Origin of the sequence: Actinoplanes sp. CA-051413, assembly GCF_050955795.1 — a bacterium.
Classification (GTDB): domain Bacteria; phylum Actinomycetota; class Actinomycetes; order Mycobacteriales; family Micromonosporaceae; genus Actinoplanes.
In genome coordinates, this window is record NZ_CP192100.1 from 6193520 (window position 1) to 6250083 (window position 56564).

The 56564-nt window shown below is 70.8% G+C and carries 53 protein-coding genes (2 of these 53 running past the window's edge); 19 read left to right on the top strand and 34 right to left on the bottom strand.

Features of this window, described 5'->3' with window-relative positions; all coding sequences use genetic code 11:
* The 7 genes from ACQP2Y_RS29225 to ACQP2Y_RS29255 all read left to right on the top strand — a co-directional run.
* Positions 1 to 32: the final stretch of an alpha-L-arabinofuranosidase C-terminal domain-containing protein gene (locus ACQP2Y_RS29225; RefSeq protein ID WP_433718283.1), read on the top strand. 2512 nt of this gene lie to the left of the window's left edge; the window shows 32 of its 2544 coding nt (coding positions 2513-2544); its start codon lies off the left edge, out of view; it ends in the stop codon at positions 30 to 32.
* Complete coding sequence (locus ACQP2Y_RS29230) at positions 29 to 1426, top strand: family 43 glycosylhydrolase (RefSeq protein WP_433718284.1); 1398 nt, start codon at positions 29 to 31, stop codon at positions 1424 to 1426. The genes ACQP2Y_RS29225 and ACQP2Y_RS29230 overlap by 4 nt, the downstream gene beginning before the upstream one ends.
* Positions 1427 to 1451: 25 nt before the next feature.
* A complete protein-coding gene (lpdA, locus tag ACQP2Y_RS29235) occupies positions 1452 to 2852 on the top strand; it encodes a dihydrolipoyl dehydrogenase (protein WP_433718286.1) in 1401 nt (466 codons plus the stop codon).
* Positions 2853 to 2941: 89 nt separating this feature from the next.
* Positions 2942 to 3598, top strand: coding sequence for a PH domain-containing protein (locus ACQP2Y_RS29240; protein WP_433718287.1), 657 nt, complete (start codon positions 2942 to 2944; stop codon positions 3596 to 3598).
* Complete coding sequence (locus ACQP2Y_RS29245) at positions 3582 to 4151, top strand: TetR/AcrR family transcriptional regulator (RefSeq protein ID WP_433718288.1); 570 nt, start codon at positions 3582 to 3584, stop codon at positions 4149 to 4151. Before ACQP2Y_RS29240 ends, ACQP2Y_RS29245 begins: the two co-directional genes overlap by 17 nt.
* A gap of 15 nt (positions 4152 to 4166) precedes the next feature.
* Positions 4167 to 4961: a PmoA family protein gene (locus ACQP2Y_RS29250; protein WP_433718289.1), complete on the top strand. Its 795-nt coding sequence runs from the start codon at positions 4167 to 4169 to the stop codon at positions 4959 to 4961.
* On the top strand, positions 4958 to 5410 hold the full coding sequence (locus ACQP2Y_RS29255; RefSeq protein WP_433718290.1) for a hypothetical protein: 453 nt from the start codon (positions 4958 to 4960) through the stop codon (positions 5408 to 5410). Before ACQP2Y_RS29250 ends, ACQP2Y_RS29255 begins: the two co-directional genes overlap by 4 nt.
* 2 nt (positions 5411 to 5412) lie before the next feature.
* Here ACQP2Y_RS29255 and ACQP2Y_RS29260 read toward each other — a convergent pair whose 3' ends face one another.
* From ACQP2Y_RS29260 to ACQP2Y_RS29300, 9 genes are all read right to left on the bottom strand, one after another.
* A complete protein-coding gene (locus ACQP2Y_RS29260; protein ID WP_433732108.1) occupies positions 5413 to 5808 on the bottom strand; it encodes a pentapeptide repeat-containing protein in 396 nt (131 codons plus the stop codon).
* Positions 5809 to 6222: 414 nt separating this feature from the next.
* The gene (locus ACQP2Y_RS29265; protein ID WP_433718291.1) at positions 6223 to 6573 is read right to left on the bottom strand and encodes a hypothetical protein; all 351 of its coding nucleotides are present in this window, start codon (positions 6571 to 6573) and stop codon (positions 6223 to 6225) included.
* Positions 6574 to 6587: 14 nt separating this feature from the next.
* Entirely contained in the window at positions 6588 to 7550 is a 963-nt protein-coding gene (locus ACQP2Y_RS29270) for a hypothetical protein (RefSeq protein ID WP_433718293.1), read from the bottom strand.
* 125 nt (positions 7551 to 7675) lie between these two features.
* The gene (locus tag ACQP2Y_RS29275) at positions 7676 to 8029 is read right to left on the bottom strand and encodes a DUF1330 domain-containing protein (RefSeq protein ID WP_433718294.1); all 354 of its coding nucleotides are present in this window, start codon (positions 8027 to 8029) and stop codon (positions 7676 to 7678) included.
* Between the two features lie 40 nt (positions 8030 to 8069).
* Positions 8070 to 9224, bottom strand: a complete 1155-nt coding sequence (locus tag ACQP2Y_RS29280; RefSeq protein ID WP_433718295.1) for a Gfo/Idh/MocA family protein — start codon at positions 9222 to 9224, stop codon at positions 8070 to 8072.
* On the bottom strand, positions 9221 to 10711 hold the full coding sequence (locus tag ACQP2Y_RS29285; RefSeq protein WP_433718296.1) for a mannitol dehydrogenase family protein: 1491 nt from the start codon (positions 10709 to 10711) through the stop codon (positions 9221 to 9223). The genes ACQP2Y_RS29280 and ACQP2Y_RS29285 overlap by 4 nt, the downstream gene beginning before the upstream one ends.
* Positions 10702 to 12003: an enolase C-terminal domain-like protein gene (locus ACQP2Y_RS29290; RefSeq protein WP_433718298.1), complete on the bottom strand. Its 1302-nt coding sequence runs from the start codon at positions 12001 to 12003 to the stop codon at positions 10702 to 10704. Before ACQP2Y_RS29290 ends, ACQP2Y_RS29285 begins: the two co-directional genes overlap by 10 nt.
* Positions 12000 to 13403 carry a glucuronate isomerase gene (gene uxaC / locus ACQP2Y_RS29295; protein WP_433718300.1) on the bottom strand — a complete coding sequence of 468 codons (1404 nt, stop codon included), beginning with the start codon at positions 13401 to 13403 and terminating at the stop codon, positions 12000 to 12002. The genes ACQP2Y_RS29290 and uxaC overlap by 4 nt, the downstream gene beginning before the upstream one ends.
* 50 nt (positions 13404 to 13453) lie before the next feature.
* Positions 13454 to 14722, bottom strand: coding sequence for a Gfo/Idh/MocA family protein (locus ACQP2Y_RS29300; RefSeq protein ID WP_433732110.1), 1269 nt, complete (start codon positions 14720 to 14722; stop codon positions 13454 to 13456).
* Between the two features lie 289 nt (positions 14723 to 15011).
* On the opposite strand from ACQP2Y_RS29300, the gene ACQP2Y_RS29305 reads away from it, so the two are divergent.
* Genes ACQP2Y_RS29305 through ACQP2Y_RS29325 form a run of 5 tightly spaced genes read left to right on the top strand, consistent with a single transcriptional unit; the run spans position 15012 to position 19813 of the window.
* Positions 15012 to 16064: a LacI family DNA-binding transcriptional regulator gene (locus ACQP2Y_RS29305; protein WP_360821324.1), complete on the top strand. Its 1053-nt coding sequence runs from the start codon at positions 15012 to 15014 to the stop codon at positions 16062 to 16064.
* Positions 16065 to 16069: 5 nt separating this feature from the next.
* On the top strand, positions 16070 to 17407 hold the full coding sequence (locus tag ACQP2Y_RS29310; RefSeq protein WP_433718302.1) for an ABC transporter substrate-binding protein: 1338 nt from the start codon (positions 16070 to 16072) through the stop codon (positions 17405 to 17407).
* Positions 17408 to 17445: 38 nt separating this feature from the next.
* Positions 17446 to 18402: a carbohydrate ABC transporter permease gene (locus ACQP2Y_RS29315; RefSeq protein WP_433732112.1), complete on the top strand. Its 957-nt coding sequence runs from the start codon at positions 17446 to 17448 to the stop codon at positions 18400 to 18402.
* Complete coding sequence (locus tag ACQP2Y_RS29320) at positions 18402 to 19232, top strand: carbohydrate ABC transporter permease (protein WP_433718304.1); 831 nt, start codon at positions 18402 to 18404, stop codon at positions 19230 to 19232. The genes ACQP2Y_RS29315 and ACQP2Y_RS29320 overlap by 1 nt, the downstream gene beginning before the upstream one ends.
* Positions 19229 to 19813, top strand: coding sequence for a DUF624 domain-containing protein (locus tag ACQP2Y_RS29325; protein WP_433718306.1), 585 nt, complete (start codon positions 19229 to 19231; stop codon positions 19811 to 19813). Before ACQP2Y_RS29320 ends, ACQP2Y_RS29325 begins: the two co-directional genes overlap by 4 nt.
* 43 nt (positions 19814 to 19856) lie before the next feature.
* Here ACQP2Y_RS29325 and ACQP2Y_RS29330 read toward each other — a convergent pair whose 3' ends face one another.
* The 5 genes from ACQP2Y_RS29330 to ACQP2Y_RS29350 form a co-directional block, all read right to left on the bottom strand.
* Complete coding sequence (locus ACQP2Y_RS29330; protein ID WP_433718308.1) at positions 19857 to 20006, bottom strand: hypothetical protein; 150 nt, start codon at positions 20004 to 20006, stop codon at positions 19857 to 19859.
* Positions 20007 to 20151: 145 nt separating this feature from the next.
* On the bottom strand, positions 20152 to 20589 hold the full coding sequence (locus ACQP2Y_RS29335; RefSeq protein ID WP_433718309.1) for a CBS domain-containing protein: 438 nt from the start codon (positions 20587 to 20589) through the stop codon (positions 20152 to 20154).
* A 74-nt stretch (positions 20590 to 20663) separates the two neighbouring features.
* The gene (locus tag ACQP2Y_RS29340) at positions 20664 to 22442 is read right to left on the bottom strand and encodes an FAD-dependent oxidoreductase (RefSeq protein WP_433718310.1); all 1779 of its coding nucleotides are present in this window, start codon (positions 22440 to 22442) and stop codon (positions 20664 to 20666) included.
* Positions 22439 to 24328 (bottom strand): maleylacetate reductase and hydroxyquinol 1,2-dioxygenase domain-containing protein, encoded by a 1890-nt coding sequence (locus ACQP2Y_RS29345; RefSeq protein WP_433718312.1) that lies wholly within the window; start codon positions 24326 to 24328, stop codon positions 22439 to 22441. Before ACQP2Y_RS29345 ends, ACQP2Y_RS29340 begins: the two co-directional genes overlap by 4 nt.
* Before the next feature lie 75 nt (positions 24329 to 24403).
* Complete coding sequence (locus tag ACQP2Y_RS29350) at positions 24404 to 25285, bottom strand: helix-turn-helix domain-containing protein (RefSeq protein ID WP_433718313.1); 882 nt, start codon at positions 25283 to 25285, stop codon at positions 24404 to 24406.
* A gap of 60 nt (positions 25286 to 25345) precedes the next feature.
* Here ACQP2Y_RS29350 and ACQP2Y_RS29355 point away from each other — a divergent pair, with 60 nt between their 5' ends.
* Positions 25346 to 27415, top strand: coding sequence for a protein kinase domain-containing protein (locus ACQP2Y_RS29355; RefSeq protein ID WP_433718315.1), 2070 nt, complete (start codon positions 25346 to 25348; stop codon positions 27413 to 27415).
* Here ACQP2Y_RS29355 and ACQP2Y_RS29360 read toward each other — a convergent pair.
* The 3 genes from ACQP2Y_RS29360 to ACQP2Y_RS29370 form a co-directional block, all read right to left on the bottom strand.
* A complete protein-coding gene (locus ACQP2Y_RS29360) occupies positions 27412 to 28422 on the bottom strand; it encodes an aldo/keto reductase (RefSeq protein WP_433718317.1) in 1011 nt (336 codons plus the stop codon). The genes ACQP2Y_RS29355 and ACQP2Y_RS29360 overlap by 4 nt on opposite strands.
* Positions 28423 to 28485: 63 nt before the next feature.
* Positions 28486 to 29718: a glycoside hydrolase family 3 N-terminal domain-containing protein gene (locus ACQP2Y_RS29365; protein ID WP_433718318.1), complete on the bottom strand. Its 1233-nt coding sequence runs from the start codon at positions 29716 to 29718 to the stop codon at positions 28486 to 28488.
* A gap of 51 nt (positions 29719 to 29769) precedes the next feature.
* Positions 29770 to 30687, bottom strand: a complete 918-nt coding sequence (locus ACQP2Y_RS29370) for a lytic polysaccharide monooxygenase auxiliary activity family 9 protein (protein WP_433718319.1) — start codon at positions 30685 to 30687, stop codon at positions 29770 to 29772.
* Between the two features lie 157 nt (positions 30688 to 30844).
* Here ACQP2Y_RS29370 and ACQP2Y_RS29375 point away from each other — a divergent pair, with 157 nt between their 5' ends.
* Positions 30845 to 31213: an FKBP-type peptidyl-prolyl cis-trans isomerase gene (locus ACQP2Y_RS29375; protein WP_212989353.1), complete on the top strand. Its 369-nt coding sequence runs from the start codon at positions 30845 to 30847 to the stop codon at positions 31211 to 31213.
* Positions 31214 to 31333: 120 nt separating this feature from the next.
* Here ACQP2Y_RS29375 and ACQP2Y_RS29380 read toward each other — a convergent pair whose 3' ends face one another.
* The 5 genes from ACQP2Y_RS29380 to ACQP2Y_RS29400 all read right to left on the bottom strand — a co-directional run bounded on the left by ACQP2Y_RS29380 (position 31334) and on the right by ACQP2Y_RS29400 (position 35971).
* Positions 31334 to 32209, bottom strand: coding sequence for a hypothetical protein (locus ACQP2Y_RS29380; protein WP_433718320.1), 876 nt, complete (start codon positions 32207 to 32209; stop codon positions 31334 to 31336).
* Positions 32210 to 32362: 153 nt separating this feature from the next.
* Complete coding sequence (locus ACQP2Y_RS29385) at positions 32363 to 33232, bottom strand: carbohydrate ABC transporter permease (RefSeq protein ID WP_433718321.1); 870 nt, start codon at positions 33230 to 33232, stop codon at positions 32363 to 32365.
* Complete coding sequence (locus tag ACQP2Y_RS29390) at positions 33229 to 34191, bottom strand: carbohydrate ABC transporter permease (RefSeq protein ID WP_360828290.1); 963 nt, start codon at positions 34189 to 34191, stop codon at positions 33229 to 33231. The genes ACQP2Y_RS29385 and ACQP2Y_RS29390 overlap by 4 nt, the downstream gene beginning before the upstream one ends.
* Positions 34192 to 34205: 14 nt before the next feature.
* On the bottom strand, positions 34206 to 35579 hold the full coding sequence (locus ACQP2Y_RS29395) for an ABC transporter substrate-binding protein (RefSeq protein WP_360828287.1): 1374 nt from the start codon (positions 35577 to 35579) through the stop codon (positions 34206 to 34208).
* Between the two features lie 143 nt (positions 35580 to 35722).
* Entirely contained in the window at positions 35723 to 35971 is a 249-nt protein-coding gene (locus ACQP2Y_RS29400; protein WP_433718324.1) for an RNA-binding S4 domain-containing protein, read from the bottom strand.
* Between the two features lie 38 nt (positions 35972 to 36009).
* Between ACQP2Y_RS29400 and ACQP2Y_RS29405 the strand changes: the two genes are divergently transcribed.
* The gene (locus ACQP2Y_RS29405; RefSeq protein WP_433718325.1) at positions 36010 to 36837 is read left to right on the top strand and encodes a DUF1775 domain-containing protein; all 828 of its coding nucleotides are present in this window, start codon (positions 36010 to 36012) and stop codon (positions 36835 to 36837) included.
* 194 nt (positions 36838 to 37031) lie between these two features.
* Here the strand turns inward: ACQP2Y_RS29405 and ACQP2Y_RS29410 are convergent, their stop codons facing one another.
* Positions 37032 to 37970: an exopolyphosphatase gene (locus tag ACQP2Y_RS29410; RefSeq protein WP_433718327.1), complete on the bottom strand. Its 939-nt coding sequence runs from the start codon at positions 37968 to 37970 to the stop codon at positions 37032 to 37034.
* A gap of 159 nt (positions 37971 to 38129) precedes the next feature.
* On the opposite strand from ACQP2Y_RS29410, the gene zwf reads away from it, so the two are divergent.
* Positions 38130 to 39626 carry a glucose-6-phosphate dehydrogenase gene (gene zwf / locus ACQP2Y_RS29415; RefSeq protein ID WP_433718328.1) on the top strand — a complete coding sequence of 499 codons (1497 nt, stop codon included), beginning with the start codon at positions 38130 to 38132 and terminating at the stop codon, positions 39624 to 39626.
* A gap of 3 nt (positions 39627 to 39629) precedes the next feature.
* Here the strand turns inward: zwf and ACQP2Y_RS29420 are convergent, their stop codons facing one another.
* Complete coding sequence (locus ACQP2Y_RS29420) at positions 39630 to 40100, bottom strand: peroxiredoxin (RefSeq protein ID WP_433718330.1); 471 nt, start codon at positions 40098 to 40100, stop codon at positions 39630 to 39632.
* Positions 40101 to 40237: 137 nt separating this feature from the next.
* Here ACQP2Y_RS29420 and ACQP2Y_RS29425 point away from each other — a divergent pair, with 137 nt between their 5' ends.
* Positions 40238 to 40570 carry an STAS domain-containing protein gene (locus tag ACQP2Y_RS29425; protein WP_433718332.1) on the top strand — a complete coding sequence of 111 codons (333 nt, stop codon included), beginning with the start codon at positions 40238 to 40240 and terminating at the stop codon, positions 40568 to 40570.
* A 58-nt stretch (positions 40571 to 40628) separates the two neighbouring features.
* Here ACQP2Y_RS29425 and ACQP2Y_RS29430 read toward each other — a convergent pair whose 3' ends face one another.
* Entirely contained in the window at positions 40629 to 42587 is a 1959-nt protein-coding gene (locus ACQP2Y_RS29430) for a PPC domain-containing protein (RefSeq protein ID WP_433718334.1), read from the bottom strand.
* A gap of 178 nt (positions 42588 to 42765) precedes the next feature.
* Entirely contained in the window at positions 42766 to 43812 is a 1047-nt protein-coding gene (locus ACQP2Y_RS29435) for an ROK family protein (protein ID WP_433718336.1), read from the bottom strand.
* A gap of 115 nt (positions 43813 to 43927) precedes the next feature.
* On the opposite strand from ACQP2Y_RS29435, the gene ACQP2Y_RS29440 reads away from it, so the two are divergent.
* Both ACQP2Y_RS29440 and ACQP2Y_RS29445 read left to right on the top strand, forming a co-directional pair.
* Positions 43928 to 45466 carry a DUF1800 domain-containing protein gene (locus tag ACQP2Y_RS29440; protein ID WP_433718338.1) on the top strand — a complete coding sequence of 513 codons (1539 nt, stop codon included), beginning with the start codon at positions 43928 to 43930 and terminating at the stop codon, positions 45464 to 45466.
* Positions 45467 to 45471: 5 nt separating this feature from the next.
* Positions 45472 to 46746 carry a DUF1501 domain-containing protein gene (locus tag ACQP2Y_RS29445; RefSeq protein WP_433718339.1) on the top strand — a complete coding sequence of 425 codons (1275 nt, stop codon included), beginning with the start codon at positions 45472 to 45474 and terminating at the stop codon, positions 46744 to 46746.
* On the opposite strand, the gene ACQP2Y_RS29450 is transcribed toward ACQP2Y_RS29445, so the two are convergent.
* The 8 genes from ACQP2Y_RS29450 to ACQP2Y_RS29485 form a co-directional block, all read right to left on the bottom strand.
* A complete protein-coding gene (locus ACQP2Y_RS29450) occupies positions 46743 to 47027 on the bottom strand; it encodes a hypothetical protein (protein ID WP_433718341.1) in 285 nt (94 codons plus the stop codon). The two genes, ACQP2Y_RS29445 and ACQP2Y_RS29450, sit on opposite strands and share 4 nt — an antisense overlap.
* 79 nt (positions 47028 to 47106) lie before the next feature.
* Positions 47107 to 48510: an endo-1,4-beta-xylanase gene (locus ACQP2Y_RS29455; RefSeq protein ID WP_433718342.1), complete on the bottom strand. Its 1404-nt coding sequence runs from the start codon at positions 48508 to 48510 to the stop codon at positions 47107 to 47109.
* Positions 48511 to 48963: 453 nt separating this feature from the next.
* On the bottom strand, positions 48964 to 50220 hold the full coding sequence (mmsB, locus tag ACQP2Y_RS29460; protein ID WP_433718344.1) for a multiple monosaccharide ABC transporter permease: 1257 nt from the start codon (positions 50218 to 50220) through the stop codon (positions 48964 to 48966).
* Positions 50221 to 50225: 5 nt separating this feature from the next.
* Positions 50226 to 51755, bottom strand: a complete 1530-nt coding sequence (gene mmsA, locus ACQP2Y_RS29465) for a multiple monosaccharide ABC transporter ATP-binding protein (protein ID WP_433718345.1) — start codon at positions 51753 to 51755, stop codon at positions 50226 to 50228.
* A 75-nt stretch (positions 51756 to 51830) separates the two neighbouring features.
* The gene (chvE, locus tag ACQP2Y_RS29470; protein WP_433718346.1) at positions 51831 to 52964 is read right to left on the bottom strand and encodes a multiple monosaccharide ABC transporter substrate-binding protein; all 1134 of its coding nucleotides are present in this window, start codon (positions 52962 to 52964) and stop codon (positions 51831 to 51833) included.
* Positions 52965 to 53067: 103 nt separating this feature from the next.
* On the bottom strand, positions 53068 to 54558 hold the full coding sequence (araA, locus tag ACQP2Y_RS29475; RefSeq protein WP_433718348.1) for an L-arabinose isomerase: 1491 nt from the start codon (positions 54556 to 54558) through the stop codon (positions 53068 to 53070).
* 46 nt (positions 54559 to 54604) lie between these two features.
* Positions 54605 to 56239: a ribulokinase gene (araB, locus tag ACQP2Y_RS29480; protein ID WP_433718349.1), complete on the bottom strand. Its 1635-nt coding sequence runs from the start codon at positions 56237 to 56239 to the stop codon at positions 54605 to 54607.
* Positions 56240 to 56385: 146 nt separating this feature from the next.
* Positions 56386 to 56564: the 3' portion of a LacI family DNA-binding transcriptional regulator gene (locus tag ACQP2Y_RS29485; protein ID WP_360824521.1), read on the bottom strand. It continues 835 nt past the right edge of the window; 179 of the gene's 1014 nt are visible here — the last part of the coding sequence; the start codon falls outside the window, past its right edge — the gene reads right to left on this strand; the stop codon is at positions 56386 to 56388.

Genomic DNA, 56564 nt, shown 5'->3' on the forward strand with positions numbered 1-56564 from the left:
TGACCTTCCTGCGCATCCGGAGGACCTCGTGAACGACATCAGCCGCCGTACCCTGCTGCTGGGAGGGGTGGGCGCGGGCGTCGTCCTGGCCGCCTCCCCGGCGCAGGCCCGCAAGGCCCGTACCGACGCCCAGATCTACGGCGTGACCACCCGCAACCCGCTCATCGAGCAGCGCGCCGACCCGTTCATCACCCCGCGGCACCGGGGCCGCTACTACTTCACCGGCTCGGTCCCCGAGTACGACCGGATCGTCGTCCGCGGCGCCACCACCATCGACGGGCTGGCCACCGCGGCCGAGTCGGTGGTCTGGCGCCGCCCGGCGACCGGGAAGATGGGTGGCCACATCTGGGCGCCGGAGCTGCACCGCATCGACGGCAAGTGGTACATCTACTTCGCCGCCGGCGACTCCGACGACGTCTTCCGGATCCGGATGTACGTGCTCGAATCGGCCGCGGCCGACCCCACCGACCCGGCCGGCTGGACGCTGAAGGGCCAGATCGCCACCGAGTGGGAGAGCTTCTCGCTGGACGCCACCACCTTCGCCCACCGCGGGCGGCGCTACCTGGTGTGGGCCCAGAGCGAGCCGGAGATCGCGGTCAACACCAGCCTCTACATCGCCGAGATGAGCTCGCCCTGGGCGCTGAAGAGCAAGCCCACCCGGATCGCCACCCCCACGAAGAGCTGGGAGATCCAGGGCTTCAAGGTCAACGAGGGCCCCGCGGTGCTGATCCGCAACGGCCGGGTCTTCCTGACCTTCTCGGCCAGCGCCACTGACGCCCGCTACTGCATGGGCCTGCTGACCGCGGACGCCCGCGCCGACCTGCTGGCCAACTCGTCGTGGACCAAGAGCCCGGACCCGGTCTTCGTGACCCGGCCGGAGACCGACCGGTACGGCCCGGGGCACAACAGCTTCACGGTGGCCGAGGACGGCGTCACGGACGTGCTGGTCTACCACGCCCGCGACTACCGCGACATCACCGGCGACCCGCTGTACGACCCCAACCGGCACACCCGGGTGCAGCGCCTGTACTGGCACCCGGACGGCACGCCGCTGTTCGGCGTACCGGTCGGCGCCGGCGGCCCGATCGTGCGGCTGTCCCCCGCCGACACCCCGCGGCAGTTCATCACCCACGACGGCACCGCGCTGGTGGTCCGCCCGCCGGATCATGCGCTCGCCACGACGCAGTTCCGCTTCGTCGGCGGCGCCGGCGGCGTCGAGCACCTGCAGTCGGTCGATTTCCCCGACCGGCACGTGCGGATCGTGGACGGCGTGGTCCTCCTCGAGGCGGGCACCCCGACCGGCTTCCGCCGGGTGCCGCGGGGCCGCGGCGTCCACCTCCAGCTGGCCGAGGACCCCACCCGCTACCTGCGGCACCGCAACGGGGTGGTGGTGACGGGCGCCGCGTCCGTCTTCCTCCTCAGCTGAGCCCCTCCTGCGGGATACTTGACCCATGAGTGAGCACTACGACCTGATCGTCCTCGGCGCGGGACCCGGTGGCTACGTCGCCGCGATCCGCGCCGCCCAGCTCGGCCTGCGGACCGCGGTGGTGGAGGAGAAGTACTGGGGCGGCGTCTGCCTGAATGTCGGCTGCATCCCGTCGAAGGCGCTGCTGCGCAACGCCGAGCTGGCGCACATCTTCCACACCCAGGCCAAGACCTTCGGCATGAGCGGGGACGTGAGCTTCGACTTCGGCGTGGCCTTCGACCGCAGCCGTACGGTCGCCGACGGCCGGGTCAAGGGCGTGCACTACCTGATGAAGAAGAACAAGATCATGGAGTACGACGGCCGGGGCGTGTTCCGCGACGCCAACTCCGTCGACGTGACGCTGAGCTCCGGTGGCACCGAGACGCTGACCTTCGACAACGCGATCATCGCCACCGGCTCGACGGTGCGCCTGCTGCCCGGTGTCGAGCTGAGCGACAACGTGGTGACGTACGAGACCCAGATCATGGACCGCGACCTGCCGTCCTCGATCGTCATCGTCGGGGCCGGCGCGATCGGCATGGAGTTCGGCTACGTCCTGAAGAACTACGGCGTGGACGTCACCATCATCGAGTACCTCGACCGGGCCCTGCCCAACGAGGACGCCGACGTCTCCAAGGAGATCACCAAGCAGTACCGCAAGCTCGGCATCCCGATCCTGACCTCGGCCAAGGTCGAGACGGTGACCGACAAGGGCTCCTCGGTCGTGGTCAGCTACACCGCGAAGAACGGCAAGAACGAGACCATCGAGGCCGACCGGGTGATGATGTCGGTCGGCTTCGCCCCCCGCGTCGAGGGCTACGGCCTGGAGAACACCGGGGTCAAGCTCACCGACCGCGGCGCGATCGAGATCGACGACCACATGCGGACCAACATCGCTCACCTGTACGCGATCGGCGACGTGACCGCGAAGCTCCAGCTCGCCCACGTCGCGGAGGCGCAGGGTGTGGTGGCCGCGGAGACGATCGCCGGCGCGGAGACGATGACGCTGGGCGACTACCGGATGATGCCGCGGGCGACGTTCTGCCAGCCGCAGGTGGCCAGCTTCGGCCTGACCGAGCAGCAGGCCCGAGACGAGGGCTACGACGTCAAGGTGTCGACGTTCCCGTTCACCGCGAACGGCAAGGCGCACGGCCTGGCCGAGCCGACCGGCTTCGTCAAGCTGGTCGCCGACGCGAAGTACAACGAGCTGCTGGGCGGGCACCTGATCGGCCCGGACGTCTCCGAGCTGCTGCCGGAGCTGACGCTGGCCCAGAAGTGGGACCTCACGGCGAACGAGCTGGCCCGCAACGTGCACACCCACCCGACGCTGAGCGAGGCCCTGCAGGAGGCGTTCCACGGCCTCACCGGCCACATGATCAACCTCTGATCCGCGACGAGGCCGGTCCCACCCAGGGCCGGCCTCTTCCCGGCCGCTTTTATATTGCAGTCGTATTGCAAAACGAGTAGCCTGGGGTCATGCAGGTTCTCCCGCTCCTCCACCGGGCCGCCACCACAGAGGCGGCTATGTGGCGCAGCATGTATCTGTGGGCCCGCCGCAAGCCCGTGACCCCGGCCCCGGGCGACCAGGCGTTCAGCTACCTGGGCATGGTCACCCCGATCCTCGGCGTCTTCATCGGCCTCTCGGTGGTCGAGATCCCGATCCTCGACCTGATCATCCGCAAGGTGGTGCCCTGGGAGCCGGCCCGCTGGATCATGCTGGCGATCAGCGTCTGGGGTCTGCTGTGGATGATCGGCCTGTTCGCCAGCCTGAAGATCAACCCGCACATCGTGGGCCCCGCCGGGATCCGGGTGCGGATGGGCGCGGCGCACGACCTCACCGTGGCGTGGACCGACGTCGACACGGTCAGCAAGGCCTACCGCACGTTGCCGTCGAGCAAGTCGGTGCAGATCGAGCCGCACGGCGACCGTACGGTGCTCAACCTGCCGACCGGCAGCCAGACCGCCGTCGACATCAAGCTGCGCCACCCGGTGAGCTACCCCCTGCCCAAGGGCCCGTCCGAGCCCGCCGACGAGCTCCGGATCTACGTCGACGACCCCGACGGTTTCGTACGGGCCTGCCGGCAGGCGACCGGCGCCGAGCATGCGACCATGCGCCATGCCCAAGAAGGTTGATCCGGAGGAACGGCGCCGGCTGATCGCCGACGCCCTGATGCGCGTGGCCGCGGACCAGGGCCTCGAATCGGTGAGCCTGCGCCACGTGGCGGCCCAGGCGGGCGTGTCGGCCGGGATGGTGCAGCACTACTTCAGCAGCCGCGACGAGATGATGTCCTTCGCGCTGACGGTCGTCCGCGAACGCAGCCAGCGCAAGGTCACCGAGGCGCTGGCCGGGCTGGGCGCCGACCCGCCACCCCGGCTGCTGCTGCGCACGATGATCGCGGCACTGCTGCCGCTGGACGACGAGAGCCGCGACAACGGGCGGGTGGCGCTGGCTTTCCTGGCGTACACGGCGGTCCGCCCGGCCGCGGCGGCCGAACTGCACGACGACACCGCCCAGATGGTCGACTTCGTGGCAAGCATGCTGAAGGTCCCGGACCCGGTCGGCGCCGCGGCGAGCCTGCTGGCCCTGATGGAGGGGCTGGGCATCTACGTGCTCGGCGGCCAGTACACGGCCCAGCGGGCCCTGCAGGCCCTCGACGCCCACCTGGACCTGCTGTTCCCGGCCTGAGGTAACGTCCGGGGCATGCGCCTGGCAGTGGGAGACGTCGATGTCGCCGAGTACGTCCCGGAGCCGGAGGTCGACGCGCTGAACGGCCCGCGGCCGTACCTGCACCCGGTGCGCACACTGGCCGGCGTGCCGGTGACGGACGTCCTGCCGGAGGACCACCAATGGCACCTGGGCGTCTCGGTCGCGATGCAGGACGTCAACGGCGTCAACCTGTGGGGCGGCCGCACCTACGTACGCGACCAGGGCTACACCTGGCTCGACGACCACGGCCGGATCATCCACGCCCAATGGCTGGCGCGGGCGGCCGACAGCTTCAGCGAGCGGCTGCTCTGGCTGGGCACGCAGGACGAGACCCTGCTGACCGAAACCCGGACGGTGGCGGCCCGGGCGGTCCCGCTGGGCTGGGAGCTCTCCTTCTCGTACGAGCTGAGCACGATCCAGCCGGTGACCCTGGGCAGCCCGGCCACCAACGGCCGCCCCGGAGGCGCCGGCTACGGCGGCTTCTTCTGGCGCGCAACCCCCGGCCCGACCACAACCTTCACGGCGTCCCGGACGGGCGAGGAATCAGTCAACGGCAGCGACGAGCCGTGGGTGGCGCTGACCGGCCCGGGCCCGTACACGCTGGTCTTCCGCGGCCTCAGCGACGACGACCGCTGGTTCGTCCGCACGGGCGCGGGTGGCTACAACGGGGTGTGCGCGGCCCTGGCCTTCGAAAAAACAGTCACGGTGACGCCGGACGCGCCGCTCTCCCGAAACCTGACCATCCTGGTGGCCGACGGGGCGCTGACCCGGGAGCAGATCACGGCATGACGCCGGGTCCCAACCGCAGGGCGGCCGGCGAGGTCTGGCCGCTGATCTCTCTGTGGCTGGGCCTGGGCACCTACGACGCCGACGGCCCGGCTGTCCGGCGCGGGGCGGCGTTCGTGGCGGTGCAGACGGTCGTCGCCGTCGCCCTCGCCGCGGCGTTGTCGCTGGGCAAGGCCGCCATCGTGAACGGCGACCTGTCCCGGGGCTGGCTCTTCGGTCTGCTCGTCCCGATGCTGCCACTCATCGCGGGCGTCGCGCGGACGCCGCCCGGCCTTGCGATCGCGCTCACCGCCGCGGTGCCGGCCGGGCTCCTGACCGGAGGCCTGGTGTGGCTGGCCCTCGGCACGGTCGCGGACGGGTTCTGGCTCTGGTTCGCCGCGATCGCGGCCGGAGCCCTGACCGCCGGCCCGGCCTTCGGCGCCCTGGCCCGCGACGAGCCGACCCGGCCGTAGCGCTACCGACAGACCGAATGCGTATCCGGCCGCTCAACGCCGCTGGGCAGCGTGGTCTTCTGATCCACCAGGGCACACCGGATCTGCCCGGTGGTCAGGTTCCTCGCCTTGCTGACGTCAGCGCCGCGGAGGTCCGCGCGGCCGAGCTCAGCCCGAGCCAGATCGACGTTCCCGAGCGTTGCACCGCGAAAGTCAGTGCCGGAGAGCTCGGCCCGAGAGAGATCCACAGCCGCGCCGGGATGGGGCCGTCGCATCAGCACATCGATGGCAGCTTGCACGTTCGTCGCCTGCCGGGCCGCCGGGGCGATCCCTTCCTCAGTGATGGTCTTCGCGTGCACGCGGACATACGCGCCCAGGACGGCGATGACGGCGCGCTCCTTGCCCGGCGCATCGTGCATCAGACTCTCGAGGGCGTAGATGCCTCCGAACCGCACGTCCTGCGCGTCCGACCCGAGCTGGTCGACAGCCTTGCCGAAGCAGTCGGTCTCCTGCCCCCGCTCGACGACCCGCTGCTGGTCACTCGCCTGCCGAAGCTGAAGGCCAGTCCGGCGCCGACCGTCAATGCCGAGAGGATCGCCGCCAGAGCGAGCCCCCACTGCGGCCAGTCAGGCATTCCCTTGGCCGCGGCCCGGTCGGACGGCTGACCGACGGCAGCTGCCTCCGGGGCACATCCGCGCTGCGGAGTTGCAACAAAGCGCTGCGGATCAGCGGTCCTGCGGCGGGTCGGCGGCATACCCGTCCAACGACGATGTCCCGATGCAGTTCCCACCTATCCGGCGCTCTGAAGCGCAGCCGCTGATTTTCCGGCGGCCTCAGGCCGGGTGTCCCGGATATCGGGCGACGACCGCGGCGGCCGGAGCGGTGCCGTCGGTCAGGAGGAGCACCAGTTCGTCGAGCATGACCTCGAGGTCGTCGAGCGCGGTCAGGTCGTAGTGCTTGTTGACCATGCGGTCGTCGGTGAGCCGGATCGTGCTGAGCTCCGCCTCGCCGCTGACCCAGATCATGAGGTCACCGACCAGCTCAGCCGACTCGAACTCAGCCTTCACCACGGCCTTGCCCCAGTTCGGCAGCACCGGCCCGATGGTCCAGGCCAGTCCGAGCCGCTCCCAGGTCCCGGCCCGGGCGGTCAGGGCGGGTGCCAGCTCCCGCAGCGGAAAGTCCACGCCAGGACTATCGGTCAGGGCCGGTTCCACCGCAACTGTTCGCAGGCCAGCGCCACCGCCGTGCCCGAGGTGGGGATTCTGGTCAGGCCGGCGTTCAGTTCGGTGTCGCTGCGGGAGTCGAGGTCGGCCGCGAAGGTCTGGTTGATGTCGTACAGGCAGGCGGCGTAGGTGAAGCTCGCCTCCTGGCCGTTGTCGCTGCCCACGTGGACCTTGCCGGACCATCGGCTGCCGCTCACCAGGCCCTTCGAGCCCGGGTAGTGCCGCCCGTCCGGCGCCTGGACGAACAGCATCAGCTGGTGTCCGGCGGCCAGGACACCGCTGAACGCACCACCCAGCGCCATGATCTTCTCCGAGGTCTCGCACGACGACGGTGTGCAGCTCATCGACGCGGACACCGCCGCCTTCTTGACCGGGGCTTTTGTCGAGGGCCGGGACGTGGGCCTGGAGGTGACCTCCCGCGCCGCCGGCTGTTCCTGCGGTGCTCCGGGTATGACCACGGGGTCGACGGTCGCGGTCGCTGTGGGCTTCACCTTCTTGCCCGGGGTGGCGGCGACCGACCGGTTCGCCGACGGGCCGGACTGGGACGGGCCCGGCGCGGCTGCTTCGGCCGACGCGGGTTCGCTCTTCAGCCGGTCGGCGAGGCCGATGCCGGCGAGCGTGCCGCAGACGATGACCGCGCACGCCGCGGCTATCACCCGGGCGGCGGATTCGCGGTACTTCGCCTGCCCGGGGCCGAACAGGGCGATCAGGCCGAGCACGACGATCACGATGTTGACGACGAAGAGCAGGTCGCTACGGGCCAGGGTGGCGACCTGGGCGACGTTGGCGAACACGCCCAGCAGCTGCGGGATCGCCGTCGCGCCCGCGGCCGTGGCGACCACCCCGGCGATGGCGGTGCTGGCCGGCGCGGCTCCCCCACGAGCGGGCCGCTGACCGTCCGGCGCGGCGGGGTCCTCGACGTCGACTGCCCTTCTCACGATGCGCACGCCCTCTCAGCGGTGACCGTCGTACCCGGAAGGCCACCGGGGGTGCCGGGGCCATCACCTGATACGTCCGCACCGGCGATCCGGTCGAAGATCACCTGACTGAGCAGCAAATCTCCCTATCGGACATCCGACAGAAGGGCGTCGCGCAGCTTCGCGGCGGTCATCCGGGGGTGGTAGTCCCGGCCCACACCGTCGACGAGGATCACGTCGCCGGGGATGTTGTCCGTGCGCAGCTCCAGGATGCTCTGGTACGCCGCCGACGCGTACCAGGCCCGGATCGCGGCCAGGTCGGGGAACTCGATGATGACCACGGTGCCCGGCCAGCTGCCCTCCATGACCTCGACCTCTGCCCCGTGCACGAGGAAGCGGCCGCCGTACGGATCCATGGTTTCCTGGATGGCTTCCAGGTAACGCAGCACGTCCTCGTTGACGGTGGTCGGGCGCAGATGAGCTATCGCGTAAGCAGTCATGCCGCCAGCCTGGCCCGGCACCCGACGCCAGGCGATTACGTCACAGGTAACGAGCCACGTCCACCGCGTACGCCGGCACTGCCCAGGCCACCCCCGACTCCGACGGCAGCTTGAGCGTCTCCGCCGCCTCCCGCAGCACCGCGTTGATGCCCGGAATCACCTGCACCCGTTCCGGCCCGGAGCCCACCGCCTCCACGAACGTGTCGTCGATCAACGTCGGCGGGGCCGCCCCCGGCCCGGTCAGCGCCTGCACCACCGCGGTGAACGCCGCCGTCCGTTCCAGCGGGGCGACCAGCGCGACCCCGGCCCGGTCCCGCCGGTGCGCCACCAGGTTCTCCAGCAGGTCGATCCGGCCGGCCGGCGCGGTGATCCCGGGCAGGTCCAGGCGGTCGGTCGGATACTCCAGGGTGGAGCGGCCCGCCGATCCCGTCACGATCACGTCGCCGGCGATGAAGTCCTCCCCCGCCAGCGTCACCGCCGCCATCATCCGCAGCCCGCCGCGGAAGGTGATCCGGGCGAACGCCGTGTCGTCCACCTCTATGTCGCGGGTGCGGTACCGCTCGGCCTCCAGCAGCACCGGCTCGCCCGCGCCCGCCGCGGCCGCCACCGCGAGGCTCTGCATGACCGCGTGGGCCAGCGGGTTGACCAGTGCACCGTCGAGCACCGGGCGGCCGTCGACCACCCGGCGGCCGGACCACGGGGCGCGGGCGTAGTAGGCGTCGTCGCGCCGCCACGACGCGACCGTGGCCACGCACTCGATGGCGCCGAGGCGGCCCGCGTGCACCGCGTCGAACAAGGTCTGGGCGGCCAGCGAGCCGAGCGCCTGGAAGCCGACCTGGCACGACCGGCCCGAGGACAGCACCGCCGCCTGCAGGGTCGCGTGCGCCTCGACCGTCGGCACCGGCGGCTTCTCCAGCAGCAGGTCGCAGCCCGCCGCCAGGGCGTCCAGGGCGATCGGCAGGTGGGTGTGCGGCGGCGTGCAGATCACCACGACGTCGGGGGTGGCGGCCGCGAGCAGCTCGCGGTGGTCGTTGAAGACTGCCACGCCGGGTGGGACCGGCGGCTCCGGGTCTATCGCCTGTACGTCGGCCAGCGCCACCAACCGCACCGACCCCGTCCGCTCCAGTTCGGCGATCCGCCGCCGGTGCGACCGCCCGTGCCCGTTCGCGCCGATCAACGCCACTGTCGCCGTCATGCCGCACCTGCCAAAGTTGCCTCGACACCGTGTTTGTCCAGCGCGGTCAGCCATTCGACGACCAGCGCCCGTACCGTCTCGTCGGTGGCCAGCGCGGCCGGGAACACCGTGTCCAGCCCGAACAGCGCCTCCGCCACGCCCGCCGGGGTGGACTGCGCGGCGGCCAGCCGTTCGCGGATCCGGTCCGCCAGCGGGTCGTCGAGCGGCAGCGCCTGCCCGTCGTCCGCCGTGCCCTGCACGTAGCGCATCCACGCCGCGACGACCAGGGCCGCCCAGCGGGGTGACGCTCCGGCCGCGCGCCGGTCGATGATCGTGTGCAGCACGCGCTGCGGCAGCTTCTGCGTGCCGTCCATCGCCACCTGGCGGGTGCGGTGCGCGATGGCCGGGTCCGCGAACCGGTCCAGCACCGAGGCGCCGTAACCGACGACCGAGACACCGGGCGGCGGATCGAGGCTGCCCGCCACGTCCTCCGCGACGAAGCGGGTCATCGCGGCGCGCATCCCGGGGATCTCCAGGGCGGCCGCGATGGTCTCGCGCCCGGCCAGCGCCCCGAGGTACGCGACAGCCGAGTGCACCCCGTTGAGCGTACGCAGCTTGAGCCGTTCCCACGGTCCGGCATCGTCGGTCAGCACCGCACCGGCGAGCTCCCAGGCGGGCCGCCCACCGGGGAAACGGTCCTCGATCACCCACTGCCGGTACGGCTCCCCGTGCACCGCCGCCAGATCCCGCGCACCGAGCGCGGCCGCCGCCAGCTCCAGCGTCGCCGGCGTGCTCGCGGGCACGATCCGGTCCACCATGGACCCGGGGAACGTCACGCTCGCGCCCAGCCACTCACCGAAGCCCGTCGAGTCCCCCGGCACGAGCTCCCGGGCCTGTTCCACCAGGCTGCGCACCCGGCGCCCGTTCGAGGGCAGGTTGTCGCAGCTGAGCACCGCGATCGGACCGGCGTCGGCGCGGCAGCGGGCGAGCAGGCCGCGCAGCAGCAGTCCGGGGATCGTCACCGGCGCCCGGTCGGTGCTCAGGTCGGCCCGCAGGTCCGCGTCGACGGTGAGCCGGCCGGTCGACGGGTCGAGCCGGTAGCCCTTCTCGGTGATGGTCAGCGTCACCACCCGTACCGTTGGATCGGCCAGCAGGGCGACCACCGCGCCGGGATCCGCCGCCGCATGCCGGACCCCCGCCAGGGAGCCGACCACCCGGGTGCCGGCGCCCTCGCCGGACATCGTGGTCACGCTGAACAGCCGGTCCTGGGCCCAGAGGTCGGCGACGATCTGCGCGGAGCGCGGCGCCACGCCGATGATGCCCCAGTCACCGCCGGCCGCGGCGATCGCCTCCTCGGTGTAGACCGCCTGGTGCGCCCGGTGGAAGGCGCCGAGCCCGAGGTGCACGATCCCGGCCCGGACGTCGCCGGGGCGCACCAGCGGATGGCTGCGCGCCGGCAGCCGGCTCAGGGAGCTCAGCCCCAGCAGCGGCGTGGTGGTCACCGCCATGCCGGTCCGTCAGGGAAGGAGAACTCCGCGATCGAGGCGGGACGCATGGTGGCGCTGTAACCGGGCTGGTCCGGCAGCAGGTAGCGGCCCTCGCGGGTGCGTACCGGGTCCTCGAAGTGCTCGTGCAGGTGGTCCACGTACTCGATCATGCGGCCCTCCAGAGCCGTGCCGACCCGCAGGTAGTCGAAGATCGCCACGTGCTGGACCAGCTCGCACAGCCCGACCCCGCCCGCGTGCGGGCAGACCGGGATGCCGAACTTGGCCGCCAGCAGCAGTTCGGCCAGCACCTCGTTGACGCCGGCCACCCGGCACGCGTCGACCTGCATGACGCCGATCGCCTGGGCCTGGAGCAGCTGCTTGAAGATCACCCGGTTGGCGGCGACCTCACCGGTCGCCACCCGGCAGGCGCCGCCGGTGAGCTCGTCGACGGCGCGCCGGATCCGGGCGTGGCCGAGCACGTCGTCGGCGTGCGTCGGCTCCTCGATCCAGTACGGGCCGAACGCGGCGAGCCGGGTCATCGCGACGATCGCCTCGTCGACGTCCCACACCTGGTTGGCGTCCATCATCAGCAGCGCGTCGGGACCGATCTCCTCGCGGATGATGCCCGCGCGCCGGACGTCGTCGTCGAGGTCACCGCCGACCTTCATCTTCATGGCCCGCCAGCCCTCGTCGTACGCCGTCCGGGCCAGCGCCCGCACCTTGTCGTCCGGGTAGCCCAGCCAGCCCACCGAGGTCGTGTACGACGGGAAGCCGTCACGGGCCACGTCAGCGAGGCGCTCGGACAGGCCCACCCGGCCCTTGTCGAGGATCGCCGCCGCCTCGGCCGGGGTCAGCGCGTCGCTGATGTGGTGGAAGTCGACGCAGGCGACGAGCTCCTCGGTCGACATCTCGGCGAGCAGCTGCCACAGCGGCGCCCCGGCGGACTTGGCCCGCAGGTCCCACACCGCGTTGACCAGCGCCCCGGTGGCCAGCTGGATGACGCCCTTCTCCGGGCCGAGCCAGCGCAGCTGCGGGTCCGCGGTCAGACTCCGGACGAACGCGGCCGGGCCGGCGGCCAGTTCGCTCAGCGTCCGCCCGACCACGTGGTGGCTCAGTGCCCGGACCGCCGCGCAGGTCAGCTCATTGCCGCGGCCGTTGGTGAAGGTGAAGCCGGCGCCGACATGCGGCCCGTCGGTGCGCAGCTCCACGTACGTGGCCGAGTAGTCGCCGCGGTTGATGGCATCGGAGCCGTCGCCGGTCCTCGACGTCGGGAACCGGACGTCGTGCACGTCGACCTCGACGATCCTGGTCACAGCCGGAACACCTTCTTCGGCAGGTGGTACGCGAGGTCGGCGATGGTCTCGGCGGCCTCGTCGAGGGGCAGCCGCTCCTCGGCGACCAGCCGGGCCAGGTACGCCGCGTCGGCCCGCCGGGCGACCTCGTGCCGGACCGGGATCGAGCAGAAGGCCCGGGTGTCGTCGGTGAAGCCCGCGGTGTTGTAGAAGCCGGCGGTCTCGGTGACCGCGTCACGGAACCGGCGCAGCCCGTCCGGCGAGTCGAGGAACCACCAGGGCGCGCCGAGGTAGAGCGCGGCATATCCACCGGCGAGTGGGGCCAGCTCCCGGGTGAAGGTGTCCTCGTCGAGGGTGAAGAGCACCACCCGCAGCCGCGGGTCGTTGCCGTACGCGTCGAGCAGCGGCGTCAGGGCGTGCACGAAGTCCGTGGCCTGCGGGATGTCGCCGCCGACGTCGCGGCCGTGCCCGGTGTGCAGGCTCTTGTTGTGGTTGCGGACGGCACCGGGGTGCAGCTGCATGACCAGCCCGTCCTCGATCGACATCCGGGCGAACTCGACCAGCATGTGCGCGCGGAACTCCTCGGCGTCGGCCGCCGAGGCGCGCCCGCGCAGGCCGCGTTCGTACAGGCGGGCGGCTTCGGCGGCGGGCAGTTGCACCGTACGGGCGGTGGGGTGCCCGTGGTCGGAGGAGGTCGCGCCGGCAGCCTTGAACGCCTGCCGCCGGGACCACAGCGCGGCCAGGTAGCCCCGGTAGGTCGTGGTGTCGTCGCCGGTCAGCTCACCCAACCGGGCGATCCGCTCGGCCCAGCCCTCGAACTCCATGTCCACCACGTCGTCCGGGCGGAACGTGGTGATCACCCGGCCGCCGGGGCCACCCCAGCCGTCGGCTTCGAGCTTGGCGTGCCGGGTCAGCTCGTCCAGCGGCGACTCCGTGGTGGCCAGCACCTCGATGCCGAACTTCTCGAACAGCGCCCGGGGCCGGAAGGCGGGCTCGGCGAGCTTGGCGGCGATCTCGTCGTAGATCGCGTCGCCGGTCGCCGGGCCGAACCGGGTGGTCACCTCGAAGACCGAGGCGAAGGTGCGTTCCAGCCAGAGCCGCGACGGCGTGCCGCGGAACAGGTGCCAGTTCTCCGCGAGCAGCCGCCAGATCGCGCGGGGGTCGGTCTCGACCGGGTCACCGGTACGGCTGGGCACGCCGAGTCGCGCGAGCGGGATGCCCTGGCTGAGCAGCATCCGGGTGATGTAGTGGTCCGGGACGATGATCAGCCGGGCCGGGTCGGGGAACGGTTCGTCCTCGGCGAGCAGGCCGGGATCGACGTGGCCGTGCGGCGAGATCAGCGGCAGGTCGGCCACGAGCGCGTAGAGCTCACGGGCGATGTCGCGCTGGCGGGGTTCGGCCGCGAACAGCAGGTCTGACATGGACACCTCGTCGGGAAGGGACGGCTCAGGGCAGGTCGGGTCAGGGCAGGTCAGGGCAGGTCGAGCAGGTCGGCCACGCGGACCGGGGCCCCGGTCTCGATGGAGCGGTTGGCGGCGAGACCGGTGAGCAGGGCGAGCGCGCCGTCGCGGGCGGTGGCGGAACGCTCGAGCGGGTCCTTGGCCGCGCCGAAGAGCACGTCGGTCATCCGCGAGTCGGCGCCGCCGTGCCCCGACCGCGAGTACCCCGCCGGCAACGGCAGCTCACGCGGCGGCGCCCAGAACGGCCGCAGGGTCAGCGTGGCCCGGCCCTGTTCCTCGGCCTCGGTCACGCCGTGGATCGCGGCCCCCTTGACCTCGCCCGCACCCGCCGCGCTGACGTGATCGCTCTCGACCACCTCCAGCTCCAGGCGGCCCCGGCTGCCGTTGACCATCAGCCGGTAGCCCTCCCAGGGCGCGTACGCGGTCAGGTGGTACGTCATCGTGGCGCCGGTGTCGTAGCGCACCAGCACCGCCATGTCGTCCTCGATCGTCACGCCGGGCGCGAAGACGTTCTGGTCGCGCCGGTAGCCGTCGTCGGCCTCGGCGTCGAGGTACAGCTCGCGCAGCCGTGGGTTGTCCCGCAGACGCAGGGCGAACGGGTCGCCCTCGGCGGCGGGGGCGTCGTGGGCGCGCTCGTAGTCGCGGGCGTAGCCGTGGCGCTGCCCGGACTCGCCGTAGAAGAACAGCCGGCCGTCGGCGTACACCTGGGCCGGCTCGGCGCCGAGCCACCAGTTGACCAGGTCGAAGTGGTGGCCGGACTTGTGCACGAGCAGGCCACCGGAGTTGGCCTTGTCGCGGTGCCAGCGCCGGAAGTAGTCGGCGCCGTGCCGCACGTCGAGCAGCCATTCGAAGTGCACGGACCCGATCTCGCCGATCTCGCCGGCGGCCAGCACCTCGCGGACGGCCTCGTGCAGCGGGTTGAAGCGGTAGTTGAACGCCACCTGGACCCGCTTGCCGGTGCGCTCGACCGCGTCCAGGATGCGCCGGCAGCCCTCGGCGTCGACCGTCATCGGCTTCTCGGTGATGACGTCGCACCCGGCCTCCAGCGCGGCCACCACGTAGTCGGCGTGAGTCCGGTCCACGCTGGTGACCAGCACCTCGTCGACGCGTTCGGCGGCCAGCATGGTGGTGAACTCCGCCGCCGGGTACGTGGGCACCGCCGGTACGCCCAGCCCGGTCAGCCAGCGGTTGTGCGCCGCCATCCGGCTCGGGTTGACGTCGGCCAGGGCGACCAGCTCGGCCGTGCCGGCGTGGTCGACGGCCAGGGCCCGCAGGAACATCTCGGCCCGGGCCCCGGTACCGACGAGTGCGTAGCGCCGTCGTGCGTCCACCGCGTCTCCTCACTGCAAACGTTTGCAGCAGAACTAAACACGTCGATCGCTCGCCGTCAAGAATTCAGGGCGGCTACGTCCGTATTTATGCTAATTAGCGACCGTGACCTGCACATGCAATGCGGACAGCCGTCATGAACCTGCAACAAAAGGCCGTTGACACAGCTACAACCGTTTGCATTAATTGGCCCCCAGAGTGACCCCGACCACAGGGCACCCCATCGAAGGAAGGGCCGGCGTGCCAGCCACGATTCGCGACGTCGCACGGGAGTCCGGAGTCCACATCTCCACGGTCTCCCGCACGTTCTCGGCGCCGCACCTGGTCAACCCGGACACCCGTACCCGCGTGCTGGCCTGTGCCGAGCAGCTCGGCTACCGGCCCAACCGCGCCGCCCGGGCCCTGATCACCGGGCGCACCTACAACGTCGGCCTGATCGTGGCCGACATCGCCAACCCGTTCTTCCCGCCGCTGATCAAGGCGGCCGAGAGCCAGGCCCGGCAGCGCGACTACCACATCTTCGTCGCGGACTCCAACGAGGACGCCGCGGTCGAGGAGGACCTGGTCCGCGCCCTGGCCAAGCAGGTCGACGGCATCCTGCTGTGCAGCCCGCGGATGAGCAACAGCCTGATCGAGCTGCTCAGCCGCGAGGTGCCGCTGGTCGTGATCAACCGGCAGATCACCGGCCTGCCCACCGTCGTGATGGACGTGGCCCAGGGCGCCGGGCTCGCCGTCGACCACCTGGCCGGCCTCGGACACCGCCGGATCGGCCTGATCGCCGGGCCGCGCGGCTCCTGGACCAGCAAGGAGATCCGGCGCTCGGCGGCGCTGGCCGCCCGCGCCGGCGGTGCCGAGCTGACCGTCATCGGCCCCAACCCACCCACCGAGCACGGCGGCGCCGCCGTCGCCGAGCAGGTCCTGCGCAGCGGGGTCAGCGCCGTGCTCGCCTACAACGACCTCATGGCCATCGGCCTCATCGAGGGCCTGCACGCCCAGGGCGCGCGGGTCCCGGCGGACATCAGCGTCGTCGGCATCGACGACATCGCGCTGAGCCGCCTCATCCATCCCAAGCTGACCACGGTGGCCACACCTGCCGCCGCCGCGGGAAGAGCGGCCGTCGACATGCTCCTCGCGCACGGAGACGACCGTCGTACCACTGCCCATGCGAGCCTTCAGACCGAACTGGTCATCCGCGACTCGACGGGACCGGGCCCGGATCCGCACAGCCATGCGGATCCGGGCAACGCGGCAGCCGCCGCCCCCGAAGCTGTCGCCTCCTACGCCAAGGAGTGAGCACCATGTACCCGGACAAAGCCCCGCCGACGGACGCGCGAACCACGCGCCGCCACGGTACCGCGACCCGACGGCGGCTTCTCGCCGCGGCCCTGGTCATACCCCTGGCTCTCGGGGCCGCCGCCTGCGGCGGCGACGACGAGTCCAGCGACCCCAACAAGCCCGTCGAGCTGTCCTTTTTCTGGTGGGGCGCGGAGAACCGCGCCACGCTGACCGAGAAGGCGCTCAACCTCTACACCCAGAAACACCCGAACGTGACCTTCAAGAAGACCTGGCAGGCCAACCAGGGCTACTTCGACAAGCTGGCCACGCTCACCGCCGGCGGCAACGCCCCCGACGTGTTCCAGATCGACGACAACTTCATCGCCGAGTACGCCGGCCGCAACGTCACCCTGGACCTGACGCCGTACGCGGGCGACGGGCGGCTCGACCTGTCGAAGTTCCCGCCCGGTCTGAAGGACTACGGCATCGTCGACGGCAAGCTCGCCGGCGTGGCCTTCGGCGAGAACACCCAGGGCCTGGTCTTCAACAAGACCCTGCTGGACAAGTTCAAGCTGCCCTCCCCCACCACGGGGATGAGCTGGGAGGACCACATCGCCTGGGCGGAGAACGTCTCCAAGGTCGCCAAGGTGCCCGGCACCCAGGACGCCAGTGCCGTCTACCAGGCCTTCTGGGTCTGGCTCCGGCAGCAGGGCAAGGACCTGTACAAGGGCAAGGAGCTCGGCTTCACCGAGCAGGACGTCACCGCCTGGTTCGACCTCTGGAAGGGTGCCCGGGACCGCGGCGCGACCCCCACCCCGGACGTCATCCACGAGGGCAACGCCACCGACATCAGCAAGCAGCTGGTGGTCACCGGCAAGGCCGCGACCTCGTGGGTCTGGGCCAACCAGATGCCCGAACTGAAGAAGAACACCAAGGACGAGCTCGGCGTGGTGGCGTACCCCGGCGACCAGAAGGCCCAGTGGGCGCGCGCGTCGATGTACTTCTCGGTGTTCCGCGGCAGCCCGCACAAGGAGCAGGCCGTGGACGTGCTGAACTTCCTGGCCAACGACCCGGAGGCCGGCAAGATCCTGGGCACCGACCGGGGCCTGCCGTCCAACCTCGAGGTGCGCCAGCTGGTGGCCGACAGCGTCACCGACCCGAGCATGAAGCAGACCATCGCGGTGCAGACCGAGCTGGGCAAGACCTTCAGCTCGGCGCCGTCCGTACCGCTCAAGGGGCACAGCAAGCTGCGCAGTGAGCTGATCCGGATCGCCGAGGAGGTCCAGTACGGCCGCCAGACCCCGGCCCAGGGTGGCACCGCGTTCATCGCCGCGGCCAAGGCCGCGATCGGTCAGGGCTGACGACAGTCGTGACTACGGTGCGAACGGCCCAGAGCCGGATCGACCCCGCCGGCCCGGACCCTGCTGGTCAGCAGGGGCCGGGCCACCGGCGCGGGAAGCGGCACTCCGAGAACCTGCCCGGGTACCTGTTCCTGTCCCCGTGGCTGATCGGGCTGCTCGCGATCACGGCTGTCCCGATGCTGCTCTCGCTCTACCTCAGCTTCACCGACTACGACGTGCTAACGCCGCTGTCGGAGGCGAACTGGGTGGGCTGGGACAACTACCGGCAGATGTTCACGTCGGACCCGACCTACTGGCACGCGGTCCAGGTCACCCTGACGTTCGCGCTGGTCGCCGTGCCGCTCAAGCTGGCGGCCGCGCTCGGCGTGGCCCTGCTGCTCAACCGGGCCATGCGCGGCATCGGCGTGTTCCGGGGCCTGTTCTACCTGCCGTCGCTGCTGGGCGGGAGTGTGGCGCTGGCCATCGTGTGGGTCAGCATGTTCAACCGCGACGGCGCCTTCAACTCGTTCCTCGGCCTGTTCGGCATCGAGGGCGCGCCCTGGGTCAACGACCCGAAGTGGGCCCTGGAGACCCTGATGCTGCTGGCCATCTGGCAGTTCGGCGCGCCCATGGTGATCTTCCTGGCCGGGCTCAAGCAGGTGCCGACGGAGCTGTACGAGGCCGCCTCGGTCGACGGCGCCGGGCGGTGGCGGCAGTTCCGCAACGTCACCCTGCCGATGCTGTCCCCGGTGATCTTCTTCAACCTGGTGCTGGAGACGATCAACGGCTTCCAGGGCTTCACGTCCGCCTTCGTGCTCAGCAACGGCACCGGCGGGCCGGTCGACTCCACCCTGATGTACACGCTGAACCTCTACATCAAGGGCTTCGTCGAGCTGGACATGGGTTACGCCTCGGCGATGGCCTGGGTGTTCCTGCTCGCGATCGGCCTGATCACGGTGGTGCTGTTCCGCACCGGCCGGTTCTGGGTCCACTACTCCGACGCCGAGGAGCACTGATGCGCGGCCGGCTGCGCCTGCTCGTCCTGATCCTGATCCTGCTGGTGGTGCTCTACCCGCTGATCTGGATGGTGGGGACGTCCTTCAAGTCACCCGAGGAGATCGCCAGCAACATCGGGCTGCTGCCGGAGAGCTTCACGCCGGGCAACTTCAGCTCCGGCTGGCAGAAGTTCGACGTCAACTTCGGCCGGTTCTTCCTCAACAGCGCGATGGTCTCCGGGCTGACCGTGGTGGGCAACACGGTGTCCTGCCTGCTGGCCGCGTACGCCTTCGGCCGGCTGCGGTTCCGGATGCGCAAGTTCTGGTTCTCGATCATGATCGCGACCCTGCTGCTGCCCGGGCACGTGCTGATCATCCCGCAGTACATCCTGTTCCGGAACCTCGGCTGGGTCGGCGGCGAGTGGCCGTACCTGCCGCTGCTGGTGCCGCAGTTCCTGGCCACCGAGGCGTTCTTCGTGTTCCTGATGGTGCAATTCATGCGGGGCATCCCGCGCGAGCTGGACGAGGCCGCGAAGATCGACGGCGCGTCGCCGTACTCGATCTTCCAGCACGTCATCCTGCCACTGAGCCGGCCGGCCCTGGTGACCACGGCGATCTTCTCGTTCATCTGGACCTGGAACGACTTCTTCCGGCAGCTCGTGTTCCTGTCGGAACTGCAGGACTACACGGCACCGGTGGCGCTGACGCTGTTCATCGACTCGACGAGTGAGAGCTCGGTGGGGCCGATGTTCGCGATGTCGCTGCTGTCGCTGGTCCCGGTGTTCCTGTTCTTCGTGGCGTTCCAGCGCATGCTCGTCGAGGGCATCAACACCAGCGGGCTCAAGGGATGAGACGCGACTGGCGCGAGACCGTCCGGATCGCCACCGACCTGGCCCTGCTGGGCTTCCTGGTCACCCTCGCGGCGCTCCCGCTGGTCACGGCGGGCGCCGCGCTGGCGGCCGGCAGCGCGGCGGTGCACCACCACCTGGAGCACGACCGGTGGCCGACCGTCCGCGCGAGCTGGGCGACGTTCCGGCGCGCGCTGGCGCCCGGCCTGGTCGCCGGGCTGGCCACCGCGACGGCCGCGCTGCTGGTGGTCATCGACGTGCTGGCCGTACGCAACGGCACTGTCCCAGGCGGCGCACCGCTGGTGGCACTCACGGTGGCTCTCGCCGCGGCGGGTGCCGGCTACGGCGCGCTGGTGATCGTGGCGGTGGGCGCCGACCCGGAGCACAGCTGGCGGGCGGCCCTGGCCACGCTGCCCGGTCACGGCCGGGCGGCCGCGGCGGCGGGCGGAGTGGTCGTGCTGGCCGCGGTGCTCGCCGTGCTGGTGCACCCGGCGCTGGTGCCGGTGCTGACGGGGTACGCGCTCTTCGCGGTCCACGTCGTAACCCGGCGGATGTCGCCCGCGGAGTCACTGAACGCAGTGTGAGACATGCCGGCCCGGGGGCGTACGCGTCCCCGGGCCGCTCTGCTCAGATGAGCGTCCGACCGCCGCTGCGCGGATCCTCGACCCGGCGGCTGCGGTAGATGTCGCCCTGGTTGGCGGCGGCCCGCCACGGGCGGGCGAGATCCAGGGCGACGTGAAACTCCGGCGCATCGCGATCAAGGACAGCGATGGCCAACTGCTCCGGCCCGGCGACCCGCGGTCAGCTCGCTTCCGTCGGACCGATGATCGCCGAGGACATCAGCCCGGCGCTCTGGGTGGTGGCAACCTTCAGCGTCACCGCGGCATCGTGCCACGGTGCGCCATGTCTATGGGCGGACGCGTTAGAAGCGTTCCCCGGTGATGTAGCCGGCGAGGGAGGAGCGCTCGGTCTCCAGCTCGCCGATCCGTTCCTTGACCACGTCGCCGATGCTCACGATGCCGCGCAGGGTGCCGTCGACCACCACCGGCACGTGCCGGAACCGCCGTTCGGTCATCAAGCGCTCCACGTCCTCGATCGGGGCGTCGGGCTCGACGGTGTGCACCTCGGCGGTGTGGATGGCGGTGACCGGCTCGGCCAGCACGGCGGCACCGCGCACGGCCAGGGCCCGCACGATGTCGCGCTCACTGACGATGCCGTCGACCCTGGATCCGTCGGCGGACACCACGATGGCGCCGATCCGGTGCTCGGCCAGCACCGTCAGCAGAGCGTCGACGCGCGTCTCCGGAGACACCGTCACGACTTGCCCGCCCTTGACACGAAGAACGTCACTGATCCGCATGTTCCCTCCCCAGGCCTGGTCCCCTCCACCCTAGGCGTCCGGAGGGCCACTTCCGGGTGATCGGAGCGTCCGATTTACGGAGCTGAGGATCCGGGGACGGCCTCGTCACGGGCCAGCACCCGGCGCAGCGCCGCCGCAAGCACCTCGGCCGGATCGCCGGGCAGGCCAGGACTGCGGAACGCCACGTAGTTGTCCGGGCGCAGCAGCACGCAGCCGGTGTCGCCGACTTCGCGCAGGCGGGCCCAGTCGCCGTACAGGTCCTCGTAGTCGGCCCCGGGGCCGATCGTCGCCGCGGTCAGCGGGACCCCCAGCGTGCCGGCGAGCGTGGCCGCCGCCGCGACCCACGGCTCGCCGCCGATCCCGGTCAGCAGCGTGAACCGGCCGTGGCCGCCCACGTCGAGGGTGGAGATCCGCTCGGAGCCGTGGCCCAGCCAGGCGTGCGGCACCTTGGCGCCGGGCCAGGTCGTCGGGTGGTGGAACAGTTCCTCGTCGCGGGGGTTGGCCGGCGCCTGCGTACTGTCGGGGACGACCGCCGCCGAGCGGTAGCGCTGGTCCAGCTCGACGCCGTGGGTGTTGAACTCGTAGTCCTTGAAGGCGATCGCCTCGCGCAGCAGCTGGCGCTGTTTCTCCGAGGCGTCACCGGGGAGCTTGCGGGCGTCCATGTTCGCCCGCATCTGGTCCGGGTCCTCGGTCGAGAGCAGGCCCAGCGCCTGGAAGATGCGGCCGGTCTCGCCGATGCTGCGGTTGGCCCGTTCCACGATCTGCGCGCCGACCGGCGCCCGCTCCGCGCTGTACGACTCCAGCAGCCCCGGCCCGGCCGCCCCGGACAGCACCAGCTTCAGCTTCCAGGCCAGGTTGTACGCGTCCTGGATCGAGGTGTTGGAGCCCAGCCCGTTCGACGGCGGGTGCCGGTGCACCGCGTCGCCGGCGCAGAACACCCGGCCCTGCTGGTAGCGCTCGGCGTACAGGTGGTTGACCGTCCAGGCCGACGACGACTTGATGGTGACCGGCACGGTGTCGTCGCCGATGAGCTGGTGGGCGATCTGCCGGGCGTACGCGTCGGTGAGGTCCGGCGGCTCGCCGTCGATGTCGTAGCCCCAGACGATCAGCCACTCGTGCCACGGCCGGACGCAGCGCACCAGGCCCATGCCGATGCCGCCCACGTCGGCGCCGGTCTGCAGCACCCAGTAGAGGGTGCTGGGCCGGTGCGCGACGTAGCGGGTCAGGTCGGCCTCGAAGACGATGTTGATGCTGCCGGCGACGCCCATCCGGCCGACCATCGGCAGGCCGATGTCCTCGGCGACCTTGCTGCGCCCGCCGTCCGCGCCGATCAGATACTTCGCGCGGATCCGGTACTCGTCGCCGCGCAGCCGGTCGCGCACGGTCGCGGTGACGCCGTCGTCGTCCTGGGTCAGCGACAGGTATTCGGTGTCGTAGCGCAGGTGGGTGCCGCGGGCGGTGGCGGCGCCGGCCAGCACCGGCTCCATCAGGTGCTGCGGCATGTCGCACATCGCCGTGGGCGAGGCCAGGTCGTGGTCGGCCTGCCGGGACGGATGGGTGTACCAGGTGTGCAGCCGGCCCAGTTCCTCGCCGTTGAGCGCGGAGACGAACGGCGTCTGGCCCATCAGGTGCTGCGGCGTGGCCAGGGCGACCACCTGCTCCTCGAGGCCGGCGTCGCGCAGCACCTCCATCGTGCGCTGGTTGGTGATGTGCGCGCGGGGCGTGTCGGCCAGCCGGCTGTACTTGGTGACCATGATGTTCGGCACGCCGTACGTGCTGAGCAGCATCGCCGCCGCACTGCCGGCCGGCCCGCTGCCGACGATGAGCACGTCGGTCTCGACCACATCTGTCACGGCTTCTCCTCGGCGATCCGGAAGGTGTACGACACCTGGTGCCATTCCTCGACCGCGCGGCCGTCCGGCGGGGCGCCGGAGCCGGGCGCGAAGTCGACGATCAGGTCGTCCTTGACCCCGAACACGGTGTCGGAGTCCAGGTAGGCGCCGCCGGCCACGAACAGCTGGGTGACCAGGCGGCGGTAGCCCGGCGCGCTGATCATGAAGTGCAGGTGCGGCGCGCGGTACTGGTGGCGGCCGGTCGCCGCGAGCATCTGCCCGACCGGGCCGTCGTCCGGGATCGGGTACTCCGACGGCAGGATCGTCCAGAAGCGCACCCGGCCGTCGGTGTCGCTGGTGAACCGGGCCCGCAGCACCGGTCCGGCCTGCTCGGGGAGCTGCACGTCGTAGAAGCCGTCGTCGTTGGACTGCCAGACGTCGACCACCGCCCCGGCCACCGGCTGGCCCGCCACGTCGGCGATCAGCACGTCGGCCCACAGCGGCGTGCCGGGCAGGCCGCCGGCGATGTCCGCGCCGAGCGGCTCCGGCGGCGGCCCGGGCACGTAGAACGGCCCGAGCACGGCCGACGGGGTGGTCTGCGGGGTGCGCGAGTTGCTCAGCAGATCGACCATGCTCGACACGCCGAGGGTGTCGGAGAGCAGCACGAACTCCTGACGGGTGGGCGAGCACAGCTGGCCGGTGCGGGTGAGGAAGTCGACGGCGTACTCCCACTCCTGCTGGGTGAGGTCGTTGCGGTTGGTGTAGTCGTGCAGGACCCGGACCAGGTCGGTGACCAGGGTGCGGACCCGCGGATCGGGCGTCGCGGCGAAACTGGCCAGGACCTGGCCGGTCAGGGCGCTGAAGTCGGGCACGGCGGCGGGTCCGGGCGGGCGGGTGCCCTCGTACGCGGTCCCGAGCAGCGCACGGACCCCGTCGACATCCACCCGTCGCGCCGCCTCGTCCAGGTCACCGGCGGCCATGCCGAGCTCGCGGAGGGAGGTCGGGCCGCCCCACGAGGTGATCAGGTCGTACAGGCCGGAGGGGGCGTCGCGGACGTTGAGCGCCTCGGCCACCACCCGCATCGCCTCCGGGACGGCCGCCGCCTGGTGAGCCATGACCTGCGGCAACATGACCGTGTGGGTGGGCGCGTGCGGCAGCCCGAACGAGCCGCCCAGCAGGTGGCAGAGCTTGTGGTGCAGGCCCATCCGTACGGTGCCCAGGCAGATGCCGGCCAGCCAGGCCCCGGTGAGGGCGTCCGAGCGGGCCTCCAGATCACCGGGCTCGGCGACGATGCCGGGCAGCGCGCGGGCCAGCAGAGTGATCGCCCGTTGCGCCAGCGCGCCGGTCGCCGGGTTCGCGTCCGGCGAGTAGAGCGCCTCCACCGCGTGCGCCATCGCGTTGACCCCGCTGGTGACCGAGAGCGGCACCGGCAGACCGAGGGTCAGCCGCACGTCGTACAGGACGGTCTCGGGGAGGATCTCCGGCGCCGAGCGGGTCGTCTTGCCGGTTTCATCGGTCTCGCCGAGCACCGGGGTGACCTCGGAACCGGCGTACGTGCTCGGCACGGCGATCTGCGGCAGCCCGGTGCGCACCGACAGCGCCTTGCCCAGCCCGGTGGCCGAGCCGCCGCCGACCGAGACGAGGCAGTCCGCGTCGAGGCCGCGGACCAGCTCCAGCGCCTCCCGGGTGACATCGACCGGGGTGTGCATCGCGGCGCCGGCGAAGTGCCCGGCGAGCAGCGGACCGAGGCTCGCGGCAGCCCGCGCGGCGGCGTCGGCCGTGCCCGCGCCGGAGACCACCAGCACCCGGCTGCGGCCGAGGCGGCGCACCTCCTCCGGCAGCTGGTCCAGCACCCCGGGCCCGAACACGACCCGGGCCGGACCGGACGTGTACGCGAAGGACGTCATGGTGCGAACCTCCCACGGTTGCGCCGTCGTTTCCTGCACAGAACCACCGCGTCGCTGCACGAAACGATTTCTCGTTCAGCCGTCTCGCCGTACCGCTGCGGGTGTGGTCTGCAGATGCCGGCGCATCACCCGGGTGAGATGTTCCTGGTGGGTGAAGCCGCAGCGGTCCGCGACCGCGGCGATCGGCAGGGTGCCGGTGCGCAGCAGCCGGCACGCGGTGTCGAGCCGCAGGCGCAGCAGATACTGGTGCGGGGCCTGGCCGACGCGGGCCTTGAACTGCCGGGAGAAGTGGCTGACGCTCAGCCCGGCCGCCGCGGCCATGTCGGCCAGCGGCACCGGCTCGCCGAGCCGTTCGGTGAGCAGCTCACGCACCTGGGCCAGCTGCCGCTCGCTGAGCCCGGCCGGTCGGCGCCGCTCGTCCAGCTCGGCCGGCGCCCGCCGGGTGCCGTGCCGGCGGGCCAGCTGCGCGGCCAGCAGGCCGGCGACCTGATCCACATAGGTACGCGCGGACGGCTCCCACTGCCGCAACACCGAGTCCAGCGCCAGCACCAGCTGCTCCAGCAGCGGATCGGCCACACCCAGCTCCTCCGCCAGCCTGACCGGCGGCCCGTCCTGCTCCTGCTGCAACGCGTCGTCGTCGAGGTACACGTGCACGGTGTCGAGCGGTCCGCCCAGCTCCACAGTCAGGTCCTTGCCGGCCGGGTGCACGAAGAAGCCGCCCGGGGCGACCGTGCGCGCGCTGGTCAGCCCGAGGTGGCCGCGGCGCACGGTGACCGGCCCGTTGAGGTGCAGGATGACGAGGTGGCTGCGGGCGGCGTCGAAGGCGGCCCGGTACGGCTGCTCGCGCTGGGTGGACACGTAGAGCCCGGACCAGCCCAGACCCGCACTGGTCCGGTCGGGCCGGATCCACGGCTGACGCAGGATCCCGTTGGTGTCGAGCAGCGACAGCTCGTCCATGCCGCATCCTAACCCCGCGCGGCAGGAGTGGCCGGTGCTGTCATCGGGTATGGCGGTGTCATGACAGTGGGCCCGGTCGTCGTCGCCAGTCGGTACCGGCTGGGTGAGACGCTCGGCGTCGGCGGCATGGGCCGGGTCTTCCTGGCCCGCGACGAGGTGCTCGACCGGGACGTCGCGATCAAGGAGATCGTGCCGCCGGACGACATCGACGAGGCCGACCGCGACGCCGTGCAGCAGCGCACGCTGCGCGAGGCCCGGGCGGCGGCCCGGATCAGCCACCCCAACGCGGCCCAGGTGTACGACGTCATCGCGGCGGACGGTGCCACCTGGATCGTGATGGAGTACGTGAAGTCGCGCTCGCTGAAAGAGGTCATCGACCAGGAGGGCCCGCTGGCGCCGCGCCGGGTCGCCGAGATCGGCCTGGCCGTGCTGAACGCCCTCGACGCCTCCCACCGGGCCGGCGTCCGGCACCGCGACGTCAAGCCGGCCAACGTGCTGCTGGGCGACGACGGCCGGGTGGTCCTCACCGACTTCGGCATCGCCACCATCGAGGGCGACGGCATCGTGACCAGCTCGAACATGGTGCTGGGCTCCCCGCAGTACATGTCACCCGAGCGGGTCCGCGACGGCACCACACTGCCCGCCTCCGACCTGTGGTCGCTGGGCGCGACCCTGTACACGGCGGTGGAGGGGCACTCGCCGTACGAGCGCGGGTCGGTGTTCGAGACGCTGACCGCGGTCGCCTCCGACGAGCCGGCCCCGGCCGGGCACGCCGGGGTGCTGGCGCCGGTCCTCGACGGGCTGCTGCGCAAGGACCCGGCCGCGCGTCTCGACCTGGAAGAGGCCCGGGCGCTGTTGGAAGAGGTCGCGAGCGGGGAGGCGGCGGCTCCTCCGCGTTCGCGGTGGCCCTGGAGCAACCGGCGTGACCGGGACCGGGACCGCGACCGCAACGAGCCGGCCCGGGCTACGGCCGCAGCCACAGCGCCTGCCCCGGCTCCGGCTCCGGCTCCGGCGGCGGAACCGGCACCCACCACGCCACGCGACGCGCGACCCGCACCCACCACGCCACCCGACGCAGACCCCGCACCCACCACGCCACCCGACGCAGACCCCGCACCCACCACGCCACCCGACGCGCAACCCGCACTCGCCACGCCACCCGACGCGCAACCCGCACCGGCACCGACCTCGGCACCCACACCGGCACCGGCATCGGTCGTGCCCCGGCAACGGGTGCCCGAGGCCGAGATCATCACCGAGGCAGAGAACAAGGCCGCCTCCGCCCCCATCACCGAGAACAAGGCCGCGGCCGCGCCGCTCACCGAAGCCGAGCCCGTAACCGAAGCCGAGCCGAAGGCCGCTCCCCCGCGCGGCACTGCGCCGGTACCCGGTCCCAAAACGGCTGCCCCGCGGCGAAAGTCCCTGCTGGCCGCGGGAGTCGCCGCCGTGGTGCTGGCCGGCGCGGGCACCACCTGGTGGGCCCTGCGCGACGACGGCGACGGCACGCCCCGAACAGCCCCGACCGCCGCGACGACGGCATCAGCCCAGGCCACGACCGGTCCAGGCTCGGCCGGCCAGGGCACATCATCGACGGACCCTGCCGGCGTACCGGTCGGATCTGCCCCCGCCCCGAGCGGGACCCCGGCCAGCAGCGCGCCCACCGGCCGGGCCGGGGACCCGGTGGCCCGCCCGCCGCTGCCCGACGGCTGGCGTGACTACCGGGACCCCACCGGTTTCCGGGTCTACGTCCCCGAGGGCTGGTCCAAGTCGAAGCGCGGCTCGATCGTCTACTTCCGCGACGGCAAAGGCCACGTGTTGGGCATCGACCAGACGAACAAGCCGCAGCCCAACCCGAAGGCCGACTGGCAGGGCAAGGCCGAGTACCGGGTCGCGGCCGGTGACTTCCCGGGCTACCAAGAGATCAAGATCGTCTCGGTGAAGTACTGGCAGAAGGCCGCCGACTGGGAATTCACCTTCAACGGCAGCAACCGCCGCCATGTCAACAACCGCGGCTTCATCACCTCGAAGAAGCAGGCGTACGGCATCTGGTGGGAGACCAGCGACTCCCGCTGGAAGGCCGACCGCGACGACCTGCAACTGATCTTTGACAGCTTCCGCCCGAAGACCTAGACCCCAGCGGCGTCCAGCCGGTGCAGCTGGTCCTCGCCGAGCTTCACGTCCAGGGCCGGCAGCGCCGCCTCGAACTGCTCCGGCGTCCGCGGCCCGACCAGCGGAATCGTCTGCGGCGAGGGCTGCTGCATCAGCCACGCCAGGACGAGCTGGTTCGGCGTGACACCCACCTCAGCAGCCACCTCGGTCAGCAAGGCGAGCCGCGCGTCGGTGTCCGGCCCGGCGTACGCCTCCATGGCCCAGTGCCCGGCCCGCTTGGCCGGGTCGTCGTAGATCCCCTTGAGGATCGGCGAGTACGCCACCAGCGTCAGGTCCTCGTGCGTGTCGAGGTAGTCCAGCTGCTCGGCCCCGACGATGGACACGCTGTCGTTGCCGGGACGGGGCCGCAGGTACGAGTGCTGCTGTTGCAGGGCCACCGGGGCCGGCCAGCCGTACCGGTCGCACAGTTGCCGGATCCGCTCCAGCCGCCAGGTCCGCACGTTGGACCAGCCCAGGTAGCGGATCTTCCCGGCCTGCACCAGGCCGGCCAGCGCCTCCAGGGTCTCCTCCAGCGGGGTGGCCCGGTCGTCGACGTGCACGTAGTAGAGGTCGACGTGGTCGGTGCCGAGCCGCCGCAGGCTGCCGTCGAGGGCGTGCCGCAGCGTGTCACCGCCCGCGCCGGCGAACGTGCGCCGGGCCAGGTCCCAGTTCGCCGTGCCGTCGGCGTCCCACAGCTGCGGCGAATACTCCGGCAGCGCACTGCCCTTCGTCGCGAGGAACACCTGGTCGCGCCGCCCACCCTGGCGCAGCCAGCGGCCGAGCAGCTCTTCGCTCTCCCCGCCCCGGCTGTCCCGCCTCGCCCACCACTCGTAGCAGTCCGCGGTGTCGATGAACGACCCGCCGACCTCGAGGTAGCGGTCCAGGATGTGCACCGAGTCCTGCTCGTCCGTGGCGTTGCCCATCTGCATGGCCCCGAGCGCGATCCGGCTGACCTGCTGCCCGGTGGTGCCCAGTTCGATCGTCTGCATACCGAGGACGCTAGGACCTGGAGCGCGCTCCAGGTCAACACCGCAGTGCGGATCCGGTACGGATCAGCAGGTCAGCAGGCCGGCGCGGTCCTTGGCCCGCAGCACGTGGCGGGCCGCCTCGGTCAGCCGGGTGGCGAACGGTGCCGACGTGCGGGCCTCCGCGATCAGTGACGCGGCCATCGGCGCCGCGTCCTGCGGCCGGATCGTCAGCGCCAGGTCGCCGCCCGCCGCCACGAACCGCACCGCGCGCTCACCGGCGGGCAGCGACGACGCCGAGTCGGCCGCGCCCAGGTCGTCCGACATCACCAGCCCGGTGTAGCCGAGCCGCTCGCGCAGCAGGCCGGTGACGATCGGCTTGGAATACGCCGCGATGGACGAGCCGTCGATCTTCGGGTACGTCGCGGACGAGATCATCACCCCGGCCGACCCGGCCTTGATCCCGGCCACGAACGGCTTCAGGTACGGATCGTCGGCCGTGGTCGTGTTGTCGACCACCCGGACGGCGGTGTCGGTGTTGGCGCGGACCCGGCCCAGCCCCGGGAAATGCTTGAGGATGGTCAGCACCTCGGCGCCCTGCGACGCCGACACCACCGTGGCGATGTCCGCCGCGACCGCGTCCGGGTCGGAGCCGTACTGGCGGTGGAAGCCGCCGATGGGCGGGTTGCCCTCCCCCAGTTTCGCCGGGACCGTGTCCGCGACCGGCGCCAGGTTGACCGTCACGCCGATCCCGGCGAGGCGCTGGGCCGTGTCGCGCACGGTGCCGCGCAGCTTCGCCGGAGGGCCGGCGCCGAGCCGCTGGGCCGACGGGATCAGCGGGAAGTCGCGGCCCTTGAGGGTCTGCACGCTGCCGCCCTCCTGGTCGAGCGCGACCAGCAGTGGCGTCCCGGCCCGGCGTTGCAGGGCGGTGATGTCGGCGCGCAGGCCCGCGGCGGACCGGGAGCTGCGCCCGGCCAGGAAGACCCCGCCGAGGTCGTGGCGGGCGACCACGTCACCGAGCTCGCGCGGGTTGCCGACCGGGGTGCCGATCATGAGCACCTGGCCGGCGCGCTCGGCCGGGGACAGCCCGGCCAGGATCGTGTCGACGCAGCCCTGCGGACTCGGCGAGGCACTGGCCGGTGCGCTCGCCGACGCACTCGGCGTGGCGCTTGGCGTGGCGCTTGGCGTGCTGGGCGCCGGCGGAGCGGACGGCAGGGCCCGCGGCGCGGGAGTGTCGGCGACGGCTCGCCGGATCACCAGGCCCGCGATCACGATCAGCAGGACCACTCCGGCACTCAGCCACCGCACTCTGCTCGTCATCGCCGCCCACGCTATCGAACGCCGGATAGGCGCCCGCGGGCCGTGCGAGGGCTACCGCCGGCGGAGCCGCTTGAAGCCGGCGGCCGCCAGCACACCCGCGATCACGATCAGGGCCGCGATGATGATCTGGTGTCCCAGGGCCACCCGGTCCAGCGTGTCCTGGGACTGCGCCGCCGGGCGCAGCCAGGTGTCGTCGCTCTGCTGCGGCACCCCCGCGGCGGCCGGGCCGGCGGCCTCCTGGGGTGAGGCCACCACGCCGGGCTCGGCCGAGCGGGACACCTTCGGCTTCGGCGCCGCGGCGGCCTTGCTGGGCTTGGTCGCGGCGACCGCCGCCGGGGCCTTGAGCTGCAGATCCGAGCACGAGTAGTAGGTGTCCGGGGTGCTGGAGGTCTGCCAGACCGTGTAGAGGACGTGCCGTCCCGTACGGTCGGCGGGCAGCTCGGCGCTCATCCGGTAGGCGCCGGAGCGCAGCGGCGGGTCCTGCACCGTCAGGATCGGCTTGCTGCCCAGGTCGTCCCAGCCCAGCGGCTGCTTTGGGTCGTAGCCCTGCTTGGTCAGGTAGACCCGGAAGGTGCCCTGGTGCGGGATCGTGGCCCGGTACTTGATGGTCAGCGTGCTGCCCGCGGCCAGCTTCGTCGTCGGCCAGTCCGTGCGGGGCAGGTCCAGGCCCTGGAATTCCGGCAGGTCACCGCTGCACAGGTTGCCGTCCGGGATGAACTGCTTGTCCTTGCCGTTCACGTTCGGCACCCGCACGTTGTCGAAGTTGCCGAAGGACCGCCCGTTCGCCGCGAGGGCCGCCTTGCACGCCGCTGAGCCCGCCTGCTCGCCGCCGGTGGCGCACGCCGCGGTACGGCTGAGCGGCTGGGTCGGCGCGCCGTGCGCGAGCGCGGGTGCCGTCGGGAGCAGTGTCGTGGCCGCGGCGATCCCACCGGCCAGGATCAGCGCAGCGGTACGGCGTACGACGGTCATGCCTTCTCCTCGTGCTCGCGGGGTGCGGCGGCGGCCGGCCTCCCGGCGAACAGTACGGAGATGAGGGCTCAGTCGTTCACCACCGTGGGTGGCGCTGCCCGGAAAAACCTCCCGCTGTGGTTGCATGGCCATGCAGTCACACAAATCAGGAGGACACATGGAGAAGCCCGACGTCGGCCCCATCGCGGGTGAGCCGCCGGCCGAGCTGGTCGTGGAGGATCTGGTCGTCGGTGACGGCGACGAGGCCAAGCCGGGCCACCAGGTCACCGTCCACTACGTGGGGGTCGCGTTCTCCTCGGGCAAGGAGTTCGACGCCTCGTACAACCGGGGCGAGGCGTTCGACTTCGGCCTGGGCGCCGGTCAGGTCATCGGCGGATGGGACCAGGGGGTGGTCGGCATGCGCGTCGGCGGCCGCCGCAAGCTGACCATCCCCCCGCACCTCGGCTACGGCGCCCGCGGCGCCGGTGGCGTGATCAAGCCGAACGAGACCCTCATCTTTGTGGTGGATCTGCTCGGGGTGCAGTAAGCGAGGGCCGGCAGGCCGCGCGGGCCGGGACGGGCGTCGCCTGTCCCGGCCCGCTGCTGTCCGCTTCGCTCGGGACCGGCCGCCGGACCGGCGACGGGTCGAACGGCTCGCCGATCGGGGTCATCGGGCCGCCTTCAGGTCGGCGCAGCCCGTCTCGTCCGGCAGCAGCGGGCGCAGCAGCACCGACCAGCCGTTGTTCGCCCAGACCCAGGGGGTGGTCGCGGTGGCGTCCTTGGCCGCGGCGAGCACGGCGTCGCGCTGCTCGCCGGTGGCGGTCACGCAGCTGAGCTTCAGATCCGGGTTCAGCGGCTCGCCCGGCAGCGCGGGGCCGGGCCATTCCACGGTCCGGGGGCGTCCGGGCTGGTCCGCGGGCTCCACGTACGGCTGCACGATCCCGGCGATGACCTCCGGCTTGTACTGCTGGGGCTCGCCGGTCGTCAGCTTGGTGGTCAGGTCGCCGAGCTCGTCGACGAACGTGCGCAGCTTCGTCCGGGCCTGCTGCTGGGCCTTGGTGAGCTGCGGGTCGTCCGGCCGGGCCTCACGCAGCGCCACCGCGCCGACGGTCCGCTCCCCCGCGGCGGTCACGACGGTGACCTCGGTAGTCGGCGCGTCGGCGACTCCGGGCTGGCCGAAGTCGGTGCCGGGCTTGACGCCGGCCGCGACGGCCTTGTCGAGCAGCTGTTGCAGGGTGGCCGGGGAGATCGTGCCCCACTGCAGATTGGGCAGGGCGGGGCCGGGATAGCTCAGGGTGACCGGGCCGTTGAAGATCACCCGGCCGTCGGCGTACACGCTGGTCTCGGGGAGCCGGCCGACGATCGCGCTCGGGGGCACGAAGCCACCGGCGGAGGAGACCCGCAGCACCAGCGCGTCGCCGTCGCCGGTGGCGGGGGCCGAGGAGCTGTCCGGCGACGGGCCGGTGCTCGGGGCGCCGGCGGCGGTCGGCTGGGCACAGGCGCTGAGCAGGAACAAGGTCACGGCGGCAGCGGCCGTCCACAAGCCGCGAAGTCTGGTCATAGGCGGTCAGACGTACCCCGGGGCGCACCGGTTCCTACCCCTTTCGGGGAAAAAATTCGGTCCCGGGACGCAGTGACCGGCCCCGGGGGGCGGGGCCGGTCACCTCTATCGGGGCGGAGTGTGGATCAGGGGCGGCTACTTGACCGAGCCCAGGGACAGGCCCTGCACGAGCTTGTCCTGGGCCGCGAAGCCGGCCACGAGCACGGGTAGCGACACCACGAAGGCAGCCGCGCAGAGCTGGGCCAGGAACAGGCCCTGGCTGGTGACGAAGCTGGTCAGGAACACCGGGGAGGTCTCCGCCACGGTGGCCGTCAGCACCCGGGCGAAGAGCAGTTCGTTCCAGCTGAAGATGAAGCAGATCAGCGCGGTCGCGGCGATGCCGGGCATGACCACCGGCGCGATGACCGAGCGCAGCGTCTTGGCCAGGCCGGCGCCGTCCATCGAGGCGGCCTCGAGCATCTCCACCGGCACCTCGGACAGGAACGAGCGCATCATCCAGACCGCGATGGGCAGGTTCATCGAGGTGTAGAAGACGATCAGCAGCCAGATGTTGTCCAGCAGACCGGTGTTCTGCGCGAACAGGTACAGCGGCAGCAGGCCGGCGACGACGGGCAGCATCTTGGTCGACAGGAAGAAGAACAGGACGTCGGTCCACTTCTTGACCGGCTTGATCGACAACGCGTACGCCGCCGGGAACGACAGCAGCAGCACCAGCAGGGTCGAGATGACGCTGGCGGTCAGCGAGTTGAGCAGCGGCGGCCACGGGCTCGCGCCGCCGGAGAAGAACTCGCGGTAGCCCTCCAGAGTCAGCGGGGCGGCCACGGCGGGCGGATTGGTGGCGGCGTCGGACTCGCTGTGGAAGGAGGTCAGCACCATCCAGACCACGGGCAGCACGAACAGCAGACCGACCACCCAGGCGAGCAGCGACAGCCACGGCCCGCCGCGGTCCTTCTTCTTCGGTACGGCCTGATGGCTGGGCGCGGTGCGGGTCAAGGAAGTGGTCATCGGCCCGGGTCCTCCTTGAACAGCGACGAGACCGTCCGCAGGGCGAACGTCGCGATGATGATCGTGCCGATCACGACCACGACGGCGGCGGCGGACGCCCGGCCGTAGTCGTGGGCCTGGTAGAAGATCTGGTAGATCGTGTACGGCAGGTTCGCCGTACCGAGGCCACCGGACGTGATGGTGAAGACCGCGTCGAAGTTCTGCACGATGTAGATGGAGCCGAGCAGCGCGCCGAGCTCGAGATACTGGCGCAGGTGCGGCAGCGTCATGCTGCGGAAGATCTGCCAGCTGCTGGCACCGTCGATGCGGGCGGCCTCGACGACGTCGAGCGGGCGTCCCTGCAGGCCGGCGAGCAGGATCAGCATCATGAACGGGGTCCACTGCCAGACCAGGGCGAAGATCACCGACCACAGCGGCATGTTGCTGATCCAGTCCGGCTGCGGCGGGTTGTCGGAGCCGAACAGCCCCCACACCCAGGTCAGCGCGCCGTTGAAGAGGCCGTACTCGGGGTTGTAGAGCGCGTGCTTCCAGAGCAGGGCGGCGGCTACGGGCACCACCAGGAACGGGGCGATCATCATCGTCCGGACCGCGCCGCGGCCCCGGAACTTGCGGTCCAGCAGCAGCGCGATGCCGAGCCCGAGGATCAGGCTGATCAGCACCACCCCGACGGTCAGCAGGATCGTCGTCCAGACCGCGTCACGCATGTTGACGTCGGTGAAGACCCGCCGGAAGTTGTCGAAGCCGGCGAAACCGCGCTCGTCGGGGTAGTAGGCGTTCCAGTCCATGAACGAGATGACCAGCGTCGCCACGAACGGCAGCTGGGTCACCACGATCATGAAGATCAGCGCGGGCAGCAGCGGCGCCCGCCGGGCCCAGCCGGCGGCCCGGCGCGCCGCACCGGGCGGCGTGGGCGTCAGACCGGTCGTACCGGATCCCGTCTTCTCGGCCACGGATGTCATCGCTGTCGCCCCCTTCAGCCGTTCTCGCGCGATCGGTACCGTTCCGCGACGTCGTCGGCGAGCCGCTGACCCCGTTTCAGCGCCTCGTCGACGGTCATCTGCCCGGCGATCGCGGAGCTGACGTACTGCGAGACCTGGGTGCCGAGGTCGGTGAACTCCGGGATGTCGACGAACTGGATGCCGAGCGCCGGGCGCGGCTGTACGCCGGGATTGCGCGGGTCCGCGCTGGAGATGGCCTGCTCGGTCGGCTCGGCGAACGCCGACGCCTCCTTGAGGTAGTCCGGGTTGGCGTAGGTGGAGGCGCGCTTGCCGGCCGGCACCTTGGACCAGCCCAGCTGACCGCCGACGAGCTCCTCGTACTGCTTGCTGGAGGCCCAGGAGATGAACTTCCAGGCGTTGTCCTTCTTCTCGCTCGCCTGCTGGATGCTCCACGACCACGCGTACAGCCAGCCGGAACTCGGCGTCTTGACGACCGGCGCGGCGACGTACCCGATCTTGCCCTTGACCGGGGAGTCCGCCGCCTCCAGCGTGCCCGCGGCGCTGGTCGCGTCGTACCACATCGCGGCGTTGCCCTGGACCAGGTTGTTCAGGCACTCGGTGAAGCCGGCCTGCGGGGCGCCGACCTCGCCGTGCGCGCGCACCAGGTCCACGTAGAACTGGGTGGCCTGCTTGAACTCGGGCGCGTCGACCCGTGCGTTCCAGTCCGCGTCGAACCAGGTGCCGCCGAACGTGTTCACCACCGTCGTCAGCGGCGCGAACACCTGGCCCCAGCCCGGCTGGCCGCGCAGGCAGATGCCGGCCATCCCGGGCTGCTTGCCGTCGACCTGCGCGGCGATGTCCGCCACCTGCTGCCACGTCGGCTTCGCGGGCATCTGGATGCCCTGCGCGTCCAGCACGTCCTTGCGGTACATCAGGAACGAGGACTCGCCGTAGAAGGGCTCGCCGTAGAGCTTGCCGTCGTCGGCGGTCAGCGACTTGGTCATCGGCGGCAGGATGTCCGCCTGGTTGAACGCGCTGTCCGCCGCGACGTAGTCGTCCAGCGGGGCGATCCACTTGCTCTTGGCGTAGATCGGGATCTCGAAGTTGCTCAGCGAGGCCACGTCGTACTGCCCGGCCTGGCTGGAGAACTCCTGGCTGATCTTGTCCCGGACGTCGTTCTCCGGCAGCACCGTGAAGTTGACGCTGATGCCGGTCTGCCGGGTGAAGTTGGCCTCGGTGAGCCGCTGCAGGTCGATCATCTGCGGGTTGTTCACCATCAGCACGTCGATGCTGTTCGCCCCGCCGGAGCCGGCGCTGTCACCACCCCAGCCCGCACATCCCGAGAGCGACACGGCCAGCAGGGCTGCGGCGGCCCCCGAGAGAACCGCGCGGACATGTGCACGAGACATGGAGCCTCCCCGGCGAGGCGGATCGGACTCCGGCATCTGTGACGCCGGTAACACCGGAATCAGTAGATGCCTGTGATCGACAGGATGTCAACCACTGGTCACACAGTGCTGCATATATGAGTATCGAAGTTGCGCGGAGGTCCTCAGGCGACCCGGGCCGACCGTCCCTGCACGACCACCACATCCCCCGGTCGCAGCTGCCGCCCGCGCCGGGTGTCGACCTCCCCGTTGACCGTCACGTCCCCCGACGCGATCAGGATCTTCGCCTCCCCGCCGGTGTCGATGAGATCGGCCAGTTTGAGAAACTGTCCGAGTCTGATCATGTCGCTGTTGATGGCCACGTCACGCATGCCGACCATCATGCCGAACTCGCCGAAAAGAAAGTCCGGCACGGTTGAACCATTGACGCGTCCCAGCCGAACTACCCCTCGTGAGGAACCTCGAGAAGCACCGCCGGGCGGGCGTACTGGCCGCCGCCGTCGCCGCGGGTGTGCTCTGCGCGGCATCCCCCGCCGCCGCGGACGTCACGGTCAGCCCGCCCAGCGCACCGCAGGGCAGCGGCACCAACGTGACGTTCAAGGTGACGAACACCGCCCGGAGCCCGATCACCAAGGTCAAGCTGATGCTGCCGGCCGAACTGCCGGTCGCCGAGGCCTACCCGCTGTCGGTGGACGACTGGGCGCCGCTGATCACCACCAAGTCGCTGGCCACCCCGATGGACGGCATCCACGGCGAAGCGATCGCCGAGACCGCCGCGGACATCACCTGGACCGCGATGCCCGGCAAGGCGCTCGCCCCCGGCAAATCGGCGGACCTGCCGGTCGCGATGGGCCCGATGCCGGCCTCTGCCCAGATGAGCTTCACCCTCCAGGCGACCTACGCCGACCCGGCCAAGGGCGCTCCCCTGCCGCCGGTCGTGCTGTCCCTCACCCCGGCGGCGCCCGGCCAGCAAGCGGCACCCCACTCCGGCGGGCACAACGGTACGGGCACCAGCGACACCGGTGACGCCGACGCGGCCACCTTCGCCGCCCTGATCGACGCCAACGACGGCCCCGGCTTCTGGACCATCGCCGGCTGGGTCGTCGCCGCCCTGGCCGCAGCCGCCGGAGCCGTCGCGGTGCTGCGAGCACGCCGCCGCCCGGCCGAAACCGCAGCGACCGAAGAGCCGGAAGCCGAGCCGGACGACAAGGAACTCGTCGGCGCGGCCAAGACACCACGGGTCACGTCCTGGAGCTACAAGGACGGCCCGACCGAGTGACAGACGTCCCGCGCAGGTGGGCGCGGGTGTGTCGTGCTGATGCGCGTGGGGCGCGGAACACGACCGGCGGGTGGGGTCCAGGGCAAGACCCACGACCTGCAACTTGGCGGGGCGGGAAGGTTCGGCTTCCCGCCCCGCTGTATTTCTTTTGGCTTTTGCTGTCGCTCGGCGGGACTTTGGGTGCGGTTACCCCATCAGACCTTGACCGGGCGTGGGGTTTTCAGGGCTTGGATGATTTCTGTCAGTACTCGTTCTGAGTCTTCATGGGGGATCTGGCAGGTTCCTGCGGCTTGGTGGCCGCCGCCGCCGTAGCGGAGCATCACTTCGCCGATGTCCACCGGGGAGGTGCGGTCGAGGATTGACTTGCCGCAGGCGAAGACGGTGTTGAGTTTCTGGCGGCCCCAGATGATGTGGATCGAGACGCGGGACTCCGGGTAGAGGGCGTAGACCATGAAGCGGTTGCCCGCGTGGATCGTCTCCTCCTCGCGCAGGTCGACCACGACCACGTCGCCGTCGACGTGGCTGACCCGGCGCAGTTGCTCCACGAACATCGCCGAGCAGTCGCGGTAGAGCTCGGCGCGCTCGCGGACGTCCGGCAGCTCGAGGATCTCGTCGACCGTCTGCAACTGCAGGCAAGCGTCAATCAGCAGCATCATCAGCTGGTAGTTCGAGATCCGGAACTCCCGGAAGCGGCCCAGCCCGGTGCGGCTGTCCATCAGGAAGTTGAGCAGCGTCCAGCCCTGCGGGTCGAGGATGTCGTGCAGCGCGTAGTCGGCCGAGTCGGCCTGGTCGACGGCGCGCATCAGCTCGTCGGAGATCTCCGGGAAGCGTTCCGCGCCGCCGAAGTAGTCGTAGATCACCCGGGCGGCCGACGGCGCGTCCGGGTCGATGACGTGGTTCGAACGGTCACCCTTGTTACGCAGCGTCTCCGAATGGTGGTGGTCGAACACCATGTGAGCGCCCGGAGCGAACGGCAGATTGGTCAAGATGTCACGCTCAGTGATGTCGACCACGCCGTCCTGCACGTCCTTCGGGTGCACGAAGGTGATCTCGTCGATCATGTCGAGCACACGCAGCAGGACGGCGCAGACCAACCCGTCGAAGTCGCTGCGGGTCACGAGCCGGTACTTCACGAGCAATCTCCCTCTGCCGATTGGCACCTTACTCCCCAGTTTGCCACTTTTGCGGCTATGGGCCTGGTCGCATCGGCGTACCGGTTTGATCCGGTGGGAGCCCGCGCTGCGTAAAGTTCTCACGGAAGCTCACGTACGCGGTCGGAGGAAGACCTGACGATGGACACCGTTCCCCAGCTCGCACAGGACCGCAACGCCCCGCCCGCCACTCTGGTGATCTTCGGCGCGTCCGGCGACCTCACCCGGCGCAAGCTGCTGCCGGCCGTGGAGAGCCTGGCCCGGCACAACCGGCTGCCCGGCGAGTTCGCCCTGGTCGGCGTCGCCCGCACGGCCATGGAGGACCACCAGTTCGCCGAGAGCGCGCTCGGCGGCCGCAGCCTCGCCGACAAGCCGCAGCTGCAGGGCGGCGGCATCCGCTACGTCTCCGGCGGCTACGACAACCCGGAGACCTACAAGCGGCTGGCCGAGGTGCTCGACGAGCTCGACGCCACCCGCGGCACCGCGGGCAACCGGATCTTCTACCTCTCGACGCCCGCCGAGGCGTTCCAGCCGGTGATCAACGGGCTGGCCGGCGCGGGGCTCAACCACGCGCGCGAGGGCTCGTTCGCCCGGCTCGTCATCGAGAAGCCGTACGGCAACGACCTGCGCACCGCGCACGAGCTCGACGGGATCGTGCACGCCGCGTTCGACGAGCCGCAGGTCTTCCGCATCGACCACTACCTGGGCAAGGACACCGTCCAGAACGTGCTCGCCCTGCGCTTCGCCAACGCGATCTTCCAGCCCATCTGGAACCGCTCGTGGGTCGACCACGTGCAGATCACCGTGGCCGAGACCCTCGGCGTGGGCACCCGCGGCGGCTTCTACGAGCACGCCGGCGCGATGCGCGATATCGTGCAGAACCACGTGCTCCAGGTGCTCGCTCTCTCGCTGATGGAGCCGCCGGCCTCGTTCGACGCCGAGGGGCTGCGCAACGAGAAGGTCAAGCTGCTGCAGGCGATCCGGCTGCCCACCGACCGCGACATCGCCGACCTGGCGGTCCGCGGCCAGTACACCCGCGGCGGCACCCGCGAGGACCTGATGGCGGGCTACCGCGACGAGGTCGGCGTGGACCCACTGTCGCGCACCGAGACGTACGCGGCGATGCGGCTCAACGTCGACAACTGGCGCTGGGCCGGGGTGCCGTTCTATGTGCGTACCGGTAAGCGGCTGCCCGCCCGGGTGACCGAGGTCGCCCTGCAGTTCCAGCGGCCGCCGCACCTGCCGATCCCGACCAACCAGCTCACCGAGCTGGACGCGGACGCGCTGATCCTGCGGATCCAGCCCAACGAGGGCATCTCGCTGCGCTTCGGCGCCAAGGTCCCGGGCCACTCGTTCCGGGTGCGCACGGCCAGCATGGACTTCTCGTACGAGCAGACGTTCCGCGAGGAGTCGCCGGAGGCCTACGAGCGGTTGCTGCTCGACGCCCTGCTCGGCGACCCCACGCTGTTCATCCGCACCGACGAGGTCGAGCAGTGCTGGCGGATCGTCGACCCGATCATCGAGCACTGGAAGAACGACATGTCGCCGATCCCGACCTACGAGGCCGCCTCGTGGGGCCCGACGGACGCCGACCGCCTGATCGGCCGCAGCGGCCGCAAGTGGCGCAACGCGGTCTGACGACTAAGACGCTGCTCGGGCCTTCAGCACTTCGAGGGCCCGGTCGGCGTGCTCGTTCATGTCGCGCTCGCTGTGGATGACGTCGAGCACCGTGCGGTCGGTGTCGATCACGAAGGTCACCCGCTTGACGCTCAGCGGGCCGAGCGGCAGCCGGCGCTTGATCCCGTACGCCTCGGCCGCGCTGTTCTCCGGGTCGGAGAGCAGCGGGTAGTCGAAGCCGTGCAGCTCCGCGAACTGCCGCTGCTTGTCCACTTTGTCCCGACTGATGCCGACCCGCTGCGCGCCGGCCGCGGCATACTCGGCGCCCAGGTCCCGGAAGTTGCAGGCCTCGGCCGTGCAGCCGCTGGTCATCGCGGCCGGATAGAAGAACAGCACGACCGGGCCGTCGGCGAGCAAGGTGCTCAGCCGCCGCGCGTTGCCGTGCTGGTCGGGTAGTTCGAAGTCGGGGGCGACGTCACCCTTGTCGATGCTCACGTGATCAACGTACTCCGGGCTGAGTCTGCCGCCGAGCGCGTCCTCGCCTAGGGTGGAGACACCCACCTGTCCTGTCCGCCACGACCCCTGACTGACCTGACTGACCCCTGCCCGCCCCCGACGAAAGCGACACCGCCATGCAGGTCTCGGTCGCGCACCACCCGCCCAACACGGCCGTTCTGACATTGCGCGGCTCCCTGGACATCGACACCGCGCCGTCGCTGAAGGCCAACCTCAGCCGCCTCGTGGAACGTCCCAGCCCTCGGATCATCGTCGACCTGGCGGGACTCGACTTCTGCGATTCCATGGGCGTCGGCGTCCTGGTGACGGCGCACGGCCGCGCGATGGAACGCGGTGGCTGGGTCCGGCTCGCGGCACCCTCCGGTTTCCTGCGGCGCCTGCTCGACACCCTCGGCCTGATCGACTATCTGTCGCTGCACGCCGACGTCGAGACCGCCATGAAGGACTGACCCCGGACAGCGAGAGGGGCGCCCCGGATGCCCGGGACGCCCCTGCCGTGTCCGAGGGTCAGCTGGTCAGACCGAAGACGATCCGGCCCAGCGTGTCCTCCGTGCCGACGAAGCCTTCCGCCGGGCTGAACTGGCTGTCGCCGAAGTCGACGTCCGCGTCGTCAGCCGTACCGCCGACGCCGTCCGGGCCGACGCCGAAGAGCACGTCGAAGTTGGCGCCACCCGAGTCCATCAGGTTGGCCGTCTCGTCGGCGTTGTCGGTGTGCCAGTCACCGAAGAAGTGACCCGCCTCGTGCGCGGTCACGTTGCCCACCGCCCGGCCGACGAAGGCCACCCGGTCGCTGGCCGGGGTCAGGTACGTGTTCAGCGAGGCCGGCCCACCGGCCGGGTCACTGAGCACGTCCTGCAGCACCAGGGCGGTCTCCTCGGTCTCGAAGTTGCCCGGGTCGATGCTCTGCGCGATGCCGATGGTCTCGACCCCGGACTCGTCGATCGTGCCGCCGACCACGATGCGGCTCACGTTCGCCTGGCCCCACGGGTCCGCGTGGTCCTTGCTGTTGAGGATCTTCACCCGGAACTTGCTGTTGAGACCGCTGGCGATCAGATCCTGCTTGATGTTCTCGGTGACGCTCGCGACCACCGCGTCGATCACCTCGTCCTCCTGCACGCGCGGGATGCCCCACTTGGCGAGGAACGCGGAGAACGGGCTGAGCGTCACGTTCCCGGTGCCGCCGAAGACACCGGTGTTGACCCGGGCCCCGTCGAAGTCCAGGAACAGCGTCTGCACGGGCTTGGCACCCTGCAGGACCGGCCGGTAAGCCTCGACGGTGATGTCGTAGCTGCCGGAACCCCGGGCGACGCCCACGTAGTGCCAGCCGGCCTTGGTCGCCACGTAGTCGGTGGCCGCGTTGCCTCCACCGGGCAGCGGCGAGGACGGCGGGTAGATGTAGGTGGCGTCCTGGTCCGACCCGTGCACCTCGCGCGGGTTGGTGTCGTAGACCGTCAGGTACGACGGCGCGCCCTTGGCCGACGCGCCGAGCACGTCACCGGCCTTGAGCTTGATCGCGAAGAAGTCCTGGTCGTCCGAGGCCGCCGAGATGGTGACGGTGTACGGGCCCTCGCTGGCCCCGCCGTCCCCGCTGGCCGGATCGAACGGATCGGCCGGCAGCCCGCTGTACGCCGCGACGACCGCGTAGTAGGTGCCGGTGGCCGGAACCTTGTACTGCAGCAGGCTGTCGAAGGAGCCGGCCGCGTCGTCGTTGCTGGCCACGATCGTGCCGTCCGGCGTGTAGAGCGCGACCAGCGTGTCCAGCGCGCCCGTGGGGGTGGCCGTCTGCACGGTCACCACCTGCCCGGCGGTGGCCTGCAGCGAGTAGAAGTCGAAGTCGTTGGTGCCCGTACCGGCGGAGCCGTGCGGGCCGTCACCGATGGCGGCGGTGGTGACGATCGCCCGGCGGGCGGCGCCGATGCCGGTGGCCCCGGCGAGCGGGATCGACCCGTCGTCCTCCGGGGTGGCGGCCCGGGCGGCGGGGGTGACGCTCTCGGGAGTGAGGGCGCCGAGGATGCGGATGGCCGGGTTCTGGCCGCTGCCGGTGCCGAAGTTCTTGATCAGCTGGGCAGAGGCGGGGTCCTCGTTGGAACCGCGGGTGCCCGCGGGCTCGTCCTCGTCGACGACCACCGCGGCCGCGGCAGCCTTGGCCGCCGCGGACGACGGTGCCGCGGCGAGGGCCTTGAGGCGGGCGGCGGCCTTGGCCGACGCCTGCTTCTTCATGTAGGCGGCCCAGCCGCTGTAGTCGGCCTTCGCCGGGTCGGGCAGGATCGCCAGGTACGGGTTGACCCCGGCGGGCTTGGCGCCGGGTTTCGGCTTGGCGGCCACCGGCAGCCCGGCGTCGACGGCAGCCTGGTCGGCCGGGCTCAGTCCCGGGTCGGATTGGAGTGGAGCGGCCGGCGTCGCGCCCGGAGTGAGCGCGACGATTCCCAGCACGAGTGCTCCGACGGTCGCGATGCTACGTCGCATCAGTGATCCCCCTTCGGTGCCTCCGGGGCCCCCGCCACGGACGGCACACAGGACGCTACCGAGCGAGTCGATCAATATCTAGTGGTGTCGATGCATCGTCACAGGTGTTAGGAGCGCTCGGGAATTCGCGGGGGGACGCGCGGTCATGCCTGTGCCACCACAGTGGACAAAGCCCCGGTCAGCCGTCGGTGCGTACGGTCTCCAGCGCGGCGACGGCCGCTCCCCGGGCACCGGCCATGTCGAGGTCGGGCACCAGGGCGAAGGTCGCCGCGGCCTGCTGCTCGGCCCGCAGCTGGGTGTGCTCACGGACCGTGTTGAGGAACCACTGGCGGAAGTGCGGCGCCGCCTCGACCACGCCGCCACCCAGGAAGTACGCGGCCGGGTCGGTGAAGTTGGCCGCGATGGTGAACAGCTTGCCGATCGCCTTGGCCTGCTGTTCGAAGACCGCCACGGCCAGCGGGTCGTCCTTCTCGCCGTACCCGCGGAGCAGCTTGGCCGCCCGGCTGATCGGCTCCCCGGCCAGCGGGTGGTCCGGGAACCGCCGCAGCCAGTACGGCAGCAGGTTCTTCGCGATGCCGGTCAGCGACGCGATGCTCTCCACGTCGCCGGCGAAGCCGCAGTTGCACTCCGGCACCGGCTGGTCCTCCTCCAGCACGCCGTGCAGCGGGATCTGCACGTGGCCCAGCTCGCCCGCCATGCCGGCCGCACCGCTGACCACCTTGCCGAGCTCGACCACTCCCCCGCCCAGGCCGGTGCCGACGATCGCCGCCACGGACGACCGCTCCATGGCCTCGGCGCCGAAGTGCCGGTGGTGGGCGTAGAGCGCGGCCGCGTTCGCGTCGTTGTTGTAGACCACCGGCAGGCCGATCCGCGCCTGCAGGGCGCCGCGGATGTCGAAGCCGTGCCAGGAGACCTGGGAGAAGTTCGTCGAGCCCTTGGACGAGATGACGCCGTCGGCGCTGGCCGGGCCCGGGGTGTCCAGCCCGACCGCGCGCACCAGCGTGCGCGGGGTGCTGGTCAGCGCGAGGATGCCGGTGAAGGCCTCGGCGAGCTGCTCGACCGCGGACTCCGGGCCCTCGGTCACCAGGCTCGGATTCTCCACCAGACTGTCGACCAGGAACTGGCCCGTCGCGTCCAGGACGGTCGCGTTGTTGCAGGTGCCGCCGTTGTCGAGACCCACCACGACCCAGGACGCCGGGGTCCGTACCGCATCGATCTGATCCACAGCCCTGAGCGTACGTGCCGGGACGCCGTGACGCGACGGGTGCAAGCGCATTGCGAGCGGTGAGAGTCCGGTTGCGGCGGCGCGGCGGGTGCCGGATCACGCCGAAGGGCCTGGCATGCAGACGAAGCCTGAGCCGACCCGCCGCGCCGTTCTCGGTGGCGCCGCCGCCGTCGCCGTGACCGCGGCCGGGGGCCTCGCCCTCGACGTGGCGCTGGCCGCGCCCGCCGCCGCGGCGGCCGTGCCGACCGACCTCGTCTCGGCCGACCCGCTCGCGCACCTGCTGCGCCGGGCCACCTTCGGACCCACCCCGGCGGCCCTGGCCGAGCTGGCCAAGCTGGGCGTGCCGGCCTGGCTGGACCGCCAGCTCGACCCGGCGAAGATCGACGACTCGGCGCTGGACGCGCTGCTCACCCGCCTGCCGCTGGCCGGTGCCGACATCGCGACGGTACGCGCCAAGCTGCCCAAGCACTCGTACGAGGCGTTCGGCCAGCTGGGCCGGGCCGCGGTGGCCCGGGCGACCTGGAGCAACCGGCAGCTGTTCGAGACCACCGCCGCCTTCTGGGCCAACCACCTGCACATTTCGGCGCCGTCCAGCGGAGTCTGGGACAGCCGCAGCGACTACGACAAGACGGTCACCCGCAAGTACACCTTCGGGCGCTTCGCGGACATGCTCAAGGCCTCGGCCCGGCACCCGGCGATGCTGACGTACCTGGACAACCGGTCGTCGACCAAGACCCTGCCGAACGAGAACTACGCGCGCGAGCTGATGGAGCTGCACACCGTCGGCATGATCTACACCGAGGCCGACGTGCAGGCCGCCGCCAAGCTGCTCACCGGCCTGACCGTGACGACCGCGGGGACGTACACCTACACCGCGGCCAAGCACGCGACCGGCGCCGTACGGATCCTGGGCTTCAGCCACGCGAACGCGACGGCCGAGGGCGGCGAGGCGGCCGCGCTGGCGTTCCTCGACTACCTGGCCAGGCACCCGGCCACCGCCGAGCGGCTGGCCACCAAGCTCTGCCTGCGCTTCGTCGCCGACGAGGCCCCGGCCACCCTGGTCGCCAAGCTGGCCAAGGTGTACCTGGACAACGACACGTCGATCGTGCCGGTGCTGCGGGCCCTGTTCACCTCGCCGGAGTTCGCCGCGTCGATCGGGCAGAAGGTCCGTACGCCGTTCGAGGACCTGACCGCCACCGTCCGCGCCCTCGGCCTGGGCCCGGAGACCTCCGGCGTGAAGGCGCTCGACGCGCTCTACAACAACCTGGTCAACGCCGGGAACGCCCCGTTCCGCTGGAGCCCGCCGAACGGCTTCCCGGACGTGGCCGCCGCGTGGGCGTCACCGTCGGCGTTCCTCATGCGCTGCAACAGCCACTTGAACCTCGCGGCCGGCTGGTACCCCAAGCAGCTCACCCGTCCCGCCGACCTGCTCACGTCCCTCGTGCCGATGCTGCCGCAGACATACGGGGCGCTGGTGGACGCGCTGGCCCGGCGGCTGGTCGGCACCCCGCTGCCCGCCGATCACGTGGCGGCCGTGCTAAGCGTCGCGGGCAAGCTGCCGACGAGTTCTCTGACCAGCAAGGAGTCGGTCGCCGGGAGTCTGCCGTACCTGATCGCTCTCGTCCTCGACTCGCCCTCCTTCCAGCTGAGGTGACCGCCATGACCGCACAGGCCTGCTGCGACGAGAACAAGAAGCTGCTCACCCGCCGGGGCGTCCTGGGCCGCGGCCTCGCGGCCGGCGCCGCCGGGGCGCTGGCCGGCCTGGTCGGCGAAGGGCTGTCCACCCGACTGGCGTACGCCGCCGAGGGCTACACCGGCGACACCCTCGTGGTGCTGTCGCTGCGCGGCGGCTTCGACGGCCTGTCGGCGATCGCCCCGATCGGCGACCCGGACTATTACAAGGCCCGCCCGACGATCGCCCTGCCGAAGAGCCAGGCGATCGGCGGCAACAGCATGTTCGGCCTGCACCCGGGCCTGGCCCCGCTGCTGCCGATGTGGAAGAACGGCAGCCTGGCCGCGGTGCACGCGGTCGGCCAGCCGAACCCGACCCGCTCGCACTTCGCCGCCATGGAGGAGATGGAACGCGCGGCCGCGGGCACGTCCCTGCGCAGCGGCTGGCTGGACCGCATGCTGGGCCTGACGGGCGCCACCGGCCCGCTCGCCGCGGTGGCGATGGGCAACGCGATGCCGGCCCGGCTCTTCGGCGGCGCCTTCTCCGACGTGTCGATGGCCTCGGTCGACGGCTTCACGCTGGCCGGCGAGAGCGCGAACCGCCCGATGGCGGCGTCGCTGCGCAAGATGTACGCGACCGCGCCCGGCCTGCTGGCCGGTCCCGCCCTGGCCGCGGACGCGGCCCTGACGGCAACCACCGGGGTACGCGCAACCGCGTACGCACCGGCGAACGGCGCGGCCTACCCCGCGACGCCCCTGGGCAACGCCCTCGAGGACGTGGCCCGGCTGATCAAGGCGAAGGTGGGCCTGGCCGCGGCGGCGGTCGACTCCGGCGACTGGGACATGCACGAGGGCCTGGGCACGGCGGTCAAGGGCCAGCGCATGTACGACAACCTGCTCGAGACCTCCACGGCGCTGGCGGCGTTCGCGGCCGACCTGGGCCCGGCCGGCATGGCCTCGGTGACGGTGGTGACGGTGAGCGAGTTCGGCCGGCGGGTGGCGGAGAACGCGTCCCGCGGAGTCGACCACGGCCACGGGAATGCGATGCTGCTCATGGGCGGCGGCGTCCGGGGCGGCACGGTGTACGGCACGTGGCCGGGGCTGGCGGCGGGCGCGCTGGTCGCCGGCGACCTGGCGGCGACGACGGACTATCGCGCGGTGATCGGCGAGATCCTGCAGAAGCGGTGCGGTTTCGGATCGCTGGCCGAGGTCTTCCCGGAGGTCACCCCGGCCTCCTTCGGCCTGGCCGCGGCCCGCTCCTAGGCCGCGTCATCGGGGGCGGAGTGACTCGGGGCCGGGCGCTCGGGTTGGCTGCTCTGGTCGCGTTTGGTCGCGCGGCTTACGGCCCAGCGGATCGCCTGGTGGACCAGGATGCCGGCAGCCGTGTTGGCCGCCGACACGCCCGCCGCCGCGGCGATGTTCCAGCCCGGTTCGATCAGGTCGTCGGCGAGCAGCAGGATGGGCCAGCCCAGCGTGGCGGCCACCAGAGTCGTACGCCACCAGCGGCCGAGCACCAGGCCCACCAGCATCAGTGTGGGCACCATGGCTTCACTGTCCCAAACTTCCGGACCTCGGACGGCGAAACGGTGTGGCGGCAAGGTGCTGCCGCCACACCGCGTCAGGTCAGCTGAGGCTGAAGCGCTGGTTCGCCTGGCTGTTGCAGTCGTAGATCTGGACCTGCTGGCCGTTGCCGGTGCCCCAGACGTCGAGGCAGCGTCCCGATTGCACGCCCGTGATGGTGCCGTTGCTGTTGACGTTCCACTGCTGGTTGGCCTGTCCGTTGCAGCTGTAGATCTGCACGGCCGAGCCGTTGGCCGAGCCCGCCGCGTCCAGGCACCTGCTGCCGTACACGGTCAGTTGCTTGCTCGAGGTCAGGCTCCACGCCTGGTTGGTGCCGCCGTTGCAGTCGTACAGCTGGACCCGCGTGCCGTTGGTCTGGGTTGCGTTCGGCACGTCCAGGCACCGGCCCGACTGGGCGCCGAGGATCCGGTTTCCCGGACCCGGCGGGGTCGAGGGCGTCGGGGAGCCGGGGCCCGAGGTCGGCGAGGACGGCGTGACCGGGCCGGCCGCGTTCAGGGCGTTGAGGACCGAGGTGTACGCGGCCTTCTTGTTGCCGCCGCCGTCGAACAGCAGCGGGTTCTCGTTGGAGCGCCAGGAGTCGCTGTCCCGTACGCCCCAGACGGTGATGCCGACGCAGCGGGGCACGTTCAGGCAGGCCTGGGTCAGTCCGGCGTACTGGGAGGTGGACGAGTTGGTGACGTCGACCTCGGTCAGGGCCACGTCCACGCCCAGCGCGGCGAAGCTCGACAGCGTCGTCTGGAAGTTGCCCGGCAGGGAGCTGCCGCCGGTGAAGTGGGTCTGCAGGCCCACGCAGTCGATCGGCACGCCACGGGACTTGAAGTCGCGGATCAGGTTGTAGACGCCCTGGGTCTTGGCGTACGTCCAGTTCTCGATGTTGTAGTCGTTGTAGCAGAGCTTGACCGCGGGGTCGGCGGCGCGGGCAGCGCGGAACGCCGCCTCGATCCAGTCGTTGCCGGTCTGCTGCAGGTTCGAGTTGCGGCGGCTGCCGTTCTCCTCGAACGCCTCGTTGACCACGTCCCAGTACGCGAGCTTGCCCTTGTAGTGGGCCATCACGCCGTTGATGTGGTCGATCATCGCCTGGCGCAGACCGCTGCCGCTGAGGCTGCCCCAGAAACCGGGCTGCTGGGCGTGCCAGGCCAGGGTGTGCCCGCGCACCTTGAGGCCGCGCTGGGTCGCCCAGTTGTAGATCTGGTCGCCGGCGCTGAAGTTGAACTGGCCCCGGTTGGGCTCGGTCGCGTCCGGCTTCATCTCGTTCTCGGCGGTGATCATGTTGAACTCGCGGCCGGCGATCGTGGCGTACGTCGAGTTACTGAGCCGGCTGGCGGCGATCGCCGTACCGAAGTAGCGGCCCGACTGCGCCGCCGCCGCACCGAGGGTGCCCGCCGCGGCGTTCGCGTCCGGCATCAGTGTCACCGCGCCGACCGCCGCGACGACGGCGACGGCCACGGCGATCAGCGTTCGCGCCCGTAACGACCGGCCTCGGGGGGAGCCGGCGGAGTGGACAGGAGGGCTGGTTGCCACGATGGCCTCCTTTTTCGGTTCCGCGTCCCGGTCGCCGAGCGCCGCGCGCAGGGCCGGCCGCAGCCGGAGAAGCGCACGTGGGAATCGCCGGATTCGCACGACCAGAACCGGAGAACGATGGGTTTCAATGCCACCGTCATGCTGGCATGGCAACATCGCGGAAACAATGGTTCCCGGAACACTTCCGGAATTTGTTACCGCCAACATGGTCCAGCTATGTACCGAATAAAGTGGTTTTCACGGTGGCAGTTAACAGCCTCCGAGACCCTGGCCGGGTCAGCCGTCTCCGAAACTTTCGGGACCGGACATGCGAAACGGCGGCGGTCCCCCCAAGGGCCGCCGCCGTTTCTCCCCTATCACCCGTCGCCCGGAACCTCCCTAACGGGAAGCGCCGGCGCGGCGCTTGCTCCAGACGTCGAAGGCCACTGCGGCCAGCAGGACTGCACCCTTGACCAGCAGGACCGTTTCGCTCTGGGCACCGATCAGCGACATGCCGTTGTTGATGACACCCATGATCAGGCCACCGGTGATGGCTCCGACCACCTTGCCGACGCCGCCCTGGACCGCCGCGCCGCCGATGAAGGCCGCCGCGATCGCGTCCAGCTCGAAGTTGGCGCCGGCCGTCGGGTTCGCCTGGTTGAGCCGGCCGGCGAAGATCACGCCGGCCAGCGCGGCCAACACGCCCATGTTCACGAAGATCCAGAAGATGACCGACTTGACCTTGACGCCAGACAGCGTCGCGGCCTGCAGGTTGCCGCCGACCGCGTAGATCTGCCGGCCGAAGACCGCCCGGTTGGTCACCAGCGAGTACGCCAGCACCAGGAACGCCAGCAGCACCAGCACCCAGGGCAGGTTCTTGAACCGGGCCAGCTGCACGATGACGGCGATGACCAGGAACGAGGCCACCGCGATCCGGCCGATGAACAGCGGCATCGGGTCGACGACCTGGCCGTACTGCTGGCGGGCCGAGCGGGTGCGCCACTGGGTGAAGACGATGCCGGCGACCGCGATCACGCCGACCAGCAGGCTGAACAGGTCGGCGCCGCCGAGCCCGCCGAGACCGACGTTGCCCAGGTAGCCCTCGGTGAAGCCGTTTGACAGCGTGCGGACCTCGTCCGGGAACGGGCCGATGCCGCGGTTGCCCAGGATGGTCAGGGTCAGCGCGCGGAACAGCAGCATGCCGGCCAGCGTGACGATGAAGGCCGGGATGCCGAAGTAGGCGATCCAGTAGCCCTGCCAGGCGCCGATGAGACCACCGACGACCAGCGTGATGAGCAGCGCCAGCGGCCAGGGCACGTTCTGCTCGACCATCAGGACGGCCGCGACCGCGCCGCAGACCGCGACCACCGAGCCCGCGGACAGGTCGATGTGCCCGGCGATGATGATCAGGATCATCCCGATCGCCAGGATCAGGATGTACGAGTTCTGCACGATGATGTTGCTGATGTTCTGCGGCGCCAGCAGGTCACCGCCGGTGAGCACGGTGAACAGCACGACGATCAGCGCGAACGCGATATAGATGCCGCTCTGGCGCAGGTTCAGGTTGTACCGGCGGGGTGAGTCCCCGGTCGGGCCGGCCGGCGCTGCCGGTGACTCGGCCACCGCGTAGTCGGCGTTGGTGGGTGCGACAGACATCGCGGTTACTCCGTTCCCTTGGTCATCAGCGTCATCAGGTTCTCCTGGGTGGCCTCGGCGCGCGGCACCTCACCGGTGATCCGGCCGGCCGACAGCGTGTAGATCCGGTCGCAGATCCCGAGCAGCTCGGGCAGCTCGGAGGAGATGACCAGCACCGCCTTGCCCTCGTCGGCGAGCCGGTTGATGATCGTGTAGATCTCGTACTTGGCGCCGACGTCGATGCCGCGGGTGGGCTCGTCGAGGATCAGCACGTCCGGATTCGTGAAGATCCACTTGGACAGCACGACCTTCTGCTGGTTGCCACCGGAGAGCTTGCCGGTGATGCTCAGCACGCTCGGCGCCTTGATGTTCATGCTTTTGCGGAAGGCGCCGGCGGTCTTGAACTCCTCGTTCTCGTCCACCCAGCCGCGCTTGGCCAGCTTGCCTAGGGCGGCCGCGGAGATGTTGCGCTTGATGTCCTCGATGAGGTTCAGGCCGTACCGCTTGCGGTCCTCGGTCGCGTACGCGATGCCGTGGTTGATCGCGTCGCGCACCGAGCGCAGGTGGATCTCCTTGCCGTCCTTGATGATCCGCCCGGAGATCCCGATGCCGTAGGAGCGGCCGAAGACGCTCATCGCCAGCTCGGTACGCCCGGCGCCCATCAGCCCGGCCAGCCCGACGATCTCGCCGCGGCGCAGGCTCAGGTTGGCGTTGCTGACCACCACCCGGCCGTGCTGGGTGGGGCTGTGCACGGTCCAGTCCTCGATCCGCAGCACCTCCTCGCCCACGTGCGACTCGTGCGGCGGGTAGCGGTGGTCGAGGTCGCGGCCCACCATGCCGGAGATGATCTTGTCCTCGGTGACCTCGTCGGTCGCCAGGTCCAGGGTGGAGATCGTGCGGCCGTCGCGCAGGATGGTCACCCGGTCGGCGATGGCCATGACCTCGTTGAGCTTGTGCGAGATGATCACGCAGGTGATGCCCTCGTCGCGCAGCCCGCGCAGCAGGCCGAGCAGGTGCGCCGAGTCCTCGTCGTTGAGCGCCGCGGTCGGCTCGTCGAGGATGAGCAGCCGGACCTCCTTGGACAGGGCCTTGGCGATCTCGACGAGCTGCTGCTTGCCGACGCCCAGCTCCAGGATCGGGGTCACCGGGCTCTCGTGCAGGCCCACCCGCCGCAGCAGCTGGCCGGCGGCGTGGTTGGTGCGGTTCCAGTCGATCAGGCCGCGGGTGGCCTGCTCGTTGCCGAGGAAGATGTTCTCGGCGATGGACAGCTGCGGGGCCAGCGCCAGCTCCTGGTGGATGATGACGATGCCGCGGTGCTCGCTGTCGCGGATGCCGGAGAACCGGCACTCCTCGCCCTCGAAGGTGATCTCACCGTCGTAGGAGCCGTGCGGATAGACCCCGGACAGGACCTTCATCAGGGTCGACTTGCCGGCGCCGTTCTCGCCGCAGATCGCGTGGATCTCGCCGCGACGTACGGTCAGGTTGACGTCCTGGAGCGCTTTGACCCCGGGAAACGTCTTGGTGATGTCCTGCATCCGCAGGATGGTGTCGCTCATGGAACTCCCCAGGGTCGCACGCGCGCGAAGGAGGCGGTGCCCGCCGCCGGGTGGGGCGGCGGGCACCGGTACGGATTACTTGAGGTCCGACTCCTTGTAGTAGCCCGAGTCGACGAGCTCCTTCTTGTAGTTGCTCTTGTAGACGATCACCGAGTCCAGCAGCTGGGCCGGGACGACCTTGACACCGTTGTCGTAGTCCTTGTCGTTGTTCGTCGTGGGCTTCTGGCCCTTGAGAACAGCGTCGGCCATCTGCACGGTGGTGTCGGCGAGCTTGCGGGTGTCCTTGTAGATGGTGGCGAACTGCTCACCGGCGATGATCGACTTGACCGACGCCTGCTCGGCGTCCTGGCCGGTGACGACCGGGTACGGCTGGCCGGCGGTGCCGTAGCCGTTGCTCTTGAGCGCGGAGAGGATGCCGATGCTCAGGCCGTCGTACGGCGACAGCACGCCGTCGACCTTGGTGCCGCCCTTGTACGTCGAGGTCAGCAGGTTCTCCATGCGGTCCTGGGCGACGGCCGGCTTCCAGCGCAGGATGGCGACGGTCTTGAAGTCGGTCTGGCCGCTCTTGACCACGAGGGTCTTGTTGTCGATGTACGGCTTCAGCACCGACATCGCGCCGTTGAAGAAGAAGGTCGCGTTGTTGTCGTCCGGGGAGCCGGCGAACAGCTCGATGTTGAACGGGCCCTTCGCGTCACCCTTGGTGGTGCCGTCCTCCTTGAGCAGCTTCAGGCCGACCAGCAGCGAGGTCGCCTGCTGGACGCCGACCTTGAAGTTGTCGAAGGTGGCGTAGTAGTCCACGTTCGGGCTGTTGCGGATCAGCCGGTCGTAGGCGATGACCGGGATGTTGTTCTCCTTGGCGCTCTGCAGCTGCGTGGTGATCGCCGTGCCGTCGATCGACGCGATGATCAGCAGCTTGGCGCCCCGGGTGATCTGGTTGTCCAGCTGGTTCACCTGGGTGGGGATGTCGTCCTCGGCGTACTGCAGGTCGACCTTGTAGCCCTTGGACTCGAGCTGCTTCTTGAGGTTGTCACCGTCACCGATCCACCGCTCGGAGGAACGCGTCGGCATGGTCACGCCGATCAGCGCGCCGGTGTTGTCGGCAGCACCGGAGGCCTGCGAGTCGGCCGTCTTCTCACTCGAGCCACAGGCGGCCAGGGCCACCGAAAGCGTCATGGCCGTGGCCACTGACGCGAGCCGGGTCAACTTCATCGTTCTCTCCTTGCGATGGTGGGCGCACGACCGGGCAACTTTCCCGCACGTGCGATCATAAGTAAACATTTCTCGACACTGTTGTTACGCAGGCGATACGTACTTACCGCGCGTATTGCCGGTAGTACGCCTGGTTCCACCGCACCCGATCGGCGAAGTCGTACGTGGTCGTGTTCTCGTCGATGAGCAGGAGTTCAGTGTTGAGCATCGTGGCGAAGTCGCGCAGCGGCTCCGCCCCGACAGCCTGGGTGAGCACGGTGTGGTGCGGTCCGCCGGCGGTCAGCCAGGACTCGGCCGACGTGGCCAGCGACGGGGCCGGCTTCCAGACCGCGCGGGCCACCGGCAGTTTGGGCAGCGGCTCGTCCGGCGCGGTGACCTCGATGGCGTTGGCCACCAGCCGGAACCGGTCGCCGAGGTCGGCCATGCCGATCACCACACCGGGGCCGGGCGCGGCGTCGAAGACCAGCCGCACCGGGTCCTCCCGGCCGCCGATGCCCAGCGGGTGGATCTCGCAGGAGGGCCGGTCGGCGGCGATGCTCGGGCAGACCTCGAGCATGTGCGCGCCGAGGATCTTCTGCTCGCCCGGGCCGAAGTGGTAGGTGTAGTCCTCCATGAACGAGGTGCCGCGGCCGGTGCCCGTACCCATCGCCTTGACCGCCGCGAGCAGCGCGGAGGTCTTCCAGTCGCCCTCGCCGCCGAAGCCGTAGCCGTCGGCCATCAGCCGCTGCACGGCCAGGCCGGGCAGCTGGCGCAGCCCGCCCAGGTCCTCGAAGTTGGTGGTGAAGGCGCCGAAGCCGCCCTCGGTGAGGAACTGCCGCAGGCCGGCCTCGATCCGCGCGGCGTAGCGTAGCGACTCGTGCCGGTCACCGCCGCGGGCCAGCTGCGGGTCGAGCGTGTACGCGTCCGCGTACTCCGCCGCCAGCGCGTCGACCTCGCTGTCCGGGACCGCGTCGACCACCGCGACCAGGTCGTTCACGCCGTACGTGTTGACCGAGACGCCGAAGCGCAGCTCGGCCTCGACCTTGTCGCCTTCGGTGACGGCCACGTCGCGCATGTTGTCGCCGAAGCGGGCCAGCCGCAGGCTGCGCAGGCGCTGGACGCCCGCCGCGGCCCGCACCCAGCCGTCGATCCGGGTCACCACGGTCGGGTCGGCCGCGTGCCCGGCGACGGTCTTGCGGGCCACGCCGATCCGGGTCTGGATGTAGCCGAACTCCCGGTCGCCGTGCGCGGCCTGGTTGAGGTTCATGAAGTCCATGTCGATGGACGCCCACGGCAGTGCCTGGTTGAGCTGGGTGTGCAGGTGCAGCAGCGGCTTGCGCAGCGCGTCCAGCCCGGTGATCCACATCTTGGCCGGGGAGAACGTGTGCATCCAGGCGATCACGCCGAGGCAGGCCGGGTCGGCGTTGGCCGCCAGCATGACCGTCCGGATCGCCGCGCTGTCGGTGAGCACCGGCTTGCTGACGATCTCCGCGGAGATGCCCCCGGACGTCGTCAGGAGCTGCTGGATCTGCTGCGACTGGGAGGCGACCTGGTCCAGGGTCTCGGGCCCGTAGAGGTGCTGGCTGCCGGTGAGGAACCAGATCTGCGGCTTCATCGGGTGGACTCCTGTCCGTAGGCGTGCTGGTAGCGGTCGAGGGGGTTCACCGGGCGGCCACCCGGCGCTGGACGGCCCGCAGGTTGCGCATGACCTTGTTGGCGCCGCGGCCGAAGTAGTCGTGCAGCTTGGTGTACTCGGCGAACAGCTCGTCGTAGACCTCGGCCGCGGCCGGGTCGGGCTGGTAGACCGCGGTCTGCTTGCGGCCCATCGCCGCCGCGGCCGCGCGGACGTCCGGGTACGCGCCGGCGGCGGCCGCCGCGTGGATCGCCGAGCCCAGCGCCGGACCCTGGTCGGAGCCGATCACCGACAGCGGCATCCGCAGCACGTCGGCGTAGATCTGCATGAGCAGGGGGTTCTTGACGAGCCCGCCGGCGGCGACGAACTCGCGCACCGGCACGCCGGCGGCGTTGAACGTCTCGACGATGGTCCGGGTGCCGAACGCGGTTGCCTCGATGAGCGCCCGGTAGACGTCCTCCGGCCGCGTCGCCAGCGTCTCGCCGACGAGCAGGCCGGACAGCTCGTGGTCGACCAGCACCGAGCGGTTGCCGCTGTGCCAGTCCAGCGCGATCAGGCCGTGCTCGCCCGGCTGCTGCCGCGCGGCCAGCTCGGTGAGGTGCTCGTGGGTGAACTCGGGGGCGAGGTAGCGCAGGTAGTGGGCGAAGATGTCACCGACGCCGCTCTGCCCGGCCTCGTAGCCGTACAGACCCTCGACGATGCCGCCGTGCACGACGCCGCACATGCCGGGCACCTCGGCGACCTCGGCGCCGTTCATCACGTGACAGGTCGAGGTGCCCATGATGGCGACCATCTGGCCGGGCTCGAGGGCCTGGGCCGCGGCCGAGGTGACGTGCGCGTCGACATTGCCGACGGCCACCGCGATGCCCTCGGGCAGGCCGGTCCAGGCGGCGGCCTCGGCGCTCAGCGTGCCGGCGGCGGCGCCGAGCTGGCCGATCGGCTGGTCCAGCTTGTCGGCGACGAAGCTCGCGAAGTCCGGGTTGAGCTCGCTCAGGAACTCCGGCGACGGGTAGTGCCCGTCCTGGCGGATGCCCTTGTAACCGGCCGTGCAGGCGTTGCGGACGTAGGAGCCGGTGAGCTGCCAGATGATCCAGTCGGCGGCCTCGACCCAGCGGTCCATCCGCGCGTACAGCTCGGGGTCCTCCTCCAGCAGCTGCAGCGCCTTGGCGAACTCCCACTCCGAGGAGATCAGGCCGCCGTAGCGCGGCAGCCAGGGCTCGCCGCGCTTGGCGGCGAGCTGGTTGATCCGGTCGGCGTGCGGCTGGGCGGCGTGGTGCTTCCAGAGCTTGATGTACGCGTGCGGCCGGTCGGCCAGCCCCTCGAGCTCGCTCAGCGGCGTGCCGTCGGCCAGCGTCGGCACCATGGTGCACGCGGTGAAGTCGGTGCCGATGCCGACGACCTGGGCCGGGTCGATGCCGGCAGCGCGCACCGCGGCGGGCACCGCCTGCTGGAGCACCTCGACGTAGTCGCCGGGCACCTGCAGCGCCCAGTCGTGGCCGAGCGGGGTGCCGTCGGGCAGGGCCTCGGTGAGCACGGCGTGCGGGTATTCGTGGACGGCCGAGCCGAGCTCGGTGCCGTCGGACACCCGGACGACGACGGCCCGGCCGGAGAGGGTGCCGAAGTCGACGCCGATCACATAGGTCTCGGACGGAGCGACGGGCATGACTGAATACCTCCGGGAAGGGGGATCCGGCGTTGCGCCGGCGTGTCACAGACCACACGACAGGCGGCGTGGGATCGAGTGTGAGCGCTAACATTTCCGATGTCAACGGCTCTGTGGTTACAACGCGGCAACCTTGATGAAACCGTTCAGGCAGGTGGGGCCACGCTGGCCCGTTCCACCAGCGACGGGGCGATGACCACGCGGTTCGGCGGCGTGGCGGGGTCGGTGATCTGGGCCAGCAGCAGGTCCAGGCCGGCCTGGGCGACCGCGTCGAAGGACGGCCGCACGGTGGTCAGCGGCGGGATGAAGAAGGCCGCCTCCGGCA

Coding starts and splice junctions, on each gene's coding strand:
- lpdA (WP_433718286.1), top strand. CDS start 1,452: ATGAGTGAGCACTACGACCTGATCGTCCTCGGCGCGGGACCCGGTGGC.
- ACQP2Y_RS29240 (WP_433718287.1), top strand. CDS start 2,942: ATGCAGGTTCTCCCGCTCCTCCACCGGGCCGCCACCACAGAGGCGGCT.
- ACQP2Y_RS29245 (WP_433718288.1), top strand. CDS start 3,582: ATGCCCAAGAAGGTTGATCCGGAGGAACGGCGCCGGCTGATCGCCGAC.
- ACQP2Y_RS29250 (WP_433718289.1), top strand. CDS start 4,167: ATGCGCCTGGCAGTGGGAGACGTCGATGTCGCCGAGTACGTCCCGGAG.
- ACQP2Y_RS29255 (WP_433718290.1), top strand. CDS start 4,958: ATGACGCCGGGTCCCAACCGCAGGGCGGCCGGCGAGGTCTGGCCGCTG.
- ACQP2Y_RS29260 (WP_433732108.1), bottom strand. CDS start 5,808: ATGCACGATGCGCCGGGCAAGGAGCGCGCCGTCATCGCCGTCCTGGGC.
- ACQP2Y_RS29275 (WP_433718294.1), bottom strand. CDS start 8,029: ATGACTGCTTACGCGATAGCTCATCTGCGCCCGACCACCGTCAACGAG.
- ACQP2Y_RS29280 (WP_433718295.1), bottom strand. CDS start 9,224: ATGACGGCGACAGTGGCGTTGATCGGCGCGAACGGGCACGGGCGGTCG.
- ACQP2Y_RS29285 (WP_433718296.1), bottom strand. CDS start 10,711: ATGGCGGTGACCACCACGCCGCTGCTGGGGCTGAGCTCCCTGAGCCGG.
- uxaC (WP_433718300.1), bottom strand. CDS start 13,403: ATGTCAGACCTGCTGTTCGCGGCCGAACCCCGCCAGCGCGACATCGCC.
- ACQP2Y_RS29300 (WP_433732110.1), bottom strand. CDS start 14,722: ATGTTCCTGCGGGCCCTGGCCGTCGACCACGCCGGCACGGCCGAGCTG.
- ACQP2Y_RS29310 (WP_433718302.1), top strand. CDS start 16,070: ATGTACCCGGACAAAGCCCCGCCGACGGACGCGCGAACCACGCGCCGC.
- ACQP2Y_RS29320 (WP_433718304.1), top strand. CDS start 18,402: ATGCGCGGCCGGCTGCGCCTGCTCGTCCTGATCCTGATCCTGCTGGTG.
- ACQP2Y_RS29325 (WP_433718306.1), top strand. CDS start 19,229: ATGAGACGCGACTGGCGCGAGACCGTCCGGATCGCCACCGACCTGGCC.
- ACQP2Y_RS29335 (WP_433718309.1), bottom strand. CDS start 20,589: ATGCGGATCAGTGACGTTCTTCGTGTCAAGGGCGGGCAAGTCGTGACG.
- ACQP2Y_RS29345 (WP_433718312.1), bottom strand. CDS start 24,328: ATGACGTCCTTCGCGTACACGTCCGGTCCGGCCCGGGTCGTGTTCGGG.
- ACQP2Y_RS29350 (WP_433718313.1), bottom strand. CDS start 25,285: ATGGACGAGCTGTCGCTGCTCGACACCAACGGGATCCTGCGTCAGCCG.
- ACQP2Y_RS29355 (WP_433718315.1), top strand. CDS start 25,346: ATGACAGTGGGCCCGGTCGTCGTCGCCAGTCGGTACCGGCTGGGTGAG.
- ACQP2Y_RS29360 (WP_433718317.1), bottom strand. CDS start 28,422: ATGCAGACGATCGAACTGGGCACCACCGGGCAGCAGGTCAGCCGGATC.
- ACQP2Y_RS29365 (WP_433718318.1), bottom strand. CDS start 29,718: ATGACGAGCAGAGTGCGGTGGCTGAGTGCCGGAGTGGTCCTGCTGATC.
- ACQP2Y_RS29370 (WP_433718319.1), bottom strand. CDS start 30,687: ATGACCGTCGTACGCCGTACCGCTGCGCTGATCCTGGCCGGTGGGATC.
- ACQP2Y_RS29375 (WP_212989353.1), top strand. CDS start 30,845: ATGGAGAAGCCCGACGTCGGCCCCATCGCGGGTGAGCCGCCGGCCGAG.
- ACQP2Y_RS29385 (WP_433718321.1), bottom strand. CDS start 33,232: ATGACCACTTCCTTGACCCGCACCGCGCCCAGCCATCAGGCCGTACCG.
- ACQP2Y_RS29390 (WP_360828290.1), bottom strand. CDS start 34,191: ATGACATCCGTGGCCGAGAAGACGGGATCCGGTACGACCGGTCTGACG.
- ACQP2Y_RS29395 (WP_360828287.1), bottom strand. CDS start 35,579: ATGTCTCGTGCACATGTCCGCGCGGTTCTCTCGGGGGCCGCCGCAGCC.
- zwf (WP_433718328.1), top strand. CDS start 38,130: ATGGACACCGTTCCCCAGCTCGCACAGGACCGCAACGCCCCGCCCGCC.
- ACQP2Y_RS29425 (WP_433718332.1), top strand. CDS start 40,238: ATGCAGGTCTCGGTCGCGCACCACCCGCCCAACACGGCCGTTCTGACA.
- ACQP2Y_RS29430 (WP_433718334.1), bottom strand. CDS start 42,587: ATGCGACGTAGCATCGCGACCGTCGGAGCACTCGTGCTGGGAATCGTC.
- ACQP2Y_RS29440 (WP_433718338.1), top strand. CDS start 43,928: ATGCAGACGAAGCCTGAGCCGACCCGCCGCGCCGTTCTCGGTGGCGCC.
- ACQP2Y_RS29445 (WP_433718339.1), top strand. CDS start 45,472: ATGACCGCACAGGCCTGCTGCGACGAGAACAAGAAGCTGCTCACCCGC.
- ACQP2Y_RS29450 (WP_433718341.1), bottom strand. CDS start 47,027: ATGGTGCCCACACTGATGCTGGTGGGCCTGGTGCTCGGCCGCTGGTGG.
- mmsB (WP_433718344.1), bottom strand. CDS start 50,220: ATGTCTGTCGCACCCACCAACGCCGACTACGCGGTGGCCGAGTCACCG.
- mmsA (WP_433718345.1), bottom strand. CDS start 51,755: ATGAGCGACACCATCCTGCGGATGCAGGACATCACCAAGACGTTTCCC.
- chvE (WP_433718346.1), bottom strand. CDS start 52,964: ATGAAGTTGACCCGGCTCGCGTCAGTGGCCACGGCCATGACGCTTTCG.
- araA (WP_433718348.1), bottom strand. CDS start 54,558: ATGAAGCCGCAGATCTGGTTCCTCACCGGCAGCCAGCACCTCTACGGG.
- araB (WP_433718349.1), bottom strand. CDS start 56,239: ATGCCCGTCGCTCCGTCCGAGACCTATGTGATCGGCGTCGACTTCGGC.